The organism is Pseudomonas sp. NBRC 111143 (assembly GCF_001320965.1).
Lineage (GTDB): Bacteria > Pseudomonadota > Gammaproteobacteria > Pseudomonadales > Pseudomonadaceae > Aquipseudomonas > Aquipseudomonas machongensis.
The window spans coordinates 112,079-158,075 of record NZ_BCBT01000006.1 but is presented as its reverse complement, the minus strand read 5'-3'; the positions used below and the strand labels follow the sequence as shown (position 1 = coordinate 158,075).

46 protein-coding genes and 1 tRNA gene (1 of these 47 only partly in view) are annotated in these 45,997 nt (G+C 63.8%); 28 read left to right on the top strand and 19 right to left on the bottom strand.

The annotated features are described in order from the left end of the window. Positions 1 to 27 precede the first annotated feature (27 nt). From dgcA to APH44_RS05675, 3 genes are all read right to left on the bottom strand, one after another. A complete protein-coding gene (dgcA, locus tag APH44_RS05685; RefSeq protein ID WP_054891725.1) occupies positions 28 to 2,088 on the bottom strand; it encodes a dimethylglycine demethylation protein DgcA in 2,061 nt (686 codons plus the stop codon). 15 nt (positions 2,089 to 2,103) lie between these two features. Next, positions 2,104 to 2,634 (bottom strand): DUF5943 domain-containing protein, encoded by a 531-nt coding sequence (locus APH44_RS05680; RefSeq protein WP_054891724.1) that lies wholly within the window; start codon positions 2,632 to 2,634, stop codon positions 2,104 to 2,106. A gap of 78 nt (positions 2,635 to 2,712) precedes the next feature. Further along, positions 2,713 to 3,690, bottom strand: coding sequence for a dipeptidase (locus APH44_RS05675; RefSeq protein WP_009404077.1), 978 nt, complete (start codon positions 3,688 to 3,690; stop codon positions 2,713 to 2,715). A gap of 275 nt (positions 3,691 to 3,965) precedes the next feature. Between APH44_RS05675 and APH44_RS05670 the strand changes: the two genes are divergently transcribed. After that, positions 3,966 to 4,367, top strand: a complete 402-nt coding sequence (locus tag APH44_RS05670) for a lysozyme inhibitor LprI family protein (RefSeq protein ID WP_054891723.1) — start codon at positions 3,966 to 3,968, stop codon at positions 4,365 to 4,367. Between the two features lie 52 nt (positions 4,368 to 4,419). Here the strand turns inward: APH44_RS05670 and APH44_RS05665 are convergent, their stop codons facing one another. Next, a complete protein-coding gene (locus APH44_RS05665; protein WP_054891722.1) occupies positions 4,420 to 5,364 on the bottom strand; it encodes a GlxA family transcriptional regulator in 945 nt (314 codons plus the stop codon). A 148-nt stretch (positions 5,365 to 5,512) separates the two neighbouring features. Here APH44_RS05665 and choX point away from each other — a divergent pair, with 148 nt between their 5' ends. From choX to APH44_RS05640, 5 genes are all read left to right on the top strand, one after another. Then, the gene (gene choX / locus APH44_RS05660; protein WP_054891721.1) at positions 5,513 to 6,457 is read left to right on the top strand and encodes a choline ABC transporter substrate-binding protein; all 945 of its coding nucleotides are present in this window, start codon (positions 5,513 to 5,515) and stop codon (positions 6,455 to 6,457) included. Positions 6,458 to 6,584: 127 nt separating this feature from the next. Then, positions 6,585 to 7,472 carry a 3-keto-5-aminohexanoate cleavage protein gene (locus tag APH44_RS05655; RefSeq protein ID WP_054891720.1) on the top strand — a complete coding sequence of 296 codons (888 nt, stop codon included), beginning with the start codon at positions 6,585 to 6,587 and terminating at the stop codon, positions 7,470 to 7,472. 142 nt (positions 7,473 to 7,614) lie between these two features. Beyond that, a complete protein-coding gene (locus APH44_RS05650; protein ID WP_054891719.1) occupies positions 7,615 to 8,580 on the top strand; it encodes an L-carnitine dehydrogenase in 966 nt (321 codons plus the stop codon). 10 nt (positions 8,581 to 8,590) lie between these two features. Further along, positions 8,591 to 9,067 carry a thioesterase family protein gene (locus APH44_RS05645; protein WP_054891718.1) on the top strand — a complete coding sequence of 159 codons (477 nt, stop codon included), beginning with the start codon at positions 8,591 to 8,593 and terminating at the stop codon, positions 9,065 to 9,067. 340 nt (positions 9,068 to 9,407) lie between these two features. Beyond that, complete coding sequence (locus APH44_RS05640) at positions 9,408 to 9,665, top strand: hypothetical protein (protein WP_054891717.1); 258 nt, start codon at positions 9,408 to 9,410, stop codon at positions 9,663 to 9,665. Between the two features lie 161 nt (positions 9,666 to 9,826). Here the strand turns inward: APH44_RS05640 and APH44_RS05635 are convergent, their stop codons facing one another. Together APH44_RS05635 and APH44_RS05630 are read right to left on the bottom strand one after the other, a co-directional pair. After that, a complete protein-coding gene (locus tag APH44_RS05635; protein ID WP_054891716.1) occupies positions 9,827 to 10,933 on the bottom strand; it encodes a GlxA family transcriptional regulator in 1,107 nt (368 codons plus the stop codon). Between the two features lie 390 nt (positions 10,934 to 11,323). Next, positions 11,324 to 12,700, bottom strand: a complete 1,377-nt coding sequence (locus APH44_RS05630) for an L-serine ammonia-lyase (protein WP_054891715.1) — start codon at positions 12,698 to 12,700, stop codon at positions 11,324 to 11,326. A 442-nt stretch (positions 12,701 to 13,142) separates the two neighbouring features. On the opposite strand from APH44_RS05630, the gene APH44_RS05625 reads away from it, so the two are divergent. From APH44_RS05625 to choV, 3 genes are all read left to right on the top strand, one after another. Then, entirely contained in the window at positions 13,143 to 14,090 is a 948-nt protein-coding gene (locus APH44_RS05625; RefSeq protein WP_054891714.1) for a choline ABC transporter substrate-binding protein, read from the top strand. Between the two features lie 216 nt (positions 14,091 to 14,306). Beyond that, entirely contained in the window at positions 14,307 to 15,155 is an 849-nt protein-coding gene (gene choW / locus APH44_RS05620) for a choline ABC transporter permease subunit (protein ID WP_172964837.1), read from the top strand. Next, positions 15,152 to 16,330, top strand: a complete 1,179-nt coding sequence (gene choV / locus APH44_RS05615) for a choline ABC transporter ATP-binding protein (RefSeq protein ID WP_054891712.1) — start codon at positions 15,152 to 15,154, stop codon at positions 16,328 to 16,330. The genes choW and choV overlap by 4 nt, the downstream gene beginning before the upstream one ends. A 129-nt stretch (positions 16,331 to 16,459) precedes the next feature. Here the strand turns inward: choV and hisF are convergent, their stop codons facing one another. From hisF to APH44_RS05585, 6 genes are all read right to left on the bottom strand, one after another. After that, positions 16,460 to 17,230 (bottom strand): imidazole glycerol phosphate synthase subunit HisF, encoded by a 771-nt coding sequence (hisF, locus tag APH44_RS05610; RefSeq protein ID WP_008091498.1) that lies wholly within the window; start codon positions 17,228 to 17,230, stop codon positions 16,460 to 16,462. 10 nt (positions 17,231 to 17,240) lie between these two features. Further along, positions 17,241 to 17,978 (bottom strand): 1-(5-phosphoribosyl)-5-[(5-phosphoribosylamino)methylideneamino]imidazole-4-carboxamide isomerase, encoded by a 738-nt coding sequence (gene hisA, locus APH44_RS05605; protein ID WP_054891711.1) that lies wholly within the window; start codon positions 17,976 to 17,978, stop codon positions 17,241 to 17,243. Positions 17,979 to 18,006: 28 nt separating this feature from the next. After that, positions 18,007 to 18,267, bottom strand: a complete 261-nt coding sequence (locus APH44_RS05600; RefSeq protein WP_054891710.1) for a DUF2164 domain-containing protein — start codon at positions 18,265 to 18,267, stop codon at positions 18,007 to 18,009. Then, the gene (gene hisH, locus APH44_RS05595) at positions 18,268 to 18,906 is read right to left on the bottom strand and encodes an imidazole glycerol phosphate synthase subunit HisH (protein WP_054891709.1); all 639 of its coding nucleotides are present in this window, start codon (positions 18,904 to 18,906) and stop codon (positions 18,268 to 18,270) included. After that, positions 18,906 to 19,499 (bottom strand): imidazoleglycerol-phosphate dehydratase HisB, encoded by a 594-nt coding sequence (hisB, locus tag APH44_RS05590; RefSeq protein ID WP_054891708.1) that lies wholly within the window; start codon positions 19,497 to 19,499, stop codon positions 18,906 to 18,908. Before hisB ends, hisH begins: the two co-directional genes overlap by 1 nt. Positions 19,500 to 19,688: 189 nt before the next feature. Continuing rightward, on the bottom strand, positions 19,689 to 21,347 hold the full coding sequence (locus APH44_RS05585; RefSeq protein ID WP_054891707.1) for an OFA family MFS transporter: 1,659 nt from the start codon (positions 21,345 to 21,347) through the stop codon (positions 19,689 to 19,691). A gap of 474 nt (positions 21,348 to 21,821) precedes the next feature. Between APH44_RS05585 and APH44_RS05580 the strand changes: the two genes are divergently transcribed. The 4 genes from APH44_RS05580 (at position 21,822) to APH44_RS05565 (ending at position 25,576) form a co-directional block, all read left to right on the top strand. Further along, entirely contained in the window at positions 21,822 to 24,077 is a 2,256-nt protein-coding gene (locus tag APH44_RS05580; protein WP_054891706.1) for an AsmA family protein, read from the top strand. Continuing rightward, on the top strand, positions 24,074 to 25,141 hold the full coding sequence (mutY, locus tag APH44_RS05575) for an A/G-specific adenine glycosylase (RefSeq protein WP_054891705.1): 1,068 nt from the start codon (positions 24,074 to 24,076) through the stop codon (positions 25,139 to 25,141). The genes APH44_RS05580 and mutY overlap by 4 nt, the downstream gene beginning before the upstream one ends. Beyond that, positions 25,138 to 25,410 carry an oxidative damage protection protein gene (locus APH44_RS05570; RefSeq protein WP_054891704.1) on the top strand — a complete coding sequence of 91 codons (273 nt, stop codon included), beginning with the start codon at positions 25,138 to 25,140 and terminating at the stop codon, positions 25,408 to 25,410. Before mutY ends, APH44_RS05570 begins: the two co-directional genes overlap by 4 nt. A 90-nt stretch (positions 25,411 to 25,500) precedes the next feature. Further along, positions 25,501 to 25,576 (top strand) — tRNA-Phe (locus tag APH44_RS05565). 70 nt (positions 25,577 to 25,646) lie between these two features. On the opposite strand, the gene APH44_RS05560 is transcribed toward APH44_RS05565, so the two are convergent. Next, a complete protein-coding gene (locus APH44_RS05560; protein WP_054891703.1) occupies positions 25,647 to 25,859 on the bottom strand; it encodes a hypothetical protein in 213 nt (70 codons plus the stop codon). Positions 25,860 to 26,049: 190 nt separating this feature from the next. Here APH44_RS05560 and ppk2 point away from each other — a divergent pair, with 190 nt between their 5' ends. Beyond that, complete coding sequence (gene ppk2 / locus APH44_RS05555; RefSeq protein ID WP_054891702.1) at positions 26,050 to 27,033, top strand: polyphosphate kinase 2; 984 nt, start codon at positions 26,050 to 26,052, stop codon at positions 27,031 to 27,033. 54 nt (positions 27,034 to 27,087) lie between these two features. Here the strand turns inward: ppk2 and APH44_RS05550 are convergent, their stop codons facing one another. The 3 genes from APH44_RS05550 to APH44_RS05540 all read right to left on the bottom strand — a co-directional run bounded on the left by APH44_RS05550 (position 27,088) and on the right by APH44_RS05540 (position 31,717). Then, positions 27,088 to 27,285: a hypothetical protein gene (locus APH44_RS05550; protein WP_054891701.1), complete on the bottom strand. Its 198-nt coding sequence runs from the start codon at positions 27,283 to 27,285 to the stop codon at positions 27,088 to 27,090. Between the two features lie 184 nt (positions 27,286 to 27,469). Next, a complete protein-coding gene (gene aguA / locus APH44_RS05545; protein ID WP_054891700.1) occupies positions 27,470 to 28,576 on the bottom strand; it encodes an agmatine deiminase in 1,107 nt (368 codons plus the stop codon). A gap of 240 nt (positions 28,577 to 28,816) precedes the next feature. Then, complete coding sequence (locus APH44_RS05540) at positions 28,817 to 31,717, bottom strand: aminotransferase (RefSeq protein WP_156343727.1); 2,901 nt, start codon at positions 31,715 to 31,717, stop codon at positions 28,817 to 28,819. Between the two features lie 277 nt (positions 31,718 to 31,994). Between APH44_RS05540 and APH44_RS05535 the strand changes: the two genes are divergently transcribed. The 11 genes from APH44_RS05535 to APH44_RS05485 are packed head-to-tail and all read left to right on the top strand — an operon-like array spanning position 31,995 to position 42,267. Then, complete coding sequence (locus tag APH44_RS05535) at positions 31,995 to 32,747, top strand: WbqC family protein (RefSeq protein WP_054891699.1); 753 nt, start codon at positions 31,995 to 31,997, stop codon at positions 32,745 to 32,747. After that, complete coding sequence (locus APH44_RS05530; protein ID WP_054891698.1) at positions 32,744 to 33,472, top strand: bifunctional 2-polyprenyl-6-hydroxyphenol methylase/3-demethylubiquinol 3-O-methyltransferase UbiG; 729 nt, start codon at positions 32,744 to 32,746, stop codon at positions 33,470 to 33,472. The genes APH44_RS05535 and APH44_RS05530 overlap by 4 nt, the downstream gene beginning before the upstream one ends. Beyond that, positions 33,469 to 34,320, top strand: a complete 852-nt coding sequence (locus APH44_RS05525) for an NAD(P)-dependent oxidoreductase (RefSeq protein ID WP_054891697.1) — start codon at positions 33,469 to 33,471, stop codon at positions 34,318 to 34,320. Before APH44_RS05530 ends, APH44_RS05525 begins: the two co-directional genes overlap by 4 nt. Beyond that, entirely contained in the window at positions 34,317 to 35,294 is a 978-nt protein-coding gene (locus APH44_RS05520; protein ID WP_054891696.1) for an ATP-grasp domain-containing protein, read from the top strand. The genes APH44_RS05525 and APH44_RS05520 overlap by 4 nt, the downstream gene beginning before the upstream one ends. Further along, positions 35,275 to 35,994 (top strand): metallophosphoesterase, encoded by a 720-nt coding sequence (locus APH44_RS05515; protein ID WP_054891695.1) that lies wholly within the window; start codon positions 35,275 to 35,277, stop codon positions 35,992 to 35,994. Before APH44_RS05520 ends, APH44_RS05515 begins: the two co-directional genes overlap by 20 nt. Next, positions 35,991 to 37,136 (top strand): dTDP-4-amino-4,6-dideoxygalactose transaminase, encoded by a 1,146-nt coding sequence (gene rffA / locus APH44_RS05510; RefSeq protein WP_054891694.1) that lies wholly within the window; start codon positions 35,991 to 35,993, stop codon positions 37,134 to 37,136. The genes APH44_RS05515 and rffA overlap by 4 nt, the downstream gene beginning before the upstream one ends. A gap of 24 nt (positions 37,137 to 37,160) precedes the next feature. Beyond that, the gene (gene rfbC, locus APH44_RS05505) at positions 37,161 to 37,706 is read left to right on the top strand and encodes a dTDP-4-dehydrorhamnose 3,5-epimerase (RefSeq protein WP_054891693.1); all 546 of its coding nucleotides are present in this window, start codon (positions 37,161 to 37,163) and stop codon (positions 37,704 to 37,706) included. Beyond that, positions 37,703 to 38,563 carry a dTDP-4-dehydrorhamnose reductase gene (rfbD, locus tag APH44_RS05500; RefSeq protein WP_054891692.1) on the top strand — a complete coding sequence of 287 codons (861 nt, stop codon included), beginning with the start codon at positions 37,703 to 37,705 and terminating at the stop codon, positions 38,561 to 38,563. The genes rfbC and rfbD overlap by 4 nt, the downstream gene beginning before the upstream one ends. 37 nt (positions 38,564 to 38,600) lie before the next feature. After that, positions 38,601 to 40,415, top strand: a complete 1,815-nt coding sequence (locus APH44_RS05495) for an ATP-binding protein (RefSeq protein ID WP_054891730.1) — start codon at positions 38,601 to 38,603, stop codon at positions 40,413 to 40,415. Further along, positions 40,412 to 41,815 (top strand): sigma-54 dependent transcriptional regulator, encoded by a 1,404-nt coding sequence (locus APH44_RS05490; RefSeq protein ID WP_054891691.1) that lies wholly within the window; start codon positions 40,412 to 40,414, stop codon positions 41,813 to 41,815. Before APH44_RS05495 ends, APH44_RS05490 begins: the two co-directional genes overlap by 4 nt. Beyond that, positions 41,812 to 42,267, top strand: a complete 456-nt coding sequence (locus APH44_RS05485; protein WP_054891690.1) for a YiiD C-terminal domain-containing protein — start codon at positions 41,812 to 41,814, stop codon at positions 42,265 to 42,267. Before APH44_RS05490 ends, APH44_RS05485 begins: the two co-directional genes overlap by 4 nt. Positions 42,268 to 42,296: 29 nt before the next feature. Here APH44_RS05485 and cysQ read toward each other — a convergent pair whose 3' ends face one another. Continuing rightward, complete coding sequence (gene cysQ, locus APH44_RS05480) at positions 42,297 to 43,124, bottom strand: 3'(2'),5'-bisphosphate nucleotidase CysQ (protein WP_054891689.1); 828 nt, start codon at positions 43,122 to 43,124, stop codon at positions 42,297 to 42,299. Beyond that, on the bottom strand, positions 43,121 to 43,687 hold the full coding sequence (nudE, locus tag APH44_RS05475; protein ID WP_054891688.1) for an ADP compounds hydrolase NudE: 567 nt from the start codon (positions 43,685 to 43,687) through the stop codon (positions 43,121 to 43,123). The genes cysQ and nudE overlap by 4 nt, the downstream gene beginning before the upstream one ends. Positions 43,688 to 43,752: 65 nt before the next feature. On the opposite strand from nudE, the gene yrfG reads away from it, so the two are divergent. Next, positions 43,753 to 44,415 (top strand): GMP/IMP nucleotidase, encoded by a 663-nt coding sequence (gene yrfG, locus APH44_RS05470; protein ID WP_054891687.1) that lies wholly within the window; start codon positions 43,753 to 43,755, stop codon positions 44,413 to 44,415. 45 nt (positions 44,416 to 44,460) lie between these two features. Here the strand turns inward: yrfG and lysM are convergent, their stop codons facing one another. Then, positions 44,461 to 44,901, bottom strand: coding sequence for a peptidoglycan-binding protein LysM (gene lysM / locus APH44_RS05465; protein ID WP_054891686.1), 441 nt, complete (start codon positions 44,899 to 44,901; stop codon positions 44,461 to 44,463). 174 nt (positions 44,902 to 45,075) lie between these two features. Here lysM and fdhD point away from each other — a divergent pair, with 174 nt between their 5' ends. Both fdhD and APH44_RS05455 read left to right on the top strand, forming a co-directional pair. Then, positions 45,076 to 45,906, top strand: coding sequence for a formate dehydrogenase accessory sulfurtransferase FdhD (fdhD, locus tag APH44_RS05460; RefSeq protein ID WP_054891685.1), 831 nt, complete (start codon positions 45,076 to 45,078; stop codon positions 45,904 to 45,906). A 5-nt stretch (positions 45,907 to 45,911) separates the two neighbouring features. Beyond that, positions 45,912 to 45,997: the 5' portion of an FdhF/YdeP family oxidoreductase gene (locus APH44_RS05455; RefSeq protein ID WP_054891684.1), read on the top strand. It continues 2,260 nt past the right edge of the window; the window shows 86 of its 2,346 coding nt (coding positions 1-86); its start codon is at positions 45,912 to 45,914; its stop codon lies beyond the right edge, outside the window.

Here is a 45,997-nt window from a genome sequence, read left to right as displayed (position 1 = left end):
GGGGGCCGGTGTGTGCCGACAGATCGATCAGAAATCCTTGCACAGCCGCAAGGCGTCATAGATCGCCGCATGCACGTTGCGCTGGGCCACGCAGTCACCGATGCGGTACAGCAGGTAGCCCTCGCCCGGCTGGCTGAGGATCGGCTGCGGCTGGATCGCGAACAGGGCGTCGATGTCGATCTGGCCCTTGTTGCGCGAACCCTCCTTGAGCCCGTAGTACAACTCCTCGTCCGGACGCACGCCGTTCTCGATCACCACCTGGTCGACCACACGCTCTTCCTTGGCCCCGGTGTATTCGTTCTCGAGCACCGCCACCAGCTTGTCGCCCTCGCGGTAGACCTTCTCGAGCATCATGTCCCCGGTCATGATCACTTCCTTGGGGTAGATGCTGCGGTAGTAGGTCGGGAAGGTCGTGCCGCCCATGGCTACGCCCGGCTTGATGTCGTCGGTGACGATCTCGACCTGGCTGCCCTTGTCGGCGATGAAGTCGGCGGTGGACATGCCGGTGAATTCGCAGATGGTGTCGTACACCAGCACGTTCTTGCCAGGCGCGACCTTGCCGTCGAGCACGTCCCAGCTACTGACCACCAGCCCTTCGGCGGCGCCCCAGTGCTCGTTCTGCTCGATGAACGGATGACCGCCCACCGCCAGCACGATGATGTCCGGGCGCAGGTCCTGGATGGTCGCGATGTCTGCCGCCGTGCCCAGGCGCAGGTCGACCTTCAGGCGCGCGAACTCCAGCTGGTACCAGCGGGTGATGCCGGCGATCTGGTCGCGCTGCGGTGCCTTGGCGGCGATGGTGATCTGCCCGCCGATCTGCTCCTTCTTCTCGAACACGGTGACGTCATGGCCACGCTCGGCGGCCACCCGTGCGGCCTCCATGCCGGCGGGGCCGGCGCCGACCACCACCACCTTGCGTTTCGGCCCGGTGGACTTCTCGATGATGTGCGGCACGCCCATGTATTCACGGGACGTCGCGGCGTTCTGGATGCACAACACGTCCAGGCCCTGGTACTGACGGTCGATGCAGTAGTTGGCACCGACGCACTGCTTGATCTGGTCGATCTGGCCCATCTTGATCTTGGCGATCAGGTGCGGGTCGGCCATGTGCGCACGGGTCATGCCGACCATGTCGACGTAGCCGCCTTCGAGAATACGCGTGGCCTGGTTCGGGTCCTTGATGTTCTGCGCGTGCAGCACCGGGACCTTGACCACTTCCTTGATGCCGGCCGCCAGGTGCAGGAACGGCTCCGGCGGGTAGCTCATGTTGGGGATGACGTTGGCCAGGGTGTTGTGGGTGTCGCAACCCGAACCGACCACGCCGATGAAGTCGATCATGCCGGTGGCGTCGTAGTACGCGGCGATCTGCTTCATGTCCTCGTGGCTCAGGCCATCTGGGTGGAATTCGTCACCGCAGATACGCATGCCCACGCAGAAGTCGTCACCGACCTCGGCGCGTACCGCCTTGAGCACTTCCAGGCCGAACTTCATGCGGCCTTCGAAGCTGCCGCCCCACTCGTCGGTACGCTTGTTGACCCGCGGGCTCCAGAACTGGTCGATCATGTGCTGGTGCACCGCCGACAGCTCCACGCCATCCAGTCCGCCTTCCTTCGCCCGGCGCGCGGCCTGGGCGTAGTTGCCGATCACCCGCCAGATCTCCTCCACCTCGATGGTCTTGCAGGTGGCGCGGTGCACCGGCTCGCGGATGCCGGACGGCGACATCAGCGTGGGCCAGTGGAAACCGTCCCAGCGTGAGCGACGGCCCATGTGGGTAATCTGGATCATGATCTTGGCGCCATGCTTGTGCATGGCGTCGGCCAAGTTCTGGAAGTGCGGAATGATGCGGTCGGTGGAAAGGTTCACCGAGGCCCACCATTGCTGCGGGCTGTCGATGGCCACCACCGACGAGCCGCCACAGATGGCCAGGCCGATGCCGCCCTTGGCCTTCTCTTCGTAGTACTTCACGTAGCGCTCGGTGGTCATGCCGCCGTCGGTGGCGTAGACCTCGGCGTGCGCGGTGCTGAGCACCCGGTTGCGGATGGTCAGCTTGCCGATCTGGATCGGCTGGAACATTGCTTCGAATGCCATGACGCTCTCTCCGGCTTACAACGGCTTTGTAACGAACAGGCCATCTTCGTGACCTTCTTCAGAACCGCCATAGACCTGCTCCGCCACAGTGCGGATCGAGCTGCCACGGGCAGCGAGGATCTGGTCCATGGCACCGGCGAACCAGCCGGTGAACATGTAGTCGACCTTGCGGCCGCATTTGCCATACACGTAGACGAACGCAGAGTGCTTGAGCTTGACGCTGCATGTGCCTTTGTCGAGGTCGATGTCCTGGATCTCGAACAGGCCCCAGCCACGCTGGCTCAGGCGCTTCATGTAGTGCTCGAACACCGCCACGCCTTCCAGGCCATGGCACTCGGCCTCTTTTTCGCACCAGTGCCAGGCGGATTTGTAGCCGGCCTTGTAGAGGATCTCGGCATAGGCGTCGGCGCCCAGCACCTCCTCGATGCCGATGTGGTTGTTGACGAAGAAATGCCGCGGTACATACAGCATCGGCAGGGCATCGGACGTCCAGACACCGGTCTCGCTGTCGACTTCGATTGGCAATTGCGGGGCGATCTTGGCCATGGAAACTCAACTCCATAAAATTTTTTGTTTGGATGCCCCGGCGTTGCTGGCAGGGGCTTTCAGGCTCGGAGTGCGGCTTTATTCGCCCCACACATCCTTGAGGACATTCACCCAGTTCTCGCCCATGATCTTGCGTACCACGCGCTCGGAATGGCCGCGCTTGAGCAGGGTTTCGGTGAGGTTGGGGAATTCGCCCACGGTGCGGATGCCCAGCGGGTTGATGATCTTGCCGAAGTTGGTCAGGCGACGTGCGTAGCCCTTGTCGTGGGTCAGGTACTCGAAGAAGTCCTGGCCATGGCCCTGGGTGAAGTCGGTGCCGATACCGATGGCGTCTTCACCAACGATGTTCATGGTGTACTCGATGGCCTCGGCGTAGTCGTCGATGGTCGAGTCGATGCCCTTGGCCAGGAACGGCGCGAACATGGTCACGCCGACGAAGCCGCCATGGTCGGCGATGAACTTCAGCTCTTCATCGGACTTGTTGCGCGGGTGTTCTTTAAGGCCCGACGGCAGGCAGTGGGAGTAGCAGACCGGCTTTTTCGATTCGAGGATGACTTCCTCGGAAGTCTTGGAGCCCACATGCGAGAGGTCGCACATGATGCCGACACGGTTCATCTCGGCGACGATCTCGCGGCCGAAGCCCGACAGACCGCCATCACGCTCGTAGCAACCGGTACCGACCAGGTTCTGGGTGTTGTAGCACATCTGCACGATGCCCACGCCCAGCTGCTTGAACACGTCGACGTAGGCAATCTGGTCTTCGAACGCATGGGCGTTCTGGAAGCCGAAAAGGATGCCGGTCTTGCCCAGCTCCTTGGCCTTGCGGATGTCGGCAGTGGTACGCACCGGCATCACCAGGTCGCTGTTCTCGCGGATCAGCTTCTGGCTGGCGGCGATCTGGTCGACCGTGGCTTTGAAACCTTCCCAGACCGACACGGTGCAGTTGGCTGCGGTCAGCCCGCCTTTACGCATGTCTTCGAACAGCTCGCGGTTCCACTTGGCGATGATCAGGCCATCGATGACGATGCTGTCGGCGTGTAATTCGGCTGGGCTCATCAGGCTGTCCCCTTTTGTCGAGTTGGGCGACGCCGAATCGTGTGCCGGCGCTTTGGGGCCAGCATATGCCTGCGGCCCTTGTCGCCCCGATGCAAAAACGACAGGGGGTTTGCCGAAAGCGTCAATGAGCGACATGGCATGCTCTGGCACGCCGCTTGGCAATGAGAGCAAGTCTCGACAAGAACCGTTCATGAACATTTTCCCTGCCCTCTACCACCCGGCTCTAGGCTGAGCGAGAATCTCGACGATTCGTCAGCCTGTTCAGGAGAAAACGGATGAAATCAAAGGCATGGCTGGTACTGCTGTTCGTGGCGCTGGGCGCCCAGGCCGCCGAAGAAGAAAGCACGCCCTGCGACAACGTCGAGACCGACCAGCAGACCTATGCGTGCGCGGCGTACAACAAGCAGACCGCCGAACGCGAACTGAAGGCCGCCTACGACGACCTGATCCAGCGCATCCGTGACCAGTACGCGGATGAAAACGACAAGGCCGTTGCGCTCAGCGGACGCATGGAGGCGGCCGAGAAGCTCTGGACCCAGTTGCGCGATGCCGACTGCAAGGTCGAGACCTATGCCGAGAAACCTGGCAGCAAGGCCTTTGAAGCGGCGTGGAATACCTGCGTGGCGCAGCGTAGCGACGAGCGCTCGGAGTATCTGCAGTCGGTGGGGCAGCAGTGACTCTAATGGCCCTTTCGCGGGCAAACTCGCGAAAGGGCCAGCGCTGACCCCATCACACCGCCCTGGCCAACCTGTCCTCCCGCGGGCAGCGCTCGAACCGCGCCCGATAACAGCGGGTGAAATACGACGCCGACTCGAACCCGCACGCTACGCCCACTTCAAGCACGCTCATATCGGTCTGGCGCAGCAGTTGCCGAGCCTTGTCCAGCCTCAGCCGCAGGTAGAAACCACTGGGCGTGTCGTCCAGGTGCAGGCGAAACAGGCGCTCCAACTGGCGACGGGTCACCTGCACGGCATCGGCCAGTACCTGGGTGTTGAGCGGCTGCTCGGTGTTGCGCTCCATTTCGCCGATCACCTTCACCAGCTTCTTGTTGCGAATGCCGTAGCGCGTGGCGATCTCCATGCGCTGGTGATCCTGGCGCGGCCGTATGCGGCTGACCACGAACTGCTCCGATACCTGGATCGCCAGTTCGCTGCCGTGGGCCTGGGCGATCAGGTCGAGCATCAGGTCGATGGAGGCGGTCCCCCCGGCGCAGGTGATCCGTCGACGGTCGATCTCGAACAGCTCCTGGGTCGCCTGCAGGCGCGGATAACGCTCCTTGAACGCTTCCAGCGCCTCCCAATGCAAGGTCGCGCGATAGCCATCGAGCAGGCCCGCTTCGGCCAGCACCAGCGCACCGGTATCGATACCGCCGAGCGTGCCGCCATCATGCTCTACGCGCCGCAGCGCCTGTTGCAGCACCGGGCCGTAGCAGGCCAGCGGCTCGAAGCCGGCGACAACCAGCAGCATCCCTCCCCGCTCTCTGTCAGACAGCGCCTGGTCGGCATTGACCGACATGCCGTTGCTGGCCTGCACCGGGCCGCCGTCCAGGCTCAGCACCTGCCAGCGATACAGCGCTCCCCGAAAGCGATTGGCCACCCGCAAGGGCTCCACCGCACTGATGAAGCCCAACGCAGAAAACCCCGGCAAGAGAAGAAACTGGATCGTTTCCGGCATCGCTTACTCCTGGGAAGTGGGTGGTCGCTGCAGTGCAACTCTTGGTCGCCAGCGTGCGATTGCCCACTGTGCCATGGGCGTAACTTTTTTCCCACGGCCCGCAGAGGCCGGATCCCATAACAATACGCACTGCCGATGGAGAGCCACCATGCATCGCTTTATCCGCCGCAGCCTGTTGTCCCTCGCTCTCAGCACCACCGTGGTCACCCCGCTGTTCGCCGCCGAGCCCGCCGCCTGCAAGAACGTGCGCCTCGGTGTGGTCAACTGGACCGACGTCATCGCCACCAGCGCCATGGCCCAGGTCCTGCTCGACGGCCTGGGCTACCAGACCAAACAGACCAGCGCCTCGCAACAGATCATCTTCGCGGGCATCCGCGACAAGCGCCTGGACATGTTCCTCGGGTACTGGAACCCGATCATGACCCAGACCATCACCCCGTTCGTCGATGCCAAGCAGGTCAAGGTCCTCGACCAGCCTAGCCTGGAAGACGCCCGCGCCACGCTCGCAGTACCCAAGTACCTGGCCGACAAGGGCCTGAAGAGCTTTGCCGACATCCACAAGTTCGAGAAGGAGCTGGGCGGCAAGATCTACGGCATCGAGCCAGGTTCGGGCGCCAACACCCAGATCAAGGCGATGATCGCCAGCAACAAGTTCGACCTGGGCAAGTTCCAACTGGTCGAGTCGAGCGAGGCCGGCATGCTCGCCGCCGTCGATCGCGCCGTGCGCCGCAATGAAGCCGTGGTGTTCTTCGGCTGGGCGCCGCACCCGATGAACGTGAACATCGACATGGTCTACCTGGGCGACAGCCAGGACGCCCTGGGCCCGGACGAAGGCCGTGCCACGGTGTGGACCGTCACCGCGCCCGACTACGCCGAACGCTGCCCCAACGCCAACCGCCTGCTGGCCAACCTGAAATTCAGCGCCGAGGACGAGAGCCGCATGATGCAGCCGCTGCTCGATCACAAGGACCCGCTGGAGTCGGCACGCCAGTGGCTCAAGGACCACCCGCAAGACAAGGCCCGCTGGCTTGAAGGCGTGACCACCTTCGACGGCAAGCCGGCAGCTGACAACCTCAAGCTCACCGCCAACTGATCCGGCCTCTTCGCGGGCAATCCCGCTCCTGCAGGTTATGCGCATGCCATGAGCATGTAGGAGCGGGCTGCCCGCGAAAAGCCCAACACCGAACTCACAGAACAGACAAGCCTGAAGGATTTACCCCATGAACCACGACGTCATCATCACCTGTGCCCTGACCGGAGCCGGCGACACCGTTGCCAAGAGCCACCTGGTCCCGGTCACCCCCAAGCAGATCGCCGAAGCCGCCGTCGAGGCCGCCAAGGCCGGCGCTACCGTGGTCCACTGCCACGTCCGTGACCCACAGACTGGTCGCTTCAGCCGCGACGTCGCGCTGTACCGCGAAGTGATGGAGCGTATCCGCGAGTCTGACGTGGACGTGATCGTCAACCTGACTGCCGGCATGGGCGGCGACCTGGAGATCGGCCCGGGCGAGGCACCGATGGACTTCGGCGCTGGCACCGACCTGATCGGCCCGCTGGAGCGCCTGGCCCACGTCGAGGCGCTGCTGCCGGAAATCTGCACCCTGGACTGCGGCACGCTCAACTTTGGCGACGGCAACTCGATCTATGTTTCCACCCCGGCGCAACTGCGCGCGGGTGCCAAGCGCATCACCGAGCTTGGCGTGAAGGCGGAGCTGGAAATCTTCGATACCGGCCACTTGTGGTTCGCCAAGCAGATGATCAAGGAAGGCCTGCTCGAAGACCCGCTGTTCCAGCTGTGCCTGGGCATCCCATGGGGTGCGCCTGCCGATACCACCACCATGAAGGCCATGGTCGACAACCTGCCGGCCAACGTCACCTGGGCAGGCTTCGGCATCGGCCGCATGCAGATGCCGATGGCCGCACAGGCGGTGCTGCTGGGCGGCAACGTGCGCGTGGGCCTGGAAGACAACCTCTACCTCGACCGTGGCGTGCTGGCCAGCAACGGTCAACTGGTCGAGCGCGCGGTGGAGATCATCTCGCGCCTCGGTGGCCGCGTGCTGACCCCGGCCGAAGGGCGCGAAAAAATGAATCTCAAGCGTCGCGGATAAAACAGCCCCGCCGCAATCCCTGTGGGAGCGGGCTTGCCCGCGAAAAATACGGCGCGATGCATGGCACCGGCTTCGCCGGTGTTCGCGGGCAAGCCCGCTCCTACAAGGCCCGCGCCAACCTCAAGCACATAGAGAGACTGATATGCCTTTCATCACCAACATCAAGACTTTCGCCGCACTCGGTAGCGGCGTGATCGGCAGCGGCTGGGTCGCCCGCGCCCTGGCCCATGGCCTGGACGTGATCGCCTGGGACCCGGCACCCGGCGCCGAGCAGGCCCTGCGCAAACGTATCGCCAACGCCTGGCCGGCCCTGGAAAAACAAGGTCTGGCGCCGGGCGCCGCACAAGAGCGGCTGAAGTTCGTCGCCACCATCGAGGAATGCGTACGCGACGCCGATTTCATCCAGGAAAGCGCCCCCGAGCGCCTGGATCTCAAGCTCGACCTGCATGCCAAGATCAGCGCCGCGGCCAAGCCCGATGCGATCATCGGCTCCAGCACCTCAGGCCTGTTGCCCAGCGAGTTCTACGAGTCGGCCACCCACCCCGAGCGCTGCGTGGTCGGCCACCCGTTCAACCCGGTGTACCTGTTGCCGTTGGTGGAGATCGTCGGCGGCAAGCACACCGCGCCTGAAGCCATCGAGGCAGCGAAAACCATCTACACCGCGCTGGGCATGCGCCCGCTGCATGTGCGCAAGGAGGTCCCGGGCTTCATCGCCGACCGTCTGCTCGAAGCGCTATGGCGCGAGGCTCTGCACCTGGTCAACGACGGGGTGGCCAGCACTGGCGAGATCGACGATGCGATTCGCTTTGGCGCGGGTCTGCGCTGGTCGTTCATGGGCACCTTCCTCACCTACACGCTGGCCGGTGGCGATGCGGGCATGCGCCACTTCATGTCGCAGTTCGGCCCGGCGTTGAAGCTGCCCTGGACCTACCTGCCAGCGCCAGAGCTGACCGACAAGCTGATCGACGACGTGGTCGACGGCACTTCCGAACAACTGGGCGAACGCAGCATCGCGGCGCTGGAGCGCTATCGTGACGATACCCTGCTGGCGGTGCTGGACGCGGTGAAGAACAGCAAGGCCAAGCACGGCATGGCCTTTGGCGACTGAGGAGACTGCGATGCCCGCACTGATCACCTACCGCACCCCGGTTCAGCAAGACTGGGTCGATTACAACGGGCACCTGCGCGATGCCTTCTACCTGCTGATCTTCAGCTACGCCACCGATGCGCTGATGGAGCGCATCGGTCTGGACGCCGACAGCCGCGGTCAGAGCGGCAACTCGCTGTTCACCCTGGAGGCGCACATCAACTATCTGCACGAGGTGAAGCTCGGCACCGAGGTCTGGGTGCAGACGCAGATCATCGGCTTCGACAAGAAGCGCTTGCACCTGTACCACACGCTGCACCGCGCAGGCTTCGACGAAGCCCTGTCGGCCAGCGAGCAGATGCTGCTGCACGTGGACCTGGCAGGGCCGAAGTCGGCGCCGTTCAGCGAGCACAGTGCCGCGTTGCTGCAAGGGCTGGTGGATGAGCAGCGTGACCAGGCACCTGCCGAGTTCGTGGGCCGGGTGATCGGTTTGCCTGCACGAACCTGAAGCCTCTCCCGAGGCCGCCCGCGACCCTCGGCCCGGCCGGGGCAAGACAGCGCGCTGTCTTCTTCGCGGGCGAGCCCGCTCCCACAGACAGCCAAAAAAAACCCCGGAAGCCGTGAGCGTCCGGGGTCGAGAGCGAGCAACATCCACTGTGCGTGAATGAGGGTGACCAAACCCTCGGTGCCGTGAATGACTCCAGTGTGCTCACTTCCCTTCTGCCTGATTTAGCCGGGAACGACCTGTTCTTAGCCAAAGCGGCCATCGCGACGTTCTGCCCTTGCGAGGTTGTCGTACTGGTCACAGAATCAGTCGTAAATCACGGCACCAGACAAGGACTACAACGATGATGCATGCGGATTTGATCGACCAGGACGACCTGCTGGGCCACCTGCGCGCACGCGGGTTCGACATTCCGGCCGGGGCAAGCGCCGAGCAGGCGTGCGAAGTGGTGGTGCGCGGGCTGACCGAGCCCAATGCCCGGGCGTTGAAGGGAATGGTGGAACAGATGTACACCGGCAGCGCGACCATCCTCCCGGCGGTACGTCAGGCGATCGACAAGCAGCTGTTGCCGGCGTTGGCGCAGTTCAGTCAGCGCGCCTGATTCTGGATCTTCACTGAATTCTTCGCGGGCAAGCCCGCTCCCACAGGGATTGGGCTGGCCTTCAGATTTTGAGCAAGACAGTTACTCCCACAGGGTCACGCGATCCCTGTGGGAGCGGCGGTTCGGCGCTCCGATTTACCCGCGAAGAAGGCGACGCCGTCTCAGAGCCTCACACTGGCAAAGGTCGACTCGTTACGCGCCTGGCTCAGGGCCGCCATCGGCCCGCTGTGCGGTGACAGCGCCATGGCCTGCGGGATCGGCATCATCGCCACCTGCTGCGCGGTATTGGAACCTACACGCTCGTCACGCGGCGGAATGCCGAAGTATTCGCGGTAGCACTTGGAGAAGTGCGGCGTGGAGACGAACCCGCACACCGACGCCACCTCGATGATCGACATCGGCGTCTGCTTGAGCAACTGCCGTGCCCGGATCAGCCGCAGCTTGAGGTAGTAACGCGACGGCGAGCAGTGCAGGTACTTCTGGAACAGGCGCTCGAGCTGACGCCGCGACACGTTGACGTACACCGCCAGCTCGTCCAGGTCGATCGGCTCTTCGAGGTTGGCCTCCATCAGCGCGACGATTTCCTGAAGCTTCGGCTGGTTGGTGCCGAGCATGTGCTTGAGCGGCACGCGCTGGTGGTCCTGCTCGTTGCGGATGCGCTCGTAGACGAACATCTCGGAGATGGCCGCCGACAGCTCACGGCCATGATCGCGGCTGATCAGGTGCAGCATCATGTCAAGCGGCGCAGTGCCGCCGGAGCTGGTGAAGCGGTTGCGGTCGAGGGTGAACAGGCGCGTGCTCATGTTGACCCGTGGGAAGGCCTCCTGCATCGCCGCCAGACACTCCCAATGCACGCTGCAGTCGAAGCCGTCGAGCAGGCCCGCACAAGCCAATGCCCAGCTGCCAGTGCACACCGCGCCAAGCCTGCGCGACTGGCGCGCCTGGGCCTGCAGCCAGGTGACGTGTTCACGGGTCACGGTGCGCTGGATACCGACGCCACCGCAGACGATCACGGTGTCCACCGGCGGTGCGCTGTGCATCGCGGCGTCCGGAGTGATCTGCAAGCCATCGCTGGCCCAGACCTGGCCGCCATCGACGGTCAGCGTATGCCAGCGGTACAGCTCGCGCCCCGACAGCTGGTTGGCCATGCGCAGCGGCTCGACGGCCGAGGCAAGCGAGATCAGGGTGAAGTTGTCCAGCAGGAGAAAGCCGATGGACTGGGGAGCTGTGCGGTTCTGGGTTGGGTTCCCGGAGGTGTACGACGTCATCGCGGTTTCTCCTCACACAATGCAGGGTGTGCCTCAGGCGGGCACCGTTTCTTGTCATGGCCCCGATTCGTATGCAGGGGCTTTGCCAATCTCAACGCAATCGCCGTGCCTGAAATTGAACGGCTATCCAAAAAAACCCAAAAACGACGTTGCCGTGCGAGTTGTAGGGCCTTTCAAGGGGCGCTGGGTGAACACCGCAAACCGGCGTGCCAGCGCCTCTGCGTGTAACGGCTGAGCAGTTCGGTAGCACTTGTGGGAAGGCTGCCCAGAAGCGACATTCATAAGTGTCACCGACAATGACACCACTGGTCGCGACAGCCGACAGCCGGTCGGCACCGGCTGTTGCACAATAAAGCAGCACAACCGCCGCAAGAGGGCCAGATCAGCGCATCAGCATTCGATGACGCTGACTGCCAACCCGCCGCGGGAGGTCTCCTTGTACTTGTCGTGCATGTCGGCACCGGTGTCGCGCATGGTGCGGATCACCTGGTCGAGGGAGATGAAGTGTTCGCCGTCGCCACGCAGGGCCATCTGCACGGCGTTGATCGCCTTTACGGCAGCGATGGCGTTACGTTCGATGCAAGGCACCTGGACCAGCCCACCGACCGGGTCGCAGGTCAGCCCGAGGTTGTGCTCCAGGGCGATTTCAGCAGCGTTCTCCAGTTGTGCCGGGGTAGCCCCCAGCACTTCGGCCAGACCCGCTGCAGCCATGGCGCAAGCCGAACCGACCTCGCCCTGGCAGCCCACTTCGGCCCCGGAGATCGAAGCGTTCTTCTTGCAAAGGATGCCCACCGCCGCTGCACCCAGGATGAACTCCACCACGTTGGACTCGTCCACCGCGTCGGAGAAGCGCATGTAGTAGTGCAACACCGCCGGGATGATGCCGGCCGCGCCGTTGGTAGGCGCGGTGACCATGCGCCCACCCGCGGCGTTTTCTTCGTTGACGGCCAGGGCGAACAGGTTCACCCACTCCATGGCACTCATGGTCGAGCCGATCACATTCGGCTTGCCGATCTCCTGCAGGCTGCGGTGCAGCTTGGCTGCGCGGCGCCGTACATTGAGCCCGCCGGGCAAGATGCCTTCGTGCTTGAGGCCGTTGTTCACGCATTCCTGCATGGCCCCCCAGAGCTTGAGCAGACCGGCGCGAATCTCGGCTTCGCTGCGCCAGACCTTCTCGTTCTCCATCATCAATTGCGACACGCGCATGTCGTTTTGCTTGCACAGGCGCAGCAGTTCGGCGGCGCTGTTGAAATCGTAGGGCAACACCGTCTGGTCGGCGTCCAGTACACCGCTCGCGGCCTGCGCCGCATCGACCACGAAGCCGCCCCCCACCGAGTAGTAAGTGTCGCGATGCAGCTCGCCCTCGGCACCTTCGGCCACCAGGGTCATGGCGTTGGGGTGGTAGGGCAGGTTCTCGTCGAGCAACAGCATGTCGCGGGCCCAGATGAATTCGATGGGCAGGCGGCTGTCGAGCTGCAAGGTGTTGGTTTCACGCAAGTCGGCGATACGCGGGGTGATCTGCGTGGGGTCGATTGCGTCGGGCCACTCACCCATCAGCCCCATGATCGTGGCGTTGTCAGTGCCGTGACCGATGCCGGTGGCCGACAACGAGCCGTACAACCGTACCTCGATGCGCCGAACCCGCTCCAGATCGCCGCGTTCGCGCAGGCCCTGGACGAACAGCGCTGCGGCGCGCATGGGGCCGACGGTATGCGAGCTGGAAGGCCCGACGCCGATCTTGAACAGGTCGAACACGCTGATGGCCATTGTCGAATCACCTCTTGATGGGCTTGTCTCTGCGCGCCATGTGGCGGCGCAGCCAGCTGCTAGGCTGATAGCGGCGAGTTGCCGCGAATGCACGCATCATCGGGCTTTTACCCCTCCCCTCGCCGTCTGCAACCGACGTACTTTTGTCCGGCAGCGCCCTGTTGCGAAAGCCATCATTGCGCCGCTTTCAGGCGAACGGGTGACGCAAAGACACGGGCCGGGGCGGGGAAAAATCCGTAAGCGACATTGCCCGTACTGGATGCGACCTGTCCTGCACTGGTTACGACTCCACCAGTAGGCGATTGCCGAACGCTGGGGGATTATCGAAAGCGACTCGTATTGCACGGCCACGCAACCTGCCCTCTGCAGGCCAGATCGATCGACGCCCCAGAAAGCGACGACGATTACGCGAACCCGAAGAAAAAATCACAGGAGTCCACCCATGAAAGGTTCACCCTCGCTGTTGTTGGTTGCGTTGCTCGCAGCACCCGTGTTCGCCCAAGCCGCCGAACCCGAACAGTGTCAGACGGTCCGCTTCTCCGATGTCGGCTGGACCGACATCACCGTGACCACGGCGACCACCAGCGTTGTCCTCGAAGCGCTGGGCTACAAGACCCACACCACCATGATCTCGGTGCCGGTGACCTACAAGTCGCTGGCCACCGGCAAGGACCTCGACGTGTTCCTCGGCAACTGGATGCCGACCATGGAAAACGACATCAAGCAGTACCGCGACGCTGGCACCGTCGAGACGGTCCGCGCCAACCTGGAAAACGCCAAGTACACCCTGGCAGTGCCCCAGGCTCTGTATGACAAGGGTCTGAAGGATTTCAGCGATATTCCCAAGTTCAAGAAGGAACTCGACGGCAAGATCTACGGCATCGAACCGGGCAACGATGGCAACCGCACCATCCAGAGCATGATCGACAAGAACGCCTTCGGCCTGAAGGACGCCGGCTTCAAGATCGTGCAGTCGAGCGAGGCCGGCATGCTGTCGCAGGTCGATCGAGCCCAGAAGCGCGGTGAGGCCATAGTGTTCCTGGGCTGGGAACCGCACCCGATGAATACCCGCTTCAAGATGCAGTACCTGACCGGGGGTGATGAGTTCTTCGGTCCAGAATTCGGCAAGGCCACCGTACTGACCAACACCCGCAAGGGTTATGCGCAGGAATGCAGCAACGTCGGCCAGCTGCTGAAGAACCTGGTGTTCGAGCTCAAGGATGAAAGCACCATGATGGGCTATGTCCTGGACGACAAGATGAAGCCCGAGGCGGCCGCCAAGAAGTGGCTCAAGGACAACCCTGGCAAGCTGGATACCTGGCTGGCCGGCGTCACCACCGTGGATGGCAAACCAGGCCTGGAGGCAGCCAAGGCCAAGTTGACGCAGTAGCTGTCGGCTCTGTATGAAAAGTCTTGAGACGAAGGTCAGGCAAGGCGAAAACGGCCGAGGAAGCGGAGTTTACGGGCTGTAAATGAGCATTCCGAGGCTGTTTTCAACGCAGCATCACCGAGTATCAAGGCTTTTCGTATAGAGCCTAGGCACTACCTCGGGGTGGGACCGTGCCCACCCCGGACTGATTCCAATCATTGCAGGTGGAAGCTCGCTATCATGCTTATCGATCAGAAAATACCTCTGGGGCAGTACATCGCCTCATTTGTCGAATGGTTGACCCAGAACGGCGCCAACTACTTCGACGCTATCGCCCAAGGCCTGGAGTTCATGATCCATGGCGTCACCAGCGCCCTGACCTGGTTCAACCCCTTCGTCCTCATCGCCCTGTTCGCCGCCCTCGCGCACCTGATCCAGCGCAAGTGGGCGCTGACCGTCTTCGTCGCCCTGTCGTTCCTGTTGATCCTCAACCTCGGTTACTGGCAGGAAACCATGGAAACCCTGGCGCAAGTGAGCTTCGCCACGGTGGTCTGCGTAGCCATCGGCGTGCCGCTGGGCATCATTGCCGCGCACAAGCCGATGTTCTATACCGCCATGCGTCCGGTACTCGACCTGATGCAGACCGTACCCACCTTCGTCTACCTGATCCCGACCCTCACCCTGTTCGGCCTGGGAGTAGTACCGGGGCTGATTTCCACCGTGGTGTTCGCCATCGCGGCACCCATTCGCCTCACCTACCTGGGCATCTGCGACGTACCGCAGGAGTTGATGGACGCCGGCAAGGCCTTCGGCTGCTCGCGTCGCCAACTGCTGACCCGTATCGAACTGCCGCACGCCATGCCGAGCATCGCTGCCGGCGTGACCCAGTGCATCATGCTGTCGCTGTCGATGGTGGTGATCGCCGCCCTCGTAGGTGCCGATGGCCTGGGCAAGCCGGTGGTCAACGCTCTCAACACCGCCGACATCTCGCTCGGCTTCGAAGCGGGCCTTGCGATCGTGCTGCTGGCGATCATGCTCGACCGTATCTGCAAGCAACCGGAACTGCCGGCAAGGAGTGAAGCATGAGCATCATTCGCTTCGAAGATGTCGACGTCATCTTCTCCAGCAAGCCGCGCGAAGCGCTGTCGCTGCTCGACGAGGGCAAGACCCGCGAGCAGATCCTCAAGCAGACCGGGCTGGTGGTCGGCGTCGAAAAGGCCAACCTGGATATCGAGAAAGGCGAAATCTGCGTGCTGATGGGCCTGTCGGGCTCGGGCAAATCGAGCCTGCTGCGCTGCATCAACGGTCTGAACACCGTCAGCCGCGGCAAGCTGTTCGTCGAGCACGAAGGCAAGCACATCGACATCGCCCACTGCACCCCGGCGGAGCTGAAGATGATGCGCACCAAGCGCATTGCCATGGTGTTCCAGAAATTCGCCCTGATGCCCTGGCTGACCGTGCGCGAGAACATCAGCTTCGGCCTGGAAATGCAGGGTCGCCCCGAGAAGGAGCGGCGCAAGCTGGTCGATGAAAAACTCGAGCTGGTGGGCCTGACCCAGTGGCGCAACAAGAAGCCGGACGAACTGTCCGGGGGCATGCAGCAGCGTGTGGGCCTGGCCCGCGCACTGGCGATGGACGCCGACATCCTGCTGATGGACGAACCCTTCTCCGCACTCGACCCGCTGATCCGCCAGGGCCTGCAGGACGAGCTGCTGGAACTGCAGCGCAAACTGAGCAAGACCATCGTCTTCGTCAGCCACGACCTGGACGAGGCGCTCAAGCTGGGTAGCCGCATCGCGATCATGAAGGACGGCCGGATCATCCAGTACAGCAAGCCGGAAGAGATCGTGCTGAACCCGGCCGACGAATACGTGCGCACCTTCGTCGCCCACACCAACCCGCTCAATGTCCTGTGCGGGCGCAGCCTGATGCGCAGCCTGGACAACTGCAAGCGGATCAACGGTTCGGTGTGCCTGGATCCGGGTGGTGATTCATGGCTGGACCTGGGCGAGGGCGGCTCGATCAAGCGCGCGCGCCAGGGGCAGAACGGGTTGGACCTGCAGAATTGGGTGCCAGGGCAGGATGTGGAAAGCCTGGGTCGCCTGCCAACGCTGGTGCACGCCGACATCGGCATGCGCGAGGCACTGCAGATTCGTTATCAGACCGGCAACAAGCTGGTGCTGCAGGAGAACGACAAGGTGGTCGGGATTCTGGGCGACAGCGAGCTGTATCACGCATTGCTCGGCAAGAATCACGGTTGAAGCAATTGGGGCCGCGTCGCGGCCCTTCGCGGGCAAGCCCGCTCCCACAGGATTTACACAACCTGTGGGAGCGGCGGTTCGCCGCTGCGACTTGCCCGCGAAGGCTGCAAAGCAGCCCCAATCACTGATTCAGCGTACGACGATCCCGCGCGAAGCCATGTAGGCCTTGGCCTCGGGCACCGTGTACTCGCCGAAGTGGAAGATGCTCGCCGCCAGCACCGCGCTGGCATGCCCTTCCAGAATCCCATCGGCCAGATGCTGCAGGTTGCCCACACCACCGGAGGCGATCACCGGAATCCCCAGCGCATCGCTGATGGCACGGGTCACGCCAAGGTCGAAGCCGTTCTTCATGCCGTCCTGGTCCATGCTGGTCAGCAGGATCTCACCGGCGCCCAGCCCTTCCATCTTCTTCGCCCACTCCACCGCATCCAGACCGGTGGGCTTGCGCCCGCCATGGGTGAAGATCTCCCAGCGCGGCGTTTCGCCTGGGCCAGAAACCTTCTTGGCGTCGATGGCCACGACAATGCACTGCGAACCGAAACGGTCGGCAGCTTCGCCAACGAACTCAGGGTTGAACACTGCGGCGGTGTTGATCGAAACCTTGTCGGCACCAGCGTTGAGCAGGTTGCGGATGTCCTGCACGGTACGCACGCCACCCCCGACGGTCAGCGGGATGAACACCTGGCTGGCCATGCGCTCGACGGTATGCAAGGTGGTATCACGGCCATCGACACTGGCGGTGATGTCCAGGAAGGTGATCTCGTCGGCGCCCTGCTCGTTGTAGCGACGGGCGATTTCCACCGGATCACCCGCATCACGGATGTTCTCGAACTTGACGCCCTTGACCACCCGGCCGTTGTCCACGTCCAGGCAAGGGATGATGCGCTTGGCCAGTGCCATCGTTCAGTCCTCAGCCTTGGTAGTTGTCGCAGAAGGCCTGGGCCTCGGCGACATCGAGGGTGCCTTCGTAGATGGCACGCCCGGTAATGGCGCCGATGATGCCTGGGGTCTTGGCGTCCAGCAGGGCCTTGATGTCACCCAGGTTGTGGATGCCGCCCGAGGCGATCACCGGGATCGAGGTGGCTTCGGCCAGGGCCTTGGTGAAGGGCACGTTGCAGCCCTGCATCATGCCGTCCTTGGCGATGTCGGTGTAGACGATCGCCGAGACGCCATCGGCCTCGAAACGCTTGGCCAGGTCAATGACCTGCACCGAGCTGACTTCCGCCCAGCCGTCGGTGGCGACGAAACCGTCCTTCGCGTCCAGGCCGACGATGACCTTGCCCGGGAACGCCTTGCACGCCTCGGCGACGAACTCAGGCTGCTTGACCGCCTTGGTGCCGATGATCACGTAGCTGACGCCGGCCTTGACGTAGTGCTCGATGGTTTCCAGCGAACGGATGCCGCCGCCGATCTGGATCGGCAGTGTCGGGTAGCGCTTGGCGATGGCAGTGACCACTTCGCCGTTGACCGGCTGGCCCTCGAAGGCGCCGTTTAGGTCGACCAGGTGCAGGCGGCGGCAGCCACCTTCGACCCACTTGGCGGCCATGCTCACCGGGTCGTGGGAGAATACCGTCGAGTCTTCCATGCGGCCCTGGCGCAGGCGCACGCAGGCACCGTCCTTCAGATCGATAGCGGGGATAATCAGCATCTTGGAAACCTGTTCTAATCGGTGGAGTTCAGGGCTTCTCGAGCGCCCACAAGTCGCTTTCGATGCTCTCGAACCGCTCCTTGAGGTGCAGTTGAACATCGGCAATCGCCCTGTTGTAGTAATGGGGTGCAATTTCCTTGCTGAACAACTCGAGGACCTCGGCCACCTCGAACGAACCGAGCGTCAGCTCGAAGCGGTCTTCAAGGAAGCGCTTGAGCACATCGAGTGCCTCGCGCTCCTGCTCGGGGGCCAGGGTAATGACCGGGGCCTTGGTCTTCGACCTGCTCATTTACCAGCGCCCGTCCCAGGCGACGAAGTTCTGCAGCAGTTGCAGGCCGTGCGTGTGGCTCTTTTCCGGGTGGAATTGCACGGCGAAGCGCGAGCCGTCGGCCAGCGCAGCGGCGAAGTCGACGCCATAGTGGCCGCGACCGACCACCTGGCCCGGCTTGCCGGCATTGATGTAGTAGCTGTGCACGAAATAGAAACGCGCGCGGTCCGGGATGTCGTGCCACAGCGGGTGGTCGATGCACTGGCTGACTTCGTTCCAGCCCATGTGCGGCACCTTCAGGTGCTCGCCGTCTTCCTCCAGGCCCTTGCCGAAGAAGCGCACCTGGCCGGGGAACAGGCCGATGCAGTCGACGCCTTCGTTCTCCTCGCTGTGCTCGAGCAGCGCCTGCATGCCGACGCAGATGCCGAGGAAGGGGCGGTCCTGGCTGACTTCACGCACCAGGCTGTCGAAGCCCAGGCGACGGATTTCGGCCATGCAGTCGCGGATCGCGCCGACGCCTGGGAACACCACGCGATCGGCCTCGCGGATCACCGCAGCGTCGCTGGTGACCAGCACCTTGCCGGCACCCACGTGCTCGAGAGCCTTGGCCACCGAGTGCAGGTTGCCCATGCCATAGTCGATGACGGCGACAGTCTGCATTACAGGCATCCCTTGGTCGACGGCATCTGGCCAGCCATGCGCTCATCGAGCGTCACGGCCATGCGCAGGGCGCGGCCGAAGGCCTTGAACACGGTTTCGATCTGGTGGTGGGTGTTGTGACCACGAATCGTGTCGATGTGCAGGGTCACCAGGGCGTGGTTGACGAAGCCCTGGAAGAACTCCTGGAACAGGTCGACGTCGAAACCGCCGACCGAGGCGCGAGTGAACGGCACATGCATCTGCAGGCCGGGACGGCCGGAGAAGTCGATGACCACGCGCGACAGCGCTTCGTCCAACGGCACGTAGGCGTGGCCGTAGCGGAAGATGCCCTTCTTGTCGCCGATGGCCTTGGCGAAAGCCTGGCCAAGGGTGATACCGACGTCTTCGACGGTATGGTGATCGTCGATATGCAGGTCGCCCTTGCATTCGATGTCCAGATCGATCAGCCCGTGCCGGGCGATCTGGTCGAGCATGTGTTCAAGGAAAGGCACACCGATATCGAATCGGGCCTTGCCGGTGCCATCCAGGTTGATCGAGGCCTTGACCTGGGTTTCCAGGGTATTGCGCTCGACGGAAGCCTTACGTTCGACCATCACCAGCTCCGCAAAATCATTGGGCGAAAAGGGCTCCATTATAGGCCCAGAATGCGCCGGCTTGAAACGCGGATGACGTGTGGCAGCACAAAGCATTCGCGGGCGAGCCCGCTCCCACAAGGGCAACATCGCCTTGCAGGAGCGGGCTCGCCCGCGAAAGGGCCCTTTCAGGCCCGGCAAATCAGTGCATCAGTGGAACAGCACCGCCGTCTTCTGCAGGGTGATCCACACGCCCCAGGCCAGCGGAATCACCACCACGGCCCAGGCCAGCAGCACCAGCGGCAGGCTGCCAGGCGCTGCATGCCACTCCAGCGACTGCGCGCCATCGGCGCCCTTGTCGTGGCTCAGCGCGCGCTCGGCAGCGAGCTCGGCGTCGGTCATGAAGTACTTGTCGGCTACCGGACGCACCAGCAGGTTGCAGATGAAGCCCAGTACCAGCAGGCCGGCGAGGATGTACAGGGTCATGTCGTAGGCTGCCGCGCGCGGTACACCGGCCGCCAGTTGCGACTCGCGCAGGTAGGTGATCAACACCGGCCCCAACACGCCGGCCGCAGCCCAGGCGGTCAGCAGGCGACCGTGGATGGCGCCGACCATCTGCGTGCCGAACAGGTCGGCCAGGTAGGCCGGAACGGTGGCGAAACCACCACCGTACATCGACAGGATGATGCAGAACGCCGCCACGAACAGCGCGACGTTGCCGATGTGGCCCATGTTCGGCACCAGGGTGTACAGGCCCACGCCGATGGCGAAGAAGGCGAAGTAGGTGTTCTTGCGCCCGATGTAGTCGGAGAACGACGCCCAGAAGAAGCGCCCGCCGATGTTGAACAGGCTCAGCAGGCCGGTGAAGCCGGCAGCGATCGCAGCGATCTGCGCCAGCTGGGCGGCGTTCAGCTCGCTGAAGCTCAGGTCGTTGCCCAGCAGCTTGCCGCCGAACACTTCCTGCAGCAGTGGCGAGGCCATGCCCAGGATGCCGATGCCGGCCGAGACGTTCAGGCACAGCACCAGCCACACCAGCGCGAACTGAGGGGTCTTCCAGGCCACGCTGACGTGCACGTGACGGTCGGTGACCATGGCGTTGGCCTTCTTCACCGGCGGCGTCCAGCCCTCAGGCTTCCAGCCGGTCGGCGGCACGCGGTACGCCAGGGCGCCAGCAGTCATGAACACGAAGTAGATTGCCGCCATGGCGATGAAGCTCTGCCATACGCCGACTTCCTGGCCGTTGGCGAAGTGCCCCATCAACGCAGTGGCCAGCGGTGCACCGACCATGGCGCCGCCGCCGAAGCCCATGATCGCCATGCCAGTGGCCATGCCGCGCTTGTCCGGGAACCACTTGATCAGCGTGGAAACTGGCGAGATGTAGCCCAACCCCAGGCCGATCCCGCCGATCACACCCGAGCCCAGCCACATCAGCCAAAGCTGGTGGGTCTTCACACCGATTGCCGAGATCAGCAGGCCGCCGCACCAGCACAGCGCCGATACCAGGCCGGCCTTGCGCGGGCCGGCGTGTTCCAGCCAACCGCCCAGCACGGCGGCCGAGCAGCCGAGGAAGACGAAGAACAGGGTGTAGATCCAGCTGAGCATCGAGATCTGCCAGTCGCAGTCGGCGCTGAACAGACGGGCGATGAAGCCCATGTCAGGCGAGCAGGCGACCGGTGCGGTGATGCCGATGGCCTGGGACAGGGGCAGCCAGAACACCGAGAAGCCATAGGCCATGCCGATGCACAGGTGAATGGCCAAGGCGGCCGGTGGAACCAGCCAGCGATTGAACCCTGGCCGGGCGATGATGCGCTCCTTCGACAGGAAGCCCGGCGCGCTCGCCGCCGCTCCTGCCGTAATACTGCTATTCATGGATTCGATCCTTTTATGTATGGTTGCGCTTTCGGATCGTTTCCCTGGCTGTTTCGCGGCACACAAGGCGAAATTGGCACCGTTTTCGGCGTCGTTGCCCCGCGACAATAGGTCGCGGTCACTCCGGAAGCTGCGCAAGGTTACCAGCATAAGATGACGGCGAGATCAATCTGACATCATTATTTTTCATAAAACTGAACCGGTACACGTCGGTCGCGCAACCGTTTGCGATGTGCAGCGGCCTCTTCGCGGGCAAGTCCGCTCCTACAACGGCGGTACCACGCGGCTTTCGTGGGAGCAGGCGTGCCCGCGAACGAGACCGACGCCGACTCGAACGTGGAACTGCCCAAGCCAGAACTGTCGAATCCGATTCGCAGGAAACGCCCTGTATCTCTTGTCAGATACTCAGAAGCGATGGTCGCGGCGCTATACTCTGCCGCTCGAATTCACCTATCGGACTACAAGGACTCGCCCATGAAAGCGTTCGGCAAATTCCTGGGGCTGGGACTTCTCGGGTTGTTGCTGATCATCGTGGCGCTGGGCTTCGCCCTGACCCACCTCTTCGATCCCAACGACTACAAAGACGAAATCCGCCAGCTGGCCCGCAACAAGGCCCACGTCGAGCTCACCCTCAACGGTGACATCGGCTGGAGCCTGTTCCCCTGGCTGGGCCTGGAACTGCACGAGGCGAGCATCGCCACGCTGAACAACCCCAAGCAGCCGTTCGCCGACCTGCAGATGCTCGGCCTGTCGGTGCGCGTGCTGCCGCTGCTGCGCCGTGAGGTGCAGATGAGCGACGTGCGCATCGAGGGCTTGAACCTTAGGTTGCTGCGCGACGAACACGGCCATGGCAACTGGGAGGATATCGGCAAGCCGCTCCCCGACCCGAATGCCACGGCCAGCAACCAGCCGGCCCCTGCCGAAAGCGCGCCCGCGCAGCCATCGGCGCAGGCGCAGGCCAGCAGCGAACGCGCGGTGAAGCTGGACATCGACAGCCTGACCGTCAACAACGCGCGGGTGCAGTTCACCGATGAGCAGAGCGGCAAAAGCTATGGCGCCGAAAGCATCCAGTTGAGCAGCGGGCCCATTCACGATGGGGTCAACACCCCAATCAAGGCCAGCGCCTTCCTCAGTGCCAGCGAGCCGAACATCAAGGCTCGTACCGAACTGGTCGGCGACCTGCGCTTCGACCGCAAGCTCAAGCGCTACAGCCTCGAAGACATGCGCCTGTCCGGCGAAACCTCGGGCGAGCCGACCGCTGGCAAGACCGTGACCTTCGCAGCACAGGGCCAGGTGCTGGTCGACCTGGGCGCCAACGTCGCATCCTGGAGCGGCCTGAAGGTCTCGGCCAACCAGTTGCGCGCCCTCGGCGAGCTGAGCCTGCGCGACCTGGACAAGGCGCCGCAGATCAGCGGCGGGCTGTCCATCGCCCAGTTCGACCTGCGTACCTTCCTCGACGGCATAGGTCATCCGCTGCCAGCCACTGCCGACCCGGCGGCCTTCGCCAAGCTGGAACTGGTCGGCCGCCTGCAAGGCACCCAGAACTCCATCGCCATGGAAGACCTGGCGGTGAAACTCGACCAGAGCACCTTCACTGGCCGTGTCGCCGTCGAAGATTTCGCCAGGCAGGCCCTTCGCGTGCAGCTCAAGGGCGACACCTTCGATGCCGACCGCTACCTGCCTGCCAAGAGCGATGAGGCCAAGGGCGCCAAGGCCGCGCGCCAGGCCGAGGTCAAGCAACAGGAAGCCAGCGCGATCGCGGGTGCCGGCACCACGCCGCTGCCCAACGCCCCCACTCAAGTAGCCTGGAGCAACGACAAGCTGTTGCCGGTCGATCGCCTGCGCGCCCTCGACCTGCAGGCCGATCTCTCGTTCGGCGCGCTGACCCTCGACAAGCTGCCGATCACCGACGCCCAGCTCAAGGCCAATGGCCAGGGCGGCCTGGTCACCCTGGAGACCCTGCGCGGTGGCCTGTACAACGGCACCTTCGAAGCCAAGGGCACCGTCGACGTACGCCCTGCCGTGCCGCAACTCGGGGTGAATACCAGGATCAACCGGGTACCGGTCGAGCACTTCATCAAGCGCGAAAGCCCGGATCAGGCACCGCCGGTCAAGGGTCTGCTGACCTTGTCGAGCGACCTGACCGCCACCGGCAACAGCCAGAAGGCGCTGATCGATACGCTTAACGGCAACGCCAGCTTCACCATCAACGACGGTGTGCTGGTCAATGCCAACCTCGAGCAGCAGCTGTGCCAGGCCATCGCCACCCTCAACCGCAAGCAGCTCAGCGGCGAGCCACGGGCCAAGGACACGCCGTTCCAGGAACTGCGCGGCACGCTGGTGGTACGCAATGGCGTGGCCAGCAACCCAGACCTCAAGGTGCGCATCCCGGGCTTGACCGTGAACGGCCAGGGCGACCTGGACCTGCGCGTACTGGGCATGGACTACGGCGTCGGCGTGGTGGTCGAGGGCGACCAGCGCGCCATGCCGGACCCGGCGTGCCAGGTCAATGAGCGCTATGTCGGCGTCGAAGTGCCACTGCGCTGCCGCGGCCCGCTCGAACTGGGGGCCAAGGCCTGCCGCCTGGACCAGGACGGCCTGGGCAAGGTTGCCGCGAAGCTTGCGGGCAACCGCCTGAAAGACAAGATCGACGAAAAGCTCGATGAAAAACTCGGCGACAAGGTGAGCCCTGAATTGAAAGACGCGCTCAAGGGGCTGTTCAAACGATGAGCCCCCAGCAGTTCTCCAGCGCCGTGCTGGCGTGGTTCGACCAGCACGGCCGTCACGATCTGCCCTGGCAACAGGGCATCACCCCCTACCGGGTGTGGGTGTCGGAAATCATGTTGCAGCAGACCCAGGTCAGCACCGTGCTCAACTACTTCGACCGCTTCATGCAGGCCCTGCCCACCGTGCAGGCCCTGGCCGAGGCGCCGGAGGATGAAGTGCTGCACCTGTGGACCGGCCTGGGCTACTACACCCGCGCGCGCAACCTGCAGAAGGCCGCGAAGATCGTCGTCGCCCAGCATGGCGGCGAGTTCCCGCGCAGCGTCGAGGCGCTGACCGAGCTGCCCGGTATCGGCCGCTCCACCGCAGGCGCCATCGCCAGTATCAGCATGGGCATCCGCGCACCGATCCTCGACGGCAACGTCAAGCGCGTCCTGGCGCGCTTCACCGCGCAGGCCGGTTACCCCGGCGAGCCGAAGGTGGCCAATGCGCTGTGGGCCGCAGCCGAGCGTTTCACCCCCATGACCCGGGTCAACCACTACACCCAGGCGATGATGGACCTTGGCGCCACGCTGTGTACCCGCAGCAAGCCCAGTTGCCTGATCTGCCCGCTGCAACAGGGTTGCGAGGCGCACCTGCTCGGCGACGAGAAACGCTACCCCGAACCCAAGCCGCGCAAGGCCCTGCCCCAGCGCAAGACGCTGATGCCGCTGCTGACCAACAACGAAGGCGCCATCCTGCTCTACCGCCGCCCCTCCAGCGGCCTGTGGGGCGGCCTGTGGAGCCTGCCAGAGCTCGACAGCCTGGCGCAGCTTGACGACCTTGCCTACCAGCACGGCCTGCGCATGACCGAAAGCCAGGCGCTGCAAGGCCTGACCCACACCTTCAGCCACTTTCAGCTGGCGATCGAGCCGTGGCTGGTGCGTGTCGACCCGCTCGGATCGCACGTGGCCGAGCCTGACTGGCTCTGGTATAACCTCGCCACCCCGCCGCGCCTGGGCCTGGCAGCCCCGGTCAAGAAGCTGCTCGCACGCGTGGCCGACGAATTGTTTGCAGGAGAAGCCCGATGACCCGCACCGTGAAGTGCCGCAAGTACAACGAAGAACTGCCAGGCCTGCCACGCCCGCCCTACCCTGGCGCCAAGGGCCAGGACATCTATGAGCACATCTCGCAGAAGGCCTGGGACGAGTGGCAGAAGCACCAGACCATGCTGATCAACGAGAAGCGCCTGAACATGATGAATGGCGAGGACCGCAAATTCCTCCAGGCGGAAATGGACAAGTTCTTCGCCGGCGAGGACTACGCCCAGGCTGAAGGCTACGTTCCACCCAGCGAATGACCAGCAAAACCGTAAGCAACGGAATTAATTTAAAAATTTTTCAAAAAGTCGTTGACGCAAACCTGAAAAAGCCTTTTAATGCGCCCCGTTGCCCAGATAGCTCAGTCGGTAGAGCAGAGGATTGAAAATCCTCGTGTCGGCGGTTCGACTCCGTCTCTGGGCACCAAAACACTAAAACCCTGAATCGAAAGATTCAGGGTTTTTTTATGCCTGTCACTTTTATTCCAGCGACCTCACTAGTCCTGCGGATGCAGAGAGCCGAACTCCTCCTCGCTCATGCACCCCAGGTAAGACACCGCCACCAGCTCCAGGCCTTCGATAGACTCCAGCATCGGCCGGATAGCCGTGCCCGGCAGTTTCTGTTCATCCTGGACAAAGACGTGGCCCCGAAAGAACTGTACGCCGTCGTCGCCATAGCCGGTGCAGGTTGCGTAAAAGTAATGCTTCATCTCAACACTCCATATACCCCCGCGTTGTGCAAGGGCTGCCACCAAGCTACGCATCAGCCCACCACAGCATCAGTTGGAAAGCTGACGCTTCGTGATCACACGATCAGCTCTGCGTTGATCAGCATCAAAGGGCCGACGGGCAAGTATCCATACACTGCTTGATGGATACCCGATCCCCGAAAGGACCTCCATGAGCGACGATTCTCCCCTCCCCCTTGCCAACCCCGTCGAGGCTGCACCGGCTACGCCACTGCGTACACCGCGCCCTCGCAAGCGCAAACCGCAAGCGTCCATCACCCGGATCAGCCAGCAGCCTACCGCCCTGGAAGTCGCCACTGCCCCTAAAGGCAGTAACGAAGACAGCACCAGCGCGCGCCTGCCGGCCAGCTACCCCTACCGCACGCGCATGCGCCGCCAGGAGTACGAAAAGGCCAAGCACGCGCTGCAGATCGAGCTGCTGAAGGTGCAGAGCTGGGCGAAAGATACCGGCCAGCGCATCGTGGTGCTGTTCGAGGGACGCGATGCAGCGGGCAAAGGCGGAACCATCAAGCGCTTCATGGAGCACCTGAATCCGCGAGGGGCTCGCATCGTAGCGCTGGAGAAGCCGTCCGAGCAGGAAAAGGGCCAGTGGTACTTCCAGCGCTACATCCAGCACCTGCCTACGGCGGGCGAAATGGTGTTCTTCGACCGCTCCTGGTACAACCGCGCCGGGGTCGAGCGGGTCATGGATTTCTGCTCACCGCTGCAGTACCTGGAGTTCATGCGCCAGGCACCTGACCTTGAGCGGATGCTGTGCAACAGCGGCATCCTGCTGTTCAAGTACTGGTTCTCGGTGAATCGCGAAGAACAGCTGCGCCGCTTCATCTCCCGGCGGGACGACCCACTCAAGCACTGGAAGCTGTCGCCAATCGACATCAAGTCACTGGACAAGTGGGACGACTACACCGCCGCCAAGGAGGCGATGTTTTTCCACACCGACACCGCCGATGCGCCTTGGACAGTGATCAAGTCCGACGACAAGAAGCGCGCCCGGCTCAACTGCATCCGGCACTTCCTCCACTCGCTGGATTACCCGGGCAAGGATCACAGCGTCGCCCACGCGCCAGATCCACTGCTGGTGGGTCGTGCCGCTCGCGGGTTCGAGGAAGAGGACGCTGCCGAGCTGGCCAGCTGAAACAAAAACGCCACCGTCGATACGGTGGCGTTTTCGTTATGCGATGCCTTGCCTTCAGTGCCAGACAGCAACCAGAGCCTCGAGCTCCGCTTCACTGAGCAGGCCTTGAGGATAACGACCATCCAGAAGGCGGCGCGTATCGGTCTTCCTGACCCGGATGTTTCCATGGTGCTTCAACCATTGCGCCAGCACCTTGAGCGATTCGTGATTGATCGCCATTGGAGACAAAGCCGACTCACTTGTTGCATTCATTCGACACGTACTCCCTGGGGCCGTGAGCGGCTAAATTACTGTGGGATTGTTACAGAACAGCGTGGACCGCCGCCCCGAAACACCCCAGGGAAATGCAATACAAGAGCTGTGCCAGCGCGTGGATAAATCGTTTGCGCGAAGCAAAAGGGCCTGTCATTCGACAGGCCCTTTCAGTGTTCGGCGATCAGCGCTTGACCGGTGCCGGTTGCTGCTGGGTGAGGCAGTGGATGTTGCCACCGCCCAGCAACAGCTCGCGACCCGGGATCATCACCACTTCATGGTCCGGGAAGACCTTGGCCAGAATCGCTCTAGCCTGGGCATCTGCCGGGTCGTCAAAGCTCGGCGCGATGATGCCGCCGTTGACGATCAGGAAGTTCACGTAGGAGCCGGCCAGGCGCACCGACGGGTCACGCTCCTGGCTGCCAGCGACCTGGTCGACGCCGGCGCATTCTTCCTCGGTGGCGAACAGCGGCCCAGGAATGGGCATCTTGTGCACCACGAACTCGCGCCCCTTGGCATCGCGGGTGTTTTTCAGCACCTCGTAGGCAGCGTGGCAGCGCGCATAGTTGGGGTCGTTGGAATCATCGGTCCAGGCCAGTAACACTTCGCCCGGGCTGACGTAACAGCAGAAATTGTCGACGTGGCCGTCGGTTTCATCGTTGTACAGGCCTTCGGGCAGCCAGACGATGGTCTCGACTGCCAGATGTTCGCGCAGCACGTCTTCGATCTGCTCACGCGTGAGGTGCGGGTTGCGGTTGCGATTGAGCAGGCACTCTTCGGTGGTGATCAGGGTGCCTTCGCCGTCCACGTGGATCGAACCGCCCTCGAGTACGAAACCTTCAGTGTGGTAGCGCTGGCAGCGCTCCATCTCCATGACCTTGGCGGCCAGTTCTTCGTCACGGTTCCAGGGCGCATACAGGCCGCCATCGAAACCGCCCCAGGCATTGAAGCCCCAGTCCACGCCACGCACTTCGCCATGATCGTTGATCACGAAGGTCGGGCCGGTGTCGCGGACCCAGGCGTCGTCGTTGCTGATCTCGACCACGCGAATATTGGGCAGGTCGAGCTGGCGGCGGGCATTTTCGTACTGGCCCGCAGATACCGCCACGGTGACCGGCTCGAAGCGGGCAATGGCCTTGGCCAGTGTGACGTGCGCCGCCTGCGCGGGCTTGCCGCCCAGGCGCCAGTTGTCCGGGCGCTCCGGCCAGACCATCCATACCTGGGTTTGCGGGGCCCACTCGGCGGGCATGTGGAAACCGTCGGCGCGGGGAGTCGAGTTCAGGGTCTTCATGAGTAGCCTCTGGATGGCCCGCCAGGCTAGTGCCAGGGTTGATTGTGCGGGTGTCTGTCAGGGCCTCTTCGCGGGCAAGCCCGCTCCCACAGCGGCAGCATCAATTACCTGTGGGAGCGGGCTTGCCCGCGAAGGGCCAGCGAATACGACCAATCTAACCGATAGATATCGACTTTTAAAGCTTGAAATAAAATCAAAATAGATATTTCAAGAAATTTAATCGATATAAATCGATTTAGATCAACTCAGTTCCGCCAACACACGGTCCACGCAATCGACGAAGTAGTCCACGCTCTGCCGCGTGGTGCACATCGGCGGCTTGATCTTGAGGATGTTCAAGTAGTCTCCCGTGGGCTGCATGAAGATCCCCAGGTCGCGCAGGCGATCGCACAGGACCATGGTCTCCTCGGTGGCCGGTTCCAATGTCTGGCGGTCACGCACCAGTTCCAGCCCCAAGTAGAAGCCCGAGCCGTGGGCAGCACCCGCAAGCGGATGTTTATCGACCAACGCTTGCAAGCGCGCCTTGAAGTGGCGGCCAACATCGCGGGCGTTATCCCACAGCCCTTCGTCGCGCATCACATCCAGCACCGCCATGCCGATGCGGCAGCTCACCGGGCTGCCGCCGGCCGAGGAGAAGAAATAACCCTCGGCCTCGAGCGCTTCGGCAATCTCGCGCCGGGTGATCACCGCACCCAGCGGCTGGCCATTGCCCATGCCCTTGGCCATGGTGATGATGTCCGGCACCACGCCCTGCTCCTCGAACCCCCAGAAGTACTCGCCCAGGCGGCCGTAGCCAACCTGCACTTCATCGGCGATGCACACGCCGCCGCGCGCCCGCACCTTTGCATAGGCCTCGCGCAGGTAGCCCTGGGGCAGCGAGATACCGCCGGCATTGCCGTACACAGGCTCGCAGATCATCCCTGCCAGCTGGCGGCCACGGGCATCCAGGTCGGCGAGCTTGGCGTCGACATCGCGCAGGTAATCACTGGCACTGTCAGCGCCGCGGTAACGGCCGCGGAACGTATTGGGCGCCTCTACCGGATGCACCCAGTCCGGTCGGGTTTCCAGAGCCTGGGGATTGTCGGCGATCGAGGTGGAGATAGCATCGGTGGCCACCGACCAGCCGTGATAGGCCTCCAGCACGCTGAGCAGGTCACGCCCGCCGCTGTAGGCCCAGGCCAGACGGATCGCCAGATCGTTGGCCTCGGTGCCGCTGTTGACCAGAAACACCCGATCGAAGCCTTCCGGCGCCACTTCGAGCAGGCGCTCGGAGAACTCGGCGATGGCCGCATAGTGGAAGCGCGAGTTGGTATTGACCAGCGACCACTGCCGCGCCGATTCGGCGACCATGCGCGGATGCCCATGCCCGAGCACCGCCACGTTGTTGAGCATGTCCAGGTAGGAACGCCCCTGCATGTCGATCAGGTAGTTGCGCCAGCCGCGCTCGATATGCGGCGGCTGGGCGTAGTAGTGCTTCTGCGAGCGGGCGAAGCTGGCATCGCGCCGCGCCAGCAGCGCCTGGGCATCGACCAGCGGCTCGGCATCGCAGTCGAAGCCCAGCAGTCCCATCGGCGACGGGCAAAGCGCCAGCCAGGCCTGTGCCTGGGACGGTTTGGCGAAGAACGGCGGCGCGATGTTCGGATCCAGGCACAGCTGTACGCTCAGGAAGCCACAGGTCGAACCGAGCAGCTGGCCCTTGCGCACCGATTCGCCATCCTCCGGCGCCTGCTCCAGGCCGCTCAGCCACAGCCCCCAACCGGCGGTGCTCAGACACCCGCGGCCATCTCCCGTGCTCAGCCAGATACCGGTTTGCGGCGCGTGCAACACCGTGCCGCCCGGCAGGTTCAGCTCCACGCCCAAGGCACAGGTGGCAGGCTCGTCCGGGCGGTCAAAATGGGTTTGCGACAGGCGGTACTGCCCATGCAGCGTGGTGGCGGGAGCCGGCTTGGCAAGCAACAGGTGCTGATCGAACCCAGCTTGCTGCCAGTTTCCAGCCTCGCAGTGCGGGCTCAGCACACCCAGATCGAGCCGACCCACGGTCTGGCCGGCCAGGCTCGGCAGCAGTGCTGCGCAGTCGCCGAGGTCCAGGGTGTCCGGGGCAAAGCCCGCGGCCTGCAGGATCGCCGCTTCCATCAGGGCGGCAGGTACCGCAGTGGCGGTATCGAAGATTTCCCACTCATGGGCGATGTTGTCGCGGGTGTACTGGTTGTCCGGATCGACGGTGAGTTGCTGCTCGCTGCTGAGCACCAGCACCGCGGAACGGTTGAGCACCAGCGGCCACAAGGCGCGCAATTCGGCTTCGCTCAGCGGATTGACCGCCTGGTAGGCCGCAACCACCGGCAGGATCCGTAGCGGATCGCCTTCGGCATGATGCAGCAAGGCCGCGCAGGTGACAGAGAGGTCGGCGATACGCCAGGTGTGGGACAGATCGCCGAAGTCGATAACGCCTTGCGCCTGCCACTGACGATGCTCGTCGAGCGCCCAGACCACGTTGTCATCGGTGATGTCCAGATGCACCGCCTGCGTCGGAAGCTGTCCGACCAGCGGCTGCAGACGCGCCCGCGCCTGACTGGCCACACCCTCGACGCGCTCGCGTCGGGCCTCGTCCTTGATGACCGGCAGCAGGTGCTCGATCAACTCCTCGGCATGGCGTGGGTCCCACTGCAGCGTGCGCTCCAGCCCCGGGTGCTCGAAACCGGCCAGGGCCTTGCCGAGTTGTGCACACAGCGTCCCCAGCTCGGCCATCAGCCTATCCGGCATGTGCTTCAGACGGGTCAGCGGCTGGCCGTCGATGTATTCGAGCACGCGGCAACGCAGGGCCTGGCCGCCGATCTCCAGGGCCAGCAAGCCCTCGCCACTCAGCGCTGCACGCACCGCCGGCACCGGCAGACCCTGCCCCTGCAGATACGCGAGTGCCGCATGCTGCGCCTCGAGCTCGACCTGGGCATAGCTGCCATGGCAGAGCTTGAAGACGAACCGCCCCTGCTCGCTGTCCAGCCGGAAGTTCACGTCCTGCTGGCTACCGAGGGGCACCAGCGCGCCGTGCAGGCCGTAATAGGCCTGCAGGGCATGGCTGGCCTGCACCTCGGAAACCTCGGGACGTGGAAGGCTGGAGCGGTGGATCAGGGTGTGCAACGGCATGGTGCGAACCTCGGCCTCTTTTTTGCTTATATCGCCATTACCACTGCCCGGAAGCAAGGGGGTGAGGCGCAGACTGTCGTTGCCAATCTGCAACGATCATTGCCAAAGCCGCGCCCCAGAAGGCCTGGCCTCGTCCGCTGTCCACCAGGAGCTCGATGTCGATGCCCGCTGCACCACTGTTGTTGTCGCCCCTCCCGCACCGGCTCCTTGACGCCGGGGCATCGTCGCGCAGGCTGCGTGCGTCAGAAGTTCGTCACAAACGCGCGGGGGCATACGCATGAAGAAGGTCGCCATCGTGCAGTCGAACTACATCCCCTGGAAAGGTTATTTCGACCTGATCGCCGCCGTGGACGAGTTCATCCTTTACGACGACATGCAATTCACCCGACGTGACTGGCGCAATCGCAACCAGATCAAGACTCCCCAAGGCGTGCAATGGCTGACCGTGCCGGTTCAGGTCAGAGGGCGCTACCACCAGGCGATCCGCGAAACACGCATCGACGGGCACGACTGGGCCGCCAGTCACTGGCGGTCCCTGGAAGCGAACTACAAGCGTGCGCCGTATTTCGACGAAATCAGACAGTGGCTGCGACCGATCTATCTCGAAGAGCAGTTCGACCATCTCAGCCCGCTGAATCGTAGGCTGCTCGAGGCCGTCTGCCGCTATCTGGGCATCGGCACACGCATCAGCCACTCCTGGGACTATCGCCTGGGTGAAGGCAAGAGCGAACGCCTGGTCGACTTGTGCCTGCAAGCCGGTGCCAGCGAATACCTTTCCGGCCCGGCCGCGCGCGACTACCTGGATGAAAGCCTGTTCGCCGCACAGGGCATCACCGTCAGTTGGTTCGACTACAGCGGCTACCCCCAATACCCGCAGCAGTGGGGTGATTTCACCCATGGCGTGACCATCCTCGACCTGCTGTTCAACTGTGGCCCGGACGCACCGCGCTTCATGAAGCACATACGGTCATCGGCTCCTGAATCCACCGCGCCGACGGGCGCAGCACCCGACATGCGAGTCTCCCCATGAGCAATGCACTAGACAGCTACATCGGCGCCTACAGTGATCGTTTCGGCTTCGCTTTCGACAACGACATCATGCTCAACTGGTATCCCCAGCGGATCATGAAGCTATGCCAGGAACATCACTCGATTCTGGAACTGGGCGTCGGCCACGGTTTCTCGACCAACCGCTTCTCGCGCTTCTTCGCCTCGCATACGGTGATCGACGGCTCACCCTCGGTCATCGCCCAGTTCCGCGAAAACTACCCCGACAGCCCGGTCGAGATCGTCGAAAGCTATTTCGAGCACTTCGACACCGAGCGGACCTTCGACCTGATCGTGATGGGCTTCATCCTCGAACACGTCGACAACCCGCAGCAGGTCCTGGAGCACTTCCGTCGCTTCCTCGCGCCTGGCGGCCGACTGTTCGCCCTGGTGCCCAATGGCGAGTCGCTGCACCGGCGTATCGGCCACGCGGCAGGCAAGCTCGACGACATGATGAAGCTGGGCCAGGGTGACCTGGAACTGGGCCACCAGCGCACCTACTCGGTCAGCCGCCTGACCGATGAGCTGGAGCAGGCCGGCTATCGCATCGTGCGCAAGGAAGGGGTATTCCTCAAGCCGCTGATGACCTCGCAACTGCAGCCGCTGGGGCTGTCCAACGAGATCATCGAAGGGATGTGCACGGTCGGTATCGACTACCCCGAGCTCTGCTGCGCCCTGATGTTCGAGGCCCAGGTCGAGCCGACATGAGAAGCCTGTTGATCGGCAGCACCTCGGTCATCGGCCAGGCCATCGCCGCCCGGCTTGCCACGCTGGGTGAAGTCAGGACCGCTGGGCGTCGCGAAGCCGACTTCCCGTTCGACCTGGTGCGGTCAGACAACCCGCCCTTCGATGGCGGGCATTTCGATACCGTGGTGGTGGTGGCCGCCGCGTTCGGCGGGACCTCCAGCGAAGCGCTGATCCAGGCCGAACAGGTCAACGCGGTCGGTACCCTGCGCGCTTGCGAGCTTGCTGCGCAAAGCGGCGTCCGACACCTGATCCTGGTGTCTTCGGTGTTCGCAGGCTTTACCGCCGACGACCCTCACTACAACATCTATTCGCTGTCGAAGCGCCATTCCGAGGAGCTTGCACAGCTGTTCTGCAAGCAACGCGAAATCGCCCTGACCATCCTGCGTCCCAGCCAGGTCTACGATGCAGCCGGTGCCTGTCGCAAACACCAGGGACTGCTGTACCTCATCGCCGAAACGGCGCGCGCAGGCAAGACGGTGCAGCTGTATGGCAAAAACGACGCGCAGCGCAACTACCTGTTTCTGGACGACCTGGCCGAGATCGTGAAACGCGTGGCGCAGCGCACGGTGATCGGTCGCTTCGACTGCGTGCACCCGCACAGCCCCAGGCTGTCGGAGATCGCCGAAGCGGCCTTTGCCGCCTGCGCCCGCAGCGCCGACATCCGCTTCCTGCGCGACAAGCCGGACATCGCCGATATGCCGGCCATGCAGGCCGATGCGCAACTGCACCAGGCCATCGACTATTGGCCAGCCACCGACATTCGTACCGGCCTGCAACTGATGCAGGCTCATCAGGAGGCCCAGCAATGACCACGGCAATGGTCACCGGCGTCGGCGCGATAATGGGCTACGGCCTGCTGAAATCGCTGCGCGCCGCCGACCCGACGATCAGGCTGCTGGGCACCGACATCTACGACGATGCGGTCGGCCAGGCCTGGTGCGACCACTTCGAACAGGCGCCGCTGACCGCCGACCCCAGCTATCAGGACTGGCTGCTGCGGATGATCGAGCAGTACCGGGTCGATCTGCTGATTCCCGGCATCGAACAGGATGTGCACTGGCTCGACGAACACCGTGACGCACTAGCTGCCAGCGGCTGCCGGATTGTGCTCAACGATGCCCGGCTGATCAGCCTGTCGCGCGACAAATACGCCATGGACCAGGCCCTGCTGGCACATGAAGACGACGCCCGTATCCCCAGCCATCTGACCGGCGACTTTGCCTCGCTTTCGCAGCAGCTCGGCCTGCCGTTCCTGCTCAAGCCACGGCGCAGCTACGCCTCCAAGGGCCTGGTGTGGGTCCGCGAAGCGCGCGATTTCACACCCTGGGCACCCCTTCTCGGGGAGGTGCTGATGGCCCAGCCGATCATCGGCAGCGCCAGCCAGGAGTACACCGTGGCGGTGTTCGGTGACGGCCAGGGCGGCATCTGCGCCGCGATCACCTTCCAGCGCAGCCTGGCCTCTGACGGCTCCACAGCCAAGGCCAGAGTGCGCCACGACGCCAGCCTGGATGCGGTGGTGACGCGCCTGTGCCAGCACTTCAAACCAATCGGGCCCACCAACCTGCAATTCCGCCGGGCAGACGACGGCACCTGGAAGCTGCTGGAGATCAATCCACGGATCTCTTCCACCAGTTCCATCCGCACCGCTTTCGGCTACAACGAGGCCGCCATGTGCCTGGCCTGGTATCTCAAGGGCGAAAGGCCCCGGCAACCAGCGCTGCGCGCAGGTTTTGCGGTGCGCTACATCGAGGACTACGTGGTTCATGATCGGGATCATTTCTGACATCCACGGCAATTTCGCCGCACTGTCCGCCGTGCTCGCCGAGCTCGATCGGATGGGTGTGGACGAGATCATCTGCCTGGGCGACACCGCCGGTTACTACAGCCAGGTCAACGAGTGCTGCGATACCTTGCGCGCTCGCGGGATCTTCTCGCTGATGGGCAACCACGATGCCTACATCGCGCTCAACCAGCCCTGCCCACGCTCCAACAGCGCCAATGCCTGCCTGGACTACCAGCGCGAGGTACTCAGCGCCGACAACCGCCGCTGGCTCGAAAGTCTGCCGGAGCGTGCCAGCCTGCACGGCCTGGAGTTGATCCACGGCGGCTGGAACGACCCACTCGACGAATATCTCGAGCCCAGCGAAGCCTATTTCGCCGTACACCCGGGGCGCTTCTTCGCCTCCGGCCACAGCCATGTGCAGTTCCTCTGGCAGGGCCGCGACAAGACCTGGTGCAACCCCGGCTCGGTCGGCCAGCCCCGCGACGGCGACCCTCGAGCGGCCTTCGCCACATGGGACGGCCAACGCTTCGCGCTCTACCGCATCGCCTATGACATCGAGGCCGCGCAACGTGCCATGGCACACGCAGGCTTCACCGACTATTTCTACGAGAACCTTGCCAAGGGCACGCAGATCGGCGGGCGCGTCAGCGCGATCCGCAGCGACCTTCCGCCCGCGAACTCTGCAGGAAACCGCCCATGAGCCTGGAAAAGATCCCCTTCAACCGCCCCTACATGACCGGCAAGGAGTTCCACCACATTGCCGAGGCCAACCTGGGCCAGATGCTTGCTGGTGACGGACCGTTCACAAAGCGCTGCCATGCCTGGCTCGAGGAGCGTACCGGCAGCGGCAAGGCGCTGCTGACCCATTCCTGCACCGCAGCGCTGGAGATGTGCGCGCTGCTGCTCGACATCCAGCCCGGCGATGAAGTGATCATGCCGTCCTACACCTTCGTCTCCACCGCCAATGCTTTCGTCCTGCGCGGCGCGGTGCCGGTGTTCGTCGATATTCGCGAAGACACGCTCAACCTCGACGAACGCCTGATCGAAGCTGCCATCACCCCACGCACCAAGGCCATCGCCGTGGTCCACTACGCTGGCGTCGCCTGCGAGATGGACAGCATCCTGGCCATCGCCCACAGGCACGGCCTGAAGGTGGTGGAGGATGCCGCGCAGGGCGTCATGTCCAGCTACAAGGGGCGTGCGCTGGGCAGCATTGGTGATCTGGGAGCGTTCAGCTTCCATGAAACCAAGAACGTCATCAGCGGCGAAGGCGGAGCCCTGCTGGCCAACGATCCAGAGCTGGTGATGCGCGCGGAAATCATCCGCGAGAAGGGTACCGACCGCAGTCGCTTCTTCCGCGGCCAGGTCGACAAGTACACCTGGCAGGAGGTCGGATCGTCGTTCCTGCCCGGCGAGCTGACCGCCGCATTCCTCTGGGCACAGTTGCAGGAAGCCGAAGCGATCACCAACAACCGCCTGGCTACCTGGGCGCGCTATCACCACGCCCTTGCCGGCCTCGAGGCGGACGGGCTGCTGCGCAGGCCGATCATCCCGCAGGACTGCCAGCACAACGCCCATATGTACTATGTGCTGCTCGCCCCGGGTATTGACCGTCAGGCCGTGTTGCAGAGGATGCGAGACGAAGAGGTATATCCCGTGTTCCACTATGTGCCACTGCATTCCTCGCCCGCCGGCGAGCGTTACGGACGTGCACATGGCTCGATGCAGCTCACCGACGAACTGTCAGACCGCCTGGTACGCCTGCCGCTGTGGTGCGGGCTGGGCGATGAACGCCAGGACCGGGTGATTTCAGCCTTGAGTACCGCGCTCGCGCGCCGTTGAACCTATTCGCTGCCAAGAACATTCATGAACATCATCCACACCGAAATTCCCGATGTGCTGATCATCGAGCCGAAAGTGTTCGGCGACAGCCGAGGCTTTTTCTTCGAAAGCTTCAATGCCCGTGACTTTGCCGAGAAGGCCGGTTTCCCTGCCAGTTTCGTCCAGGACAACCACTCGCGCTCCCAGCGCGGCGTGCTGCGCGGCCTCCATTACCAGATCGAAAACCCCCAGGGCAAACTGGTACGCGTGGTCCAGGGCGAGGTACTGGATGTCGCGGTCGATATCCGCCGGAGCTCGCCCACCTTCGGCAAATGGGTCGCGACACGCCTGAGTGCCGAGGACCACCGACAGTTCTGGATTCCACCAGGCTTCGCCCACGGTTTCGTGGTACTCAGCGAGTCGGCCGATTTCCTTTACAAGACCACCGACTATTACAACCCCGCTGCCGAACGCTGCATTCGCTGGGACGATCCGCAGTTGGCCATCGACTGGCAACTGACGTCGGCACCGCTGCTGTCAGCCAAGGACCAGGCCGGGGTGCTGCTTCAGGACGCGGAGCTGTTCCCATGAAGATCCTCGTCTGCGGCCGCAACGGCCAGGTCGCCCAGGCCCTTCAGCAGGCACTGGCCGGGCTTGGCGAGCTGCACCTGCTAGGCCGCGACCAGCTCGACCTGGCTCACCCCGAAGGCATGCGTGAGCCTCTGCGCCAGCTCGCCCCGGACCTGGTCATCAACGCCGCGGCGCACACTGCGGTGGACCAGGCCGAAAGCGAAGCGTCGCTGGCTCAAGCGATCAATGCCGAAGGTCCGCGGGTGTTGGCCGAGGAAGCCGCACGCCTGGGTGCGCCGCTGATCCACTACTCCACCGACTACGTGTTCGACGGCAACAAGACAACGCCTTATGTCGAGGATGACCCGGTGCATCCGCTGGGCGTCTACGGCCAGAGCAAACTCGCAGGCGAGCAGGCGATTGCTGCGGTCGGCGCCGAGCACCTGATTCTGCGTACCAGCTGGGTGTATTCGCTGCATGGGCGCAACTTCCTGCTGACCATGCAACGCCTGCTGCAGGAGCGCCCGCAATTGAAAGTGGTCGACGACCAGATCGGCGCACCGACCTGGGCCGGGACGATCGCCGCGAGTACCCGCGCCATGATCGAGCGCTGGCAGGCCGGCCAGGCGGGTGCGTGGGGCACTTATCACCTGACGGCCCAGGGCGAAACCTCCTGGTTCGGCTTCGCCCAGGCCATCGCCGAGCAGTTGAAGGCCCGCGACCTGCCCTGCGCCGAACTGCTGCCGATTCCCAGCAGCGAATATCCGACCCCGGCCCGCCGCCCGCTCAACTCTCGCCTGGACTGCTCACGCCTGGCACGTGAATGGCAGGTCAGCCAGCCGCATTGGCAGCAAGCGCTGATCGACTGCCTGAAGTAGCGCATAATTGCGCCAGTTCATTCTGGCGCACTTGGCGATGACCTCGACTTCAATCACTTCGCAACGACCCCGCTGGCGCAGCCTGGCCCTGCTGGCCCTGTGCCTGGCTCCGCTGCTGTGGCCGCTGCATCATCTTGCCGAGCGCTACTACCAGGACCAACTGGCCTCGCAGAACCGCCAGACCCTCGACCTCTATGTCGCCAACCTGCTCGGCACCCTGCACCGCTACGAGACCCTACCGCAGATCCTCGGTGACCTGCCGGCCCTGCGTGGCGTGCTGGCCGACCCGTTCAGGCTGGAGGCGGTGACCAACGCCAATCGCCTGTTGCGCGAGATCACCCAGCAGACCGGCGCCGAAGTGATGTACCTGATGGACGTCAGCGGCAATACCCTGGCGGCCTCCAACTGGGACAAGCGCGACAGCTTCGTCGGCCGCAACTTCGCCTTCCGCCCGTACTTCATCGAAGCGATGGAAGGGCGGCTGGGCCGCTTCTTCGGCCAGGGCACCACGTCCGCCAAGCGCGGCTACTTCTTCGCAGCCGCGGTGCGTGACGGCGAACGAGTGATCGGCGTGCTGGTGGTCAAGGTCGACCTCGACCACACCGAAACCCTCTGGGGACGCACCCCGGAACAATTGCTGCTGACCGACCAGTACGGCGTGGTGGTGCTCACCTCGCGCCCGGAGTGGCGTTTCCGCGCCACCCGCGTACTGAGCGAAGCAGAACGCAAGGCGATGATCGCCATCCAACCCTACCCAACCCAGGCCCCGCAACCACTGCGCCTGGAGCCCGAGGCCTGGCTGACCCAGACCCGCGATATCAAGGAGACCGGCTGGCAGGTGAGCATCCTTGCGCCGCGTATCCTGGTCGATCGCTCGGTGCAGACCGTCATGGCCATCGGCGCCGGCGCGTTGCTGGTAACCATGCTCCTGGCCGGGCTGGTGATGCAGCGCCGCCGCCACTACATGGACCGCATCGAACTGGAGGCCCGTGGCCGCCAGGAACTGGAAAACCGCGTGGTGGCGCGCACCGCCGACCTCGAATGGCTGAACAACCGCCTGAAGAACGAAGTGCTGGAGCGCGAGCAGGCACAGCAGGAACTGGTACGCGCCCAGGACGAGCTGGTCCAGGCCGGCAAGCTGTCGGTGCTTGGCACCATGTCGGCGAGCATCAGCCACGAACTCAACCAACCGCTGGCGGCGATCCGCAGCTACGCCGAGAACGCCGAGATCCTGCTCGATCACCAGCGCACCGAGGATGCCCGTGGCAACCTCAAGTTGATCGGCGAACTGACTGGACGCATGGCCTCGATCATCGCCCACCTGCGCGCCTTCGCCCGCCGCGACCGGCATGCCCCGGAAAGCGTGGCCCTGCAACCGGCGCTGGACGATGCCCTGGCATTGCTGGCCAAGCGCCGTCGGGCGATGGCGGTGGAACTGATCCGCGATCTGCCGGACGCCACCCTGTGGGTCCAGGCCGGTGAAACCCGCCTGCGCCAGGTGCTCGGCAACCTGCTGGCCAACGCCCTCGACGCACTCACGGAAAAAGCCAACCCACGCCGCCTCTGGCTGAGTGCCGAGACGCGTGACGACTGCGTCTACCTGTACATTCGCGACAACGGCCCGGGCTTTACCCGGCAAGCGCTGGAGCATGCCAAGGAACCCTTCTTCACCACCAAGACCCGTACCCAGGGTCTTGGCCTGGGCCTGGCGATCTGCGAAAGCCTGATGCGTGCGCTCGGTGGCGAGCTGCTGATGGGCAACCACCCGGAAGGGGGCGCCCTGCTCACCCTGCAACTGCGCATCGCAGCCCCCGGCGCCAACCTGAAACCTTCGGAGGACTCCTCGGCATGACCGAGACACTGATCGACAGTCAAACCCAGGTCATCCTGGTCGATGACGATCCGCACCTGCGCCAGGCCCTGAGCCAGACCCTGGACCTGGCAGGCCTCAAGGTTGCCGCCCTGGCCGACGCCCAGGGCCTGGCCGAGCGCATCGAGCCCGACTGGCCTGGCGTGGTGGTCAGCGATATCCGCATGCCCGGTATCGACGGCCTGCAACTGCTGGAGCAACTGCACACACGGGACAGCGAACTGCCTGTGTTGCTGATCACCGGCCACGGCGATGTGCCGCTGGCAGTCCAGGCGATGCGTGCCGGGGCCTATGACTTCCTGGAAAAGCCCTTCGCCAGCGATGCCCTGCTCGACAGCGTGCGCCGAGCCCTGGCACTGCGTCGCCTGGTGCTGGACAACCGCAGCCTGCGCCTGGCCCTGAGCGATCGCCAGCAGCTGTCGACACGGCTGGTCGGCCATTCACCCTTGATGCAGCGCCTGCGCGAACAGATCGGCGCCTTGGCAGGCACCCGTGCCGACGTGCTGATCCTCGGCGAGACCGGCGCTGGCAAGGAGGTGGTCGCGCGTGCCCTGCACGACCTGTCGAGCCGTCGCGACGGCCCGTTCGTGGCCATCAACGCCGGCGCCCTGGCCGAGTCAGTGGTCGAGAGCGAGCTGTTCGGCCATGAGCCCGGCGCCTTCACCGGCGCGCAGAAGCGTCGTATCGGCAAGTTCGAGTTCGCCAACGGTGGCACGCTGTTCCTCGACGAAATCGAGAGCATGAGCCTGGACGTGCAGGTCAAGCTGCTGCGCCTGCTGCAGGAGCGCGTGGTCGAGCGCCTGGGCGGCAACCAACTGATACCGCTGGACATCCGCGTGATCGCCGCGACCAAGGAAGACCTGCGTCAGTCGGCCGATCAAGGGCGTTTCCGCGCCGACCTCTACTACCGCCTGAACGTCGCACCGCTGCGCATCCCGGCGCTGCGCGAACGCGGTGACGACATCCTGGTGCTGTTCCAGCACTTCGCCGATGCCGCCAGCCAACGTCATGGCCTGGCACCGCATACCCTGCAACCGGCGCAGCGGGCCATGCTGTTGCGTCACGAATGGCCAGGCAACGTACGCGAGCTGCAAAACGCGGCAGAGCGCTTCGCCCTTGGCCTGGAGCTGGCCCTGGACGGCCAGGCGCCCTCTGCCACCGACAGCACCGAACCGGCACGTGTCGGCAACCTCAGCGAGCAGGTCGAGCAGTTCGAGCGTTCGCTGATCGCCGCCGAGCTGAACCAGCCGCACAGCTCCATGCGTAGCCTGGCCGAAGCCCTTGGCATCCCGCGTAAAACGTTGCACGACAAGTTGCGCAAGCACGGCCTGAGCTTCGCCGACGGCAACAGCCATGACGATCACGAGGAGCCGCGGCCATGACCACCGACAGCCAGTACCTGCAGGCAGTCCTGCACAGCGATATACCGCTGACGCGGGAAATGGGCATGCAAGTCATCGACTGGCGCGAGCAGTGCCTGCGTCTGCAATTGCCGCTGGCGCCCAACGTCAATCACAAGAGCACCATGTTCGGCGGCAGCCTCTACTGCGCCGCCGTACTGGTCGGCTGGGGCTGGCTGCACCTGCGTCTGCGCGAGCTGGGGATCGATGACGGGCATATCGTCATTCAGGAGGGGCAGATCAGCTACCCGTTGCCCGTGACCGGTGTAGCGGTAGCACGCTGTCCGGCACCGGACGAAAAGGCCTGGGAGCGCTTCCTGACGATGTACCAGCGCCGCGGCCGGGCGCGCCTGACACTGGAGACGTTGGGGAGCAATGCGGGGAGTGAAGAGGCGGCAGTGAGATTCAGCGGGCAGTATGTGCTGCACCGCTGATCAGGCGAGGAGCGAGACGGCTTCGGTAGTTACTGCCCGATAGCCGCTGCAATGACGTTTTGCCGCCAGGGCGCCTTGGCCGGCAGCGCGAGGAAGAACGGATTGAGCAGCGACTCCCGCGCCGCGTAGCGGAACGCCTGGCCATCCAGCCCGATCACCTCGCCCCCTGCGCCTTCGACTACCCCCTGCGCCGCCGCGGTGTCCCACTGCGAGGTCGGCGCCAGGCGCGGGTAGAAATCGGCAGCGCCCTCGGCCAGCAGGCAGAACTTCAGCGAGCTGCCGATATTGGCCAGTTCCAACGCGCCAACCTCGGCACCGAGCCCAGCCAGCAAGGCTTCCTGCTCTGGGCTGGTATGGCGACGGCTGGCAACCACGGTGAAACGGCCATCGGCAGGTGGCGCGTTGCGCACGTGAATCGGCTGAGGCTCTGCCTGTAGCTCTGCACGCCATGCACCCAGATCACGACCACCGAAGTAACAGCGGCCACTGGTCGGCATCGACACCACGCCAAACACCACCTCGCCGCGCTCTATCAGGGCAATGTTGACGGTGAATTCCTCGCTGCCGGCGATGAACTCCTTGGTGCCATCCAGCGGATCGACCAGCCACCAACGCGACCAACCCTCGCGGGTGGCCAGCGGGATGTTGCAGTCTTCCTCGGACAACACCGGAATCTGCGGTGCCAGCACCTGCAGGCCGTCGGCGATGATCCGGTGGGCGGCCAGGTCGGCAGCCGTCACCGGCGAGTCATCGGCCTTGTTGGTGACTGCGACGCCAGAGCGCCAGAACGGCAGGATCGCCTCGCCCGCCAGTTGCGCCAGTTTCACCACTTCGTGCATCAGTTGCAGGTCGTTCATGCGCTCAGCAGCCCCCGCTGGATCAGCAGGTCACGGGCCAGGTACAACGCTGCCAGCGCTCGCCCTTCGCTGAATTGCGGGTGCATGGCCAGGGCCGATAGTTCGCGCAGGTTGACCTTGTCGACGCGCATCGGCTCGGGCTCATCGCCTTCCAGGCGCTCTTCGTAAAGGTCGCTGGCCAGCACCACCTGGATCTTCTGGCTCATGTAGCCGGGCGACAGCGACAGCTCGGTGAGGTGCTCCAGTTGCCGTGCTCCGAAACCGGCTTCTTCCTTGAGCTCACGATCAGCGGCGGCCAGCACGTCCTCGCCCGGCTCGATCAGGCCCTTGGGCAGCGACAGCTCGTATTCGTCGGTGCCACCGCAGTACTCCTCGACCAGCACCGCATGCTCGGCGTCGAGCATGGCCACGATCATCACCGCCCCATAACCGTTGCCTCGACCGACCAAGCGCTCGTAGGTGCGCTCGTTGCCATTGGAGAAGCGCAACTGCACCGCTTCGACCCGGAACAGGCGGCTGCTGGCGACGATCTCGCGACTGAGGACAGTGGGTTTCTGGCGCATGGGTGCGGCTCCTTGGCGTGAACGGGTTACTATACCGTGGCTTGCCGACCGATCGAGAATTTCCAATGCCTGTTCTGCCCTGGTCCGCCATCGATACCGTCCTGCTGGACATGGACGGCACCCTGCTCGACCTGCACTACGACAACCGCTTCTGGCTCGAACACCTGCCCCAGCGCTACGCCGAGCTGCATGGCGTAAGCCGCGCGATGGCCGAGCTGGAGCTGCGACCGCTGTTCGAGCGCCATGCTGGCACCCTGAACTGGTATTGCCTGGACTTCTGGAGCCGCGAACTGCGCCTGCCGATCCGCGAACTCAAGCGCGAGATCGCCGACCTGATTGCCCTGCGTCCGGACGCCGACACCTTTCTTGCCGCCATCGGCAAGGCTGGCAAGCGCGTGGTGATGATCACCAACGCCCACCGCGACTCACTGTCGCTGAAGCTCGAGAAGGTGCAGCTTGCGCCGTATTTCGAACGGCTGATCAGCTCGCACGACTACGGCTACCCGAAAGAGAGCCCGCAGTTCTGGGATGCCCTGCGCGCCGATATCGGCTTCGAGCCCGCGCGCAGCCTGTTCATCGACGACACCCTGGCGATCCTGCGCAGTGCGCAGCGGTTCGGGGTGAGGCATCTGCTGGCAGTGCGCCAGCCCGATAGCCGGGCGGATGTGCGCGATACGCAGGAATTTGCGGCGGTCGAGGATTACCGGGAGTTATTGCTGGGGCTTTGAGGGCCTCATCGCGGGACAAGCCCGCGATGAGCGCAACACCGATCCTCAGTCTGGAATGCGCAGCACCTGCCCGGGATAGATCTTGTCCGGATGTGACAACAACGGCTTGTTGGCCTCGAAGATCTTCTGGTATTTGCTGGCATCGCCATACTCGGCCTTGGCGATCGCACTCAGGGTGTCGCCCTTCTTCACCGTGACGAACCGGGCCGCCTGCGCCACCGGCCCGGTGACGGTGATCTGGTCATCCACCGAAGCCACCCCGGCGATGTTGCCTGCCGCCAGGATGATCTTCTCCTTCTCCTCCTGACTCGCCACCTCGCCCTTGAGGATGACCTTGTCACCCTCTACGGTGGCCGAAATGTTCGGATTGCCCAGGCCCACGCTCTCCACGTGCTTCTTCAACTGTTCCTCGGCATTGGCATTGCCGGGGGTCAGCAGATCGATCAACTTCTCGCCGGCTTCCTTCACGAAACTGAACAGGCTCATGACGCGCTCCTTGTTGATGATTCCTCGGAACCTGAGAGTCTAGGCCAGGAATCCCTACCCCGCTCCACTGCGACCAATCGACGCGGTCTATCACGGCATCGACCCTAGCGATTAGACGCGGCGCGTCCACAAGCCTAGGCTTGTGCAAGTAAAAGCCGCCGGTGATCCGCCCCGATGAACAGCAAGCCTCCGGTCTGCGCGGCATCAACGCCCCTGTCACTGCCTGCCGCCAGCAACACCTACGACTACGTACAGCTCTCCGACCAGGCGAGCGACAGCACGCCCCTGGCCGAAGAAGTCGCCCTGGCGATCGTCTACAACGGCCTCAACCAGGCGGTGATGCTGGTCAGCCCGACCGATCTGGAAGACTTCGCCGTTGGCTTCAGCATTGGCAGCGGCATCGTTTCCAGCACTGAAGACATCTACGACCTGAAGCTCTCCGGTAGTGGTTCGGCGCTGTATGCCGACCTCGAGATCTCCAGCCGTGCGTTCTGGAACCTCAAGAACCAGCGCCGCCAGTTGGCCGGCACCAGCGGCTGCGGCCTGTGTGGCGTCGAGGCCCTGGAGCAGGCGTTGCCCGAACTCGAGACTCTGCCCGGCGCGCCCCTGCCGCCGGTGGAATGGCTCAAGGACCTGCGCCAGCGCATCGACGCCTTCCAGCCCCTGGGCCAGCACTGCGGCGCTGTTCATGCGGCGCTGTTCATGGACCGCCACGGCGAACTGCTGCTGGGCCGCGAAGACATCGGCCGGCACAACGCCCTCGACAAGCTGATCGGTGCCCTGCTACGCCAGCGCATCGACACCCACGGCGGCCTGGCCATCGTCACCAGCCGCTGCAGCCTGGAGCTGATCCAGAAAGTCCTGCGCGCCGGCATCCAGACCCTGGTCAGCCTGTCGGCACCGACCGGCCTTGCCCTGCAATGGGCACGCAAGCACAACCTCAACCTCATCCATCTGCCCAAACACAGTGCACCGCGGGTATTCAGCCCAGCGGCGGAGTCGTAAAAGCCGTGACCTCCTTCGAGAAACTTCCAGACAACGCCCCCGCTTCCACCCCACGCTACAAGCCCTACCACGGCCCAGCCGGCGGCTGGGG

Coding starts and splice junctions, on each gene's coding strand:
- dgcA (WP_054891725.1), bottom strand. CDS start 2,088: ATGGCATTCGAAGCAATGTTCCAGCCGATCCAGATCGGCAAGCTGACC.
- APH44_RS05680 (WP_054891724.1), bottom strand. CDS start 2,634: ATGGCCAAGATCGCCCCGCAATTGCCAATCGAAGTCGACAGCGAGACC.
- APH44_RS05675 (WP_009404077.1), bottom strand. CDS start 3,690: ATGAGCCCAGCCGAATTACACGCCGACAGCATCGTCATCGATGGCCTG.
- APH44_RS05670 (WP_054891723.1), top strand. CDS start 3,966: ATGAAATCAAAGGCATGGCTGGTACTGCTGTTCGTGGCGCTGGGCGCC.
- APH44_RS05665 (WP_054891722.1), bottom strand. CDS start 5,364: ATGCCGGAAACGATCCAGTTTCTTCTCTTGCCGGGGTTTTCTGCGTTG.
- choX (WP_054891721.1), top strand. CDS start 5,513: ATGCATCGCTTTATCCGCCGCAGCCTGTTGTCCCTCGCTCTCAGCACC.
- APH44_RS05655 (WP_054891720.1), top strand. CDS start 6,585: ATGAACCACGACGTCATCATCACCTGTGCCCTGACCGGAGCCGGCGAC.
- APH44_RS05650 (WP_054891719.1), top strand. CDS start 7,615: ATGCCTTTCATCACCAACATCAAGACTTTCGCCGCACTCGGTAGCGGC.
- APH44_RS05645 (WP_054891718.1), top strand. CDS start 8,591: ATGCCCGCACTGATCACCTACCGCACCCCGGTTCAGCAAGACTGGGTC.
- APH44_RS05640 (WP_054891717.1), top strand. CDS start 9,408: ATGATGCATGCGGATTTGATCGACCAGGACGACCTGCTGGGCCACCTG.
- APH44_RS05635 (WP_054891716.1), bottom strand. CDS start 10,933: ATGACGTCGTACACCTCCGGGAACCCAACCCAGAACCGCACAGCTCCC.
- APH44_RS05630 (WP_054891715.1), bottom strand. CDS start 12,700: ATGGCCATCAGCGTGTTCGACCTGTTCAAGATCGGCGTCGGGCCTTCC.
- APH44_RS05625 (WP_054891714.1), top strand. CDS start 13,143: ATGAAAGGTTCACCCTCGCTGTTGTTGGTTGCGTTGCTCGCAGCACCC.
- choV (WP_054891712.1), top strand. CDS start 15,152: ATGAGCATCATTCGCTTCGAAGATGTCGACGTCATCTTCTCCAGCAAG.
- hisF (WP_008091498.1), bottom strand. CDS start 17,230: ATGGCACTGGCCAAGCGCATCATCCCTTGCCTGGACGTGGACAACGGC.
- hisA (WP_054891711.1), bottom strand. CDS start 17,978: ATGCTGATTATCCCCGCTATCGATCTGAAGGACGGTGCCTGCGTGCGC.
- APH44_RS05600 (WP_054891710.1), bottom strand. CDS start 18,267: ATGAGCAGGTCGAAGACCAAGGCCCCGGTCATTACCCTGGCCCCCGAG.
- hisH (WP_054891709.1), bottom strand. CDS start 18,906: ATGCAGACTGTCGCCGTCATCGACTATGGCATGGGCAACCTGCACTCG.
- hisB (WP_054891708.1), bottom strand. CDS start 19,499: ATGGTCGAACGTAAGGCTTCCGTCGAGCGCAATACCCTGGAAACCCAG.
- APH44_RS05585 (WP_054891707.1), bottom strand. CDS start 21,347: ATGAATAGCAGTATTACGGCAGGAGCGGCGGCGAGCGCGCCGGGCTTC.
- APH44_RS05580 (WP_054891706.1), top strand. CDS start 21,822: ATGAAAGCGTTCGGCAAATTCCTGGGGCTGGGACTTCTCGGGTTGTTG.
- mutY (WP_054891705.1), top strand. CDS start 24,074: ATGAGCCCCCAGCAGTTCTCCAGCGCCGTGCTGGCGTGGTTCGACCAG.
- APH44_RS05570 (WP_054891704.1), top strand. CDS start 25,138: ATGACCCGCACCGTGAAGTGCCGCAAGTACAACGAAGAACTGCCAGGC.
- APH44_RS05560 (WP_054891703.1), bottom strand. CDS start 25,859: ATGAAGCATTACTTTTACGCAACCTGCACCGGCTATGGCGACGACGGC.
- ppk2 (WP_054891702.1), top strand. CDS start 26,050: ATGAGCGACGATTCTCCCCTCCCCCTTGCCAACCCCGTCGAGGCTGCA.
- APH44_RS05550 (WP_054891701.1), bottom strand. CDS start 27,285: ATGAATGCAACAAGTGAGTCGGCTTTGTCTCCAATGGCGATCAATCAC.
- aguA (WP_054891700.1), bottom strand. CDS start 28,576: ATGAAGACCCTGAACTCGACTCCCCGCGCCGACGGTTTCCACATGCCC.
- APH44_RS05540 (WP_156343727.1), bottom strand. CDS start 31,717: ATGCCGTTGCACACCCTGATCCACCGCTCCAGCCTTCCACGTCCCGAG.
- APH44_RS05535 (WP_054891699.1), top strand. CDS start 31,995: ATGAAGAAGGTCGCCATCGTGCAGTCGAACTACATCCCCTGGAAAGGT.
- APH44_RS05530 (WP_054891698.1), top strand. CDS start 32,744: ATGAGCAATGCACTAGACAGCTACATCGGCGCCTACAGTGATCGTTTC.
- APH44_RS05525 (WP_054891697.1), top strand. CDS start 33,469: ATGAGAAGCCTGTTGATCGGCAGCACCTCGGTCATCGGCCAGGCCATC.
- APH44_RS05520 (WP_054891696.1), top strand. CDS start 34,317: ATGACCACGGCAATGGTCACCGGCGTCGGCGCGATAATGGGCTACGGC.
- APH44_RS05515 (WP_054891695.1), top strand. CDS start 35,275: ATGATCGGGATCATTTCTGACATCCACGGCAATTTCGCCGCACTGTCC.
- rffA (WP_054891694.1), top strand. CDS start 35,991: ATGAGCCTGGAAAAGATCCCCTTCAACCGCCCCTACATGACCGGCAAG.
- rfbC (WP_054891693.1), top strand. CDS start 37,161: ATGAACATCATCCACACCGAAATTCCCGATGTGCTGATCATCGAGCCG.
- rfbD (WP_054891692.1), top strand. CDS start 37,703: ATGAAGATCCTCGTCTGCGGCCGCAACGGCCAGGTCGCCCAGGCCCTT.
- APH44_RS05495 (WP_054891730.1), top strand. CDS start 38,601: ATGACCTCGACTTCAATCACTTCGCAACGACCCCGCTGGCGCAGCCTG.
- APH44_RS05490 (WP_054891691.1), top strand. CDS start 40,412: ATGACCGAGACACTGATCGACAGTCAAACCCAGGTCATCCTGGTCGAT.
- APH44_RS05485 (WP_054891690.1), top strand. CDS start 41,812: ATGACCACCGACAGCCAGTACCTGCAGGCAGTCCTGCACAGCGATATA.
- cysQ (WP_054891689.1), bottom strand. CDS start 43,124: ATGAACGACCTGCAACTGATGCACGAAGTGGTGAAACTGGCGCAACTG.
- nudE (WP_054891688.1), bottom strand. CDS start 43,687: ATGCGCCAGAAACCCACTGTCCTCAGTCGCGAGATCGTCGCCAGCAGC.
- yrfG (WP_054891687.1), top strand. CDS start 43,753: ATGCCTGTTCTGCCCTGGTCCGCCATCGATACCGTCCTGCTGGACATG.
- lysM (WP_054891686.1), bottom strand. CDS start 44,901: ATGAGCCTGTTCAGTTTCGTGAAGGAAGCCGGCGAGAAGTTGATCGAT.
- fdhD (WP_054891685.1), top strand. CDS start 45,076: ATGAACAGCAAGCCTCCGGTCTGCGCGGCATCAACGCCCCTGTCACTG.